Source organism: Sphingosinicella xenopeptidilytica, assembly GCF_042676985.1.
Lineage (GTDB): Bacteria > Pseudomonadota > Alphaproteobacteria > Sphingomonadales > Sphingomonadaceae > Sphingosinicella > Sphingosinicella xenopeptidilytica.
In genome coordinates this window covers 500,001-557,417 of the sequence record NZ_JBHTIK010000001.1, presented here as the reverse complement: position 1 = coordinate 557,417, position 57,417 = coordinate 500,001, and the positions used below count along the sequence as shown (strand labels likewise).

Annotated in this window: 48 protein-coding genes, 2 tRNA genes and 2 rRNA genes (1 of these 52 cut by a window edge); 19 read left to right on the top strand and 33 right to left on the bottom strand. The window is 63.9% G+C overall.

The features are described from left to right. Window positions 1-1,179, bottom strand: partial view of an amidohydrolase family protein gene (locus ACFQ00_RS02795; RefSeq protein ID WP_381485808.1) — the 5' portion only. 2,079 nt of this gene lie to the left of the window's left edge; only the first 1,179 of its 3,258 coding nucleotides appear in the window; it begins with the start codon at window positions 1,177-1,179; its stop codon lies off the left edge, out of view. Window positions 1,180-1,411: 232 nt separating this feature from the next. Between ACFQ00_RS02795 and ACFQ00_RS02790 the strand changes: the two genes are divergently transcribed. The 6 genes from ACFQ00_RS02790 to gabT all read left to right on the top strand — a co-directional run bounded on the left by ACFQ00_RS02790 (window position 1,412) and on the right by gabT (window position 9,298). Beyond that, entirely contained in the window at window positions 1,412-2,608 is a 1,197-nt protein-coding gene (locus ACFQ00_RS02790) for a serine hydrolase domain-containing protein (protein WP_381485805.1), read from the top strand. Between the two features lie 28 nt (window positions 2,609-2,636). Further along, entirely contained in the window at window positions 2,637-4,016 is a 1,380-nt protein-coding gene (locus ACFQ00_RS02785; RefSeq protein WP_381485803.1) for a peptide MFS transporter, read from the top strand. A gap of 23 nt (window positions 4,017-4,039) precedes the next feature. Further along, entirely contained in the window at window positions 4,040-4,993 is a 954-nt protein-coding gene (locus tag ACFQ00_RS02780) for a hypothetical protein (RefSeq protein ID WP_381485800.1), read from the top strand. A gap of 141 nt (window positions 4,994-5,134) precedes the next feature. Next, entirely contained in the window at window positions 5,135-6,508 is a 1,374-nt protein-coding gene (locus tag ACFQ00_RS02775; RefSeq protein ID WP_381485797.1) for an aspartate aminotransferase family protein, read from the top strand. Then, a complete protein-coding gene (locus tag ACFQ00_RS02770) occupies window positions 6,508-7,971 on the top strand; it encodes an NAD-dependent succinate-semialdehyde dehydrogenase (protein ID WP_381485795.1) in 1,464 nt (487 codons plus the stop codon). Before ACFQ00_RS02775 ends, ACFQ00_RS02770 begins: the two co-directional genes overlap by 1 nt. A gap of 13 nt (window positions 7,972-7,984) precedes the next feature. Beyond that, window positions 7,985-9,298: a 4-aminobutyrate--2-oxoglutarate transaminase gene (gene gabT, locus ACFQ00_RS02765; protein WP_381485792.1), complete on the top strand. Its 1,314-nt coding sequence runs from the start codon at window positions 7,985-7,987 to the stop codon at window positions 9,296-9,298. Between the two features lie 6 nt (window positions 9,299-9,304). Here the strand turns inward: gabT and ACFQ00_RS02760 are convergent, their stop codons facing one another. The 4 genes from ACFQ00_RS02760 to ACFQ00_RS02745 form a co-directional block, all read right to left on the bottom strand. After that, window positions 9,305-10,273 (bottom strand): LysR substrate-binding domain-containing protein, encoded by a 969-nt coding sequence (locus tag ACFQ00_RS02760; protein ID WP_381485789.1) that lies wholly within the window; start codon window positions 10,271-10,273, stop codon window positions 9,305-9,307. Window positions 10,274-10,394: 121 nt separating this feature from the next. After that, the gene (locus ACFQ00_RS02755; protein ID WP_381485786.1) at window positions 10,395-12,524 is read right to left on the bottom strand and encodes a TonB-dependent receptor; all 2,130 of its coding nucleotides are present in this window, start codon (window positions 12,522-12,524) and stop codon (window positions 10,395-10,397) included. A 125-nt stretch (window positions 12,525-12,649) separates the two neighbouring features. Continuing rightward, entirely contained in the window at window positions 12,650-13,822 is a 1,173-nt protein-coding gene (locus ACFQ00_RS02750; RefSeq protein ID WP_381485784.1) for an acyl-CoA dehydrogenase family protein, read from the bottom strand. Between the two features lie 20 nt (window positions 13,823-13,842). Further along, window positions 13,843-15,141: a P1 family peptidase gene (locus ACFQ00_RS02745; RefSeq protein ID WP_381485781.1), complete on the bottom strand. Its 1,299-nt coding sequence runs from the start codon at window positions 15,139-15,141 to the stop codon at window positions 13,843-13,845. Between the two features lie 288 nt (window positions 15,142-15,429). On the opposite strand from ACFQ00_RS02745, the gene ACFQ00_RS02740 reads away from it, so the two are divergent. The 3 genes from ACFQ00_RS02740 (at window position 15,430) to ACFQ00_RS02730 (ending at window position 21,090) form a co-directional block, all read left to right on the top strand. After that, entirely contained in the window at window positions 15,430-16,494 is a 1,065-nt protein-coding gene (locus ACFQ00_RS02740) for a PepSY-associated TM helix domain-containing protein (protein ID WP_381485778.1), read from the top strand. 89 nt (window positions 16,495-16,583) lie between these two features. Beyond that, the gene (locus ACFQ00_RS02735; protein WP_381485775.1) at window positions 16,584-19,862 is read left to right on the top strand and encodes an amidohydrolase family protein; all 3,279 of its coding nucleotides are present in this window, start codon (window positions 16,584-16,586) and stop codon (window positions 19,860-19,862) included. Window positions 19,863-19,938: 76 nt separating this feature from the next. Beyond that, a complete protein-coding gene (locus ACFQ00_RS02730) occupies window positions 19,939-21,090 on the top strand; it encodes an SUMF1/EgtB/PvdO family nonheme iron enzyme (RefSeq protein ID WP_381485918.1) in 1,152 nt (383 codons plus the stop codon). Between the two features lie 11 nt (window positions 21,091-21,101). Here the strand turns inward: ACFQ00_RS02730 and ACFQ00_RS02725 are convergent, their stop codons facing one another. The 3 genes from ACFQ00_RS02725 to ACFQ00_RS02715 are packed head-to-tail and all read right to left on the bottom strand — an operon-like array spanning window position 21,102 to window position 24,755. Then, window positions 21,102-22,310, bottom strand: coding sequence for an alpha/beta hydrolase (locus ACFQ00_RS02725; protein WP_381485772.1), 1,209 nt, complete (start codon window positions 22,308-22,310; stop codon window positions 21,102-21,104). Beyond that, on the bottom strand, window positions 22,286-23,551 hold the full coding sequence (locus ACFQ00_RS02720) for a DUF418 domain-containing protein (protein ID WP_381485769.1): 1,266 nt from the start codon (window positions 23,549-23,551) through the stop codon (window positions 22,286-22,288). The genes ACFQ00_RS02725 and ACFQ00_RS02720 overlap by 25 nt, the downstream gene beginning before the upstream one ends. A 4-nt stretch (window positions 23,552-23,555) precedes the next feature. After that, window positions 23,556-24,755, bottom strand: coding sequence for a serine hydrolase domain-containing protein (locus ACFQ00_RS02715; protein ID WP_381485766.1), 1,200 nt, complete (start codon window positions 24,753-24,755; stop codon window positions 23,556-23,558). A 226-nt stretch (window positions 24,756-24,981) separates the two neighbouring features. Between ACFQ00_RS02715 and ACFQ00_RS02710 the strand changes: the two genes are divergently transcribed. Next, a complete protein-coding gene (locus tag ACFQ00_RS02710; RefSeq protein ID WP_381485765.1) occupies window positions 24,982-25,359 on the top strand; it encodes a hypothetical protein in 378 nt (125 codons plus the stop codon). Window positions 25,360-25,416: 57 nt separating this feature from the next. Then, a complete protein-coding gene (locus ACFQ00_RS02705) occupies window positions 25,417-26,445 on the top strand; it encodes a YncE family protein (RefSeq protein ID WP_381485763.1) in 1,029 nt (342 codons plus the stop codon). Window positions 26,446-26,790: 345 nt separating this feature from the next. Here ACFQ00_RS02705 and ACFQ00_RS02700 read toward each other — a convergent pair whose 3' ends face one another. After that, complete coding sequence (locus ACFQ00_RS02700) at window positions 26,791-27,528, bottom strand: aspartate/glutamate racemase family protein (protein ID WP_381485761.1); 738 nt, start codon at window positions 27,526-27,528, stop codon at window positions 26,791-26,793. Between the two features lie 416 nt (window positions 27,529-27,944). Here ACFQ00_RS02700 and ACFQ00_RS02695 point away from each other — a divergent pair, with 416 nt between their 5' ends. Beyond that, entirely contained in the window at window positions 27,945-28,412 is a 468-nt protein-coding gene (locus ACFQ00_RS02695) for a hypothetical protein (protein ID WP_381485758.1), read from the top strand. A 291-nt stretch (window positions 28,413-28,703) separates the two neighbouring features. Here ACFQ00_RS02695 and ACFQ00_RS02690 read toward each other — a convergent pair. From ACFQ00_RS02690 to ACFQ00_RS02670, 5 genes are all read right to left on the bottom strand, one after another. Next, window positions 28,704-28,790: transfer RNA gene (locus tag ACFQ00_RS02690), tRNA-Leu, on the bottom strand. 156 nt (window positions 28,791-28,946) lie between these two features. Next, window positions 28,947-29,486, bottom strand: coding sequence for a CarD family transcriptional regulator (locus ACFQ00_RS02685; protein WP_374596377.1), 540 nt, complete (start codon window positions 29,484-29,486; stop codon window positions 28,947-28,949). Between the two features lie 268 nt (window positions 29,487-29,754). Beyond that, entirely contained in the window at window positions 29,755-30,084 is a 330-nt protein-coding gene (fdxA, locus tag ACFQ00_RS02680) for a ferredoxin FdxA (protein WP_374596375.1), read from the bottom strand. 42 nt (window positions 30,085-30,126) lie between these two features. Then, window positions 30,127-30,438, bottom strand: coding sequence for an RNA-binding S4 domain-containing protein (locus ACFQ00_RS02675; RefSeq protein ID WP_381485915.1), 312 nt, complete (start codon window positions 30,436-30,438; stop codon window positions 30,127-30,129). Continuing rightward, entirely contained in the window at window positions 30,438-32,957 is a 2,520-nt protein-coding gene (locus ACFQ00_RS02670; protein ID WP_381485754.1) for a helicase-related protein, read from the bottom strand. Before ACFQ00_RS02670 ends, ACFQ00_RS02675 begins: the two co-directional genes overlap by 1 nt. A gap of 359 nt (window positions 32,958-33,316) precedes the next feature. Here ACFQ00_RS02670 and ACFQ00_RS02665 point away from each other — a divergent pair, with 359 nt between their 5' ends. Then, window positions 33,317-34,795: a M23 family metallopeptidase gene (locus ACFQ00_RS02665; RefSeq protein ID WP_381485751.1), complete on the top strand. Its 1,479-nt coding sequence runs from the start codon at window positions 33,317-33,319 to the stop codon at window positions 34,793-34,795. Window positions 34,796-34,912: 117 nt separating this feature from the next. Here the strand turns inward: ACFQ00_RS02665 and ACFQ00_RS02660 are convergent, their stop codons facing one another. From ACFQ00_RS02660 to thrC, 4 genes are read right to left on the bottom strand one after another with little or no spacing between them, the layout of a single operon-like run. Further along, window positions 34,913-35,200, bottom strand: coding sequence for a GIY-YIG nuclease family protein (locus tag ACFQ00_RS02660; protein WP_381485748.1), 288 nt, complete (start codon window positions 35,198-35,200; stop codon window positions 34,913-34,915). A gap of 46 nt (window positions 35,201-35,246) precedes the next feature. Beyond that, window positions 35,247-36,107: a class I SAM-dependent methyltransferase gene (locus tag ACFQ00_RS02655; protein ID WP_381485746.1), complete on the bottom strand. Its 861-nt coding sequence runs from the start codon at window positions 36,105-36,107 to the stop codon at window positions 35,247-35,249. Continuing rightward, complete coding sequence (locus tag ACFQ00_RS02650; protein ID WP_381485743.1) at window positions 36,107-37,333, bottom strand: M16 family metallopeptidase; 1,227 nt, start codon at window positions 37,331-37,333, stop codon at window positions 36,107-36,109. The genes ACFQ00_RS02655 and ACFQ00_RS02650 overlap by 1 nt, the downstream gene beginning before the upstream one ends. Next, window positions 37,330-38,727 carry a threonine synthase gene (gene thrC, locus ACFQ00_RS02645; protein WP_381485740.1) on the bottom strand — a complete coding sequence of 466 codons (1,398 nt, stop codon included), beginning with the start codon at window positions 38,725-38,727 and terminating at the stop codon, window positions 37,330-37,332. The genes ACFQ00_RS02650 and thrC overlap by 4 nt, the downstream gene beginning before the upstream one ends. A gap of 149 nt (window positions 38,728-38,876) precedes the next feature. Here thrC and ACFQ00_RS02640 point away from each other — a divergent pair, with 149 nt between their 5' ends. From ACFQ00_RS02640 to ACFQ00_RS02630, 3 genes are read left to right on the top strand one after another with little or no spacing between them, the layout of a single operon-like run. Continuing rightward, on the top strand, window positions 38,877-39,257 hold the full coding sequence (locus tag ACFQ00_RS02640; RefSeq protein ID WP_381485737.1) for a hypothetical protein: 381 nt from the start codon (window positions 38,877-38,879) through the stop codon (window positions 39,255-39,257). Window positions 39,258-39,303: 46 nt separating this feature from the next. Beyond that, window positions 39,304-39,822, top strand: a complete 519-nt coding sequence (locus ACFQ00_RS02635) for a hypothetical protein (protein ID WP_381485734.1) — start codon at window positions 39,304-39,306, stop codon at window positions 39,820-39,822. Beyond that, window positions 39,822-40,301, top strand: coding sequence for a DUF421 domain-containing protein (locus tag ACFQ00_RS02630; protein ID WP_381485731.1), 480 nt, complete (start codon window positions 39,822-39,824; stop codon window positions 40,299-40,301). Before ACFQ00_RS02635 ends, ACFQ00_RS02630 begins: the two co-directional genes overlap by 1 nt. Here ACFQ00_RS02630 and ACFQ00_RS02625 read toward each other — a convergent pair. The 9 genes from ACFQ00_RS02625 to ACFQ00_RS02585 all read right to left on the bottom strand — a co-directional run bounded on the left by ACFQ00_RS02625 (window position 40,298) and on the right by ACFQ00_RS02585 (window position 48,092). Continuing rightward, window positions 40,298-40,972, bottom strand: a complete 675-nt coding sequence (locus ACFQ00_RS02625) for a fumarylacetoacetate hydrolase family protein (protein WP_381485728.1) — start codon at window positions 40,970-40,972, stop codon at window positions 40,298-40,300. The two genes, ACFQ00_RS02630 and ACFQ00_RS02625, sit on opposite strands and share 4 nt — an antisense overlap. After that, entirely contained in the window at window positions 40,972-41,565 is a 594-nt protein-coding gene (locus ACFQ00_RS02620) for an SURF1 family protein (RefSeq protein WP_381485725.1), read from the bottom strand. The genes ACFQ00_RS02625 and ACFQ00_RS02620 overlap by 1 nt, the downstream gene beginning before the upstream one ends. Continuing rightward, complete coding sequence (locus ACFQ00_RS02615) at window positions 41,565-41,957, bottom strand: DUF983 domain-containing protein (RefSeq protein WP_381485722.1); 393 nt, start codon at window positions 41,955-41,957, stop codon at window positions 41,565-41,567. Before ACFQ00_RS02615 ends, ACFQ00_RS02620 begins: the two co-directional genes overlap by 1 nt. Next, window positions 41,957-42,784 (bottom strand): cytochrome c oxidase subunit 3, encoded by an 828-nt coding sequence (locus ACFQ00_RS02610; RefSeq protein ID WP_121047109.1) that lies wholly within the window; start codon window positions 42,782-42,784, stop codon window positions 41,957-41,959. Before ACFQ00_RS02610 ends, ACFQ00_RS02615 begins: the two co-directional genes overlap by 1 nt. A gap of 4 nt (window positions 42,785-42,788) precedes the next feature. Continuing rightward, entirely contained in the window at window positions 42,789-43,379 is a 591-nt protein-coding gene (locus tag ACFQ00_RS02605; protein WP_381485718.1) for a cytochrome c oxidase assembly protein, read from the bottom strand. Between the two features lie 112 nt (window positions 43,380-43,491). Continuing rightward, a complete protein-coding gene (locus tag ACFQ00_RS02600; RefSeq protein ID WP_374596343.1) occupies window positions 43,492-44,409 on the bottom strand; it encodes a heme o synthase in 918 nt (305 codons plus the stop codon). Between the two features lie 10 nt (window positions 44,410-44,419). Further along, on the bottom strand, window positions 44,420-46,081 hold the full coding sequence (gene ctaD, locus ACFQ00_RS02595; RefSeq protein WP_381485714.1) for a cytochrome c oxidase subunit I: 1,662 nt from the start codon (window positions 46,079-46,081) through the stop codon (window positions 44,420-44,422). A 27-nt stretch (window positions 46,082-46,108) separates the two neighbouring features. Next, window positions 46,109-47,128: a cytochrome c oxidase subunit II gene (coxB, locus tag ACFQ00_RS02590; protein WP_381485712.1), complete on the bottom strand. Its 1,020-nt coding sequence runs from the start codon at window positions 47,126-47,128 to the stop codon at window positions 46,109-46,111. A 145-nt stretch (window positions 47,129-47,273) separates the two neighbouring features. Beyond that, window positions 47,274-48,092 carry a crotonase/enoyl-CoA hydratase family protein gene (locus tag ACFQ00_RS02585; RefSeq protein ID WP_381485710.1) on the bottom strand — a complete coding sequence of 273 codons (819 nt, stop codon included), beginning with the start codon at window positions 48,090-48,092 and terminating at the stop codon, window positions 47,274-47,276. Window positions 48,093-48,125: 33 nt separating this feature from the next. On the opposite strand from ACFQ00_RS02585, the gene ACFQ00_RS02580 reads away from it, so the two are divergent. Together ACFQ00_RS02580 and ACFQ00_RS02575 are read left to right on the top strand one after the other, a co-directional pair. Then, the gene (locus ACFQ00_RS02580; protein WP_374596335.1) at window positions 48,126-48,584 is read left to right on the top strand and encodes a (2Fe-2S)-binding protein; all 459 of its coding nucleotides are present in this window, start codon (window positions 48,126-48,128) and stop codon (window positions 48,582-48,584) included. An 88-nt stretch (window positions 48,585-48,672) separates the two neighbouring features. Continuing rightward, window positions 48,673-50,331, top strand: coding sequence for a SulP family inorganic anion transporter (locus ACFQ00_RS02575; protein WP_381485706.1), 1,659 nt, complete (start codon window positions 48,673-48,675; stop codon window positions 50,329-50,331). On the opposite strand, the gene ACFQ00_RS02570 is transcribed toward ACFQ00_RS02575, so the two are convergent. Together ACFQ00_RS02570 and ACFQ00_RS02565 are read right to left on the bottom strand one after the other, a co-directional pair. Beyond that, on the bottom strand, window positions 50,305-51,264 hold the full coding sequence (locus ACFQ00_RS02570) for an NAD(P)H-dependent flavin oxidoreductase (protein WP_381485704.1): 960 nt from the start codon (window positions 51,262-51,264) through the stop codon (window positions 50,305-50,307). The genes ACFQ00_RS02575 and ACFQ00_RS02570 overlap by 27 nt on opposite strands. Window positions 51,265-51,405: 141 nt before the next feature. Next, window positions 51,406-51,993, bottom strand: coding sequence for a PEP-CTERM sorting domain-containing protein (locus ACFQ00_RS02565; protein WP_381485701.1), 588 nt, complete (start codon window positions 51,991-51,993; stop codon window positions 51,406-51,408). A 190-nt stretch (window positions 51,994-52,183) separates the two neighbouring features. Between ACFQ00_RS02565 and ACFQ00_RS02560 the strand changes: the two genes are divergently transcribed. Next, window positions 52,184-52,600 carry an MgtC/SapB family protein gene (locus tag ACFQ00_RS02560; RefSeq protein WP_381485698.1) on the top strand — a complete coding sequence of 139 codons (417 nt, stop codon included), beginning with the start codon at window positions 52,184-52,186 and terminating at the stop codon, window positions 52,598-52,600. Between the two features lie 14 nt (window positions 52,601-52,614). On the opposite strand, the gene ACFQ00_RS02555 is transcribed toward ACFQ00_RS02560, so the two are convergent. The 4 genes from ACFQ00_RS02555 to ACFQ00_RS02540 form a co-directional block, all read right to left on the bottom strand. After that, entirely contained in the window at window positions 52,615-54,057 is a 1,443-nt protein-coding gene (locus ACFQ00_RS02555) for an aldehyde dehydrogenase family protein (protein WP_381485695.1), read from the bottom strand. 137 nt (window positions 54,058-54,194) lie between these two features. After that, window positions 54,195-54,271: transfer RNA gene (locus tag ACFQ00_RS02550), tRNA-Met, on the bottom strand. A 97-nt stretch (window positions 54,272-54,368) separates the two neighbouring features. After that, a 5S ribosomal RNA gene (gene rrf / locus ACFQ00_RS02545) occupies window positions 54,369-54,483 on the bottom strand. Between the two features lie 87 nt (window positions 54,484-54,570). Then, window positions 54,571-57,362: ribosomal RNA gene (locus ACFQ00_RS02540) — 23S ribosomal RNA — on the bottom strand. Window positions 57,363-57,417 lie beyond the last annotated feature (55 nt).

Here is a 57,417-nt window from a genome sequence, read left to right as displayed (position 1 = left end):
CGGTTCGAATTCCAGCGCCGTGCCATGGCTGAGCCGCCGCGGTGCCGCATTCCCCTGCTTGCGCCACAGACGGCCGAGCGCGTTGAAGTAGAGTGCGCCATCTCGCGACAGGGCAAGTTGCCGAACCGCCTTTACCGTGAACTGTTCCGGAGCCAGATCGTGCGTAAAACGCACGGGTTCCGCTACGCGCTGGTGCTGGACGACGCGAAAGGGAATTTCGGAAGCGCGACCGCCATCCATATCCACCTTCCACAGCGTGCCGCCCGCCCAGATCGCCACATGCCTGTTGTCCGGGAACCACCCATAGCGCGGGTAGTAGTTGCCCTGACCGATGAAATCGGCCTGGGCATCGCGGTCGAGCCGGTCGAAGACGGGCCGCTGTTCGCGCGTTTCCACATCGTAGGCGAAAAGCACTGTCTTGTCCGCGACCCGGCGGACGAATGCGAGCCGTTTGCCGTTGCGCGACAGTTCCGCCGTCGTCGCGCCTCCGAAGCCGCGAATCAGCTCCTCCGTGGCGCCCGTTTCCAGTTCACGACGCATGATCGCATAGTTGCTGTGATTGGCATCGATATAGACGCGCGACACGGTCGGCGGCGAAACTTTCTCCGTATAGTAGAGATAGCGCCCATCAGGAGAGAAACTCGCTTCATGGACGTTTTCGGTGTTTGCGGGCGCGGGCACAAGCAGACGCCCCGCCCCGCCGCCAAGATCCCACAGGCGAAGCTCGGAACCGTGCAGGCGGTGATCATCCGCATACATTTTCGCGGCCGCGACGAAGCCTCCGTCCGCCCCCCACGCCGGACCGTTTACATTCTCGACCGTCTGCGCAGTCACGCGCCGGGAGCCACTTCCGTCTGCATTCGAAATCCAGAGATTGTCGGCGCCGTCCGCATCGCTGATGTAGAGTAGCTTCGCGCCATCTGGACTGAACCGGGGAGAACGCTGCATCGCGCGGCCGGCGTGCAGCGCCCGCGCCTCGCCGCCTGCTGCCGGGATCACATAGATGTCACCAAGCATGTCGAACGCGATGGTCTTGCCATCCGGACTGACATCGAGGCTCATCCACGTGCCTTCAGACGTCGAGATCATCACGTCGCGATACGGCTCGCCGGTGTCTTCGACGTTCCAGCGCTGCGTTTGCGCCCCGGCCTGTGGCACAAGGCCAAGCGCAACAGCCACCAAAACTCCGACGAACCTCTTCATCATCCCCACCCACATATTGCGCCGCTTTTTGCGACGTTGGCCCCCTGCACCGCACCGCGACAAGCCCATTTTTAAGCAAAGCGCGGTGCCATTGGCGCACCGGCTCCCGGAGCGTGCTGGTGATTGGCGCACACCGGCCATTGCTCCCTTCGCACCTCAGCGATGCTCACGCATCCGGCATAACCGCTTCAATAATGCGGGAGGAACGATGCCGCCGACAAAGGAGCCGGAATTGCAGCACGCCGAAAACAGGGACATGCCCGACGCTGTCGACGCTTCGCTCGCTGCACTGATGGTTGATGTCTATGCGGGCCAGCTGATGCCCGACGAGCAGGTACGGATTTTCGGGCAGACTGAGCGTGCCTTCGCAACGCGCACGGTCCGCCGCGGCGCGCCTGTGCGGGAGCTCGGCATCGCGCCTGCAGCAGGACTTCCCGAATTCCCCATTCGCGCCAATGGTACGACCTACGACCTCTACGACTATATGTCGCGCAACCGTGTCGCCGGGTTGCTCGTCATGCAAGGCGATACACTCGTCCACGAGCAATACGAACTCGGCATCACTGCCGCAACGCGCTGGCTTTCAATGTCGATGGCGAAATCTGTCAGCACCACGCTCGTCGGCGCGGCGATCCAGGACGGCTACATCGATTCGGTCGAGGACCCGCTGACCCGCTACCTGCCCGAGCTTTCCGGAAGTGGCTATGATGGCGTTTCTGTCCGCGAACTGATGCTGATGACCTCCGGCGTGCGCTGGGACGATACGCACACCGACCCGGCTTCCGAACGGCGGCATATGCTGGATCTGCAGATCGGGCAGCAGCCAGGCGCGATCATGCGCTACATGGCGAGCCTGCCGCGCGCACGCGCGCCGGGCACGCTCTGGAACTACAGCACCGGCGAAACGCACGTTGTCGGTGCGCTGGTTCGCGCCGCGACAGGCAAGTGGCTTGCGGACTATCTTTCGGAGCGCATCTGGTCGCGCATCGGCACCGAAGCCGATGCCGAATGGTGGCTGGAAGCACCGGATGGCCTCGAGGTCGCAGGCAGCGGCCTTTGCGCCACGCTTCGCGACTATGCGCGTTTCGGCCGCTTCATCCTTGAAGGCGGCATGATCGATAGCGAACCCGTACTCCCCACAGGCTGGACGGTGGAGGCCACCCGCCCGCGCGAGGTCGGCGGACGGCAGCTCGATTACGGCTACATGTGGTGGCCGGTTCCGGCACGCGACGGCTCGTTTACGGATGGTGCCTTTTCCGCACGCGGCATCTTCGGCCAATATATCTATCTGAACCCGGCGCGCCGCATCCAGATCGTGGTCTTGAGCGCGCGGTCGAAACCGAAAGGAGCCGAAGCCATCCTCGACAACGATTTCTTCAATTCGGTTGTCGAGGCTATTGGTTGATGATGATCGGCAGAGGCAGGAACGTAAAATGACCACCGCCGCCGATGCACCTTGCCTGCCTTCCGAGCAATCCCCCCGCGAAATCTGGGGCCAGCCGCGCGGGCTTGCCTACATCGCCTTCACCGAAGCGTGGGAGCGCTTCTCCTTCTACGGAATGCAGGCACTGCTCGTACTCTACATGGCAGGCCACCTGCTGCACTCCGGCAATGTCGAGGCCGTGTGGGGCTTCGCTGGCTTCCGCAGCGCAATCGAAACCGTCACCGGGCCGCTGTCCGTCCAAGCGCTCGCCTCGCAGATCTTCGGGCTTTACGTCGGTCTCATTTATTTCACGCCAGTGCTGGGCGGCCTCCTCGGAGATCGCGTGACGGGGCGCAAGCGCGCGGTACTCGGGGGTGCAGGTCTCATGGCGGTCGGTCATTTCCTGATGGCCTTCGAAGCCGCATTTTTGCCAGCACTGGGTTCGCTGATCCTCGGCGCAGGACTCCTCAAAGGTAATCTCGCCGCGCAGGTCGGCGATCTCTACACGAAGAACGACAGCCGCCGCGACGGCGCCTTCACGATCTACTGCACCGCGATCAACGTCGGCGCGACGATCGCACCGCTCATCTGCGGCACGCTCGGCGAGCTTTACGGCTGGCATTACGGCTTTGGCGCAGCTGGCGTCGGCATGCTCATCGGCATCGTCATCTACCTGGCGGGGTTCCGCTACTTGCCGCCAGAGAACGCCGCCATCGAACGCGGTGACAAGCCAAAGCTCACACCCGGCGACGGCCGCGTGATCGTCGCGCTCCTCGTCGTGCTTTCGATCACGGCACTCTACTGGACCGCCCAGGCGCAGGTGTGGAACACGTATCCGCTGTGGCTGCGCGATCACGTCGGCCGCGACATCCTTGGCTGGACCGTGCCGGTCACCTGGTTCCAATCGCTCGATTCGCTTGCCGTTCTGCTGCTTGCGCCCGTGATGGTGATGGTCTGGCGCAAACAGGCGAAGCGCGGCACAGAGCCCGCCGAGCTTTCGAAAATCGCCATCGGCTGCTGCGCGTTCGGCATCGCCTGCCTGCTGCTCAGCCTTGGCGAACTCACCGCCGGCAACGGCAAGGTCGCCCTGATCTGGCCGGTGGTCTTCCACTTCTTGTGCGCCGTCGGCTACCTTTACATCGCGCCCATCGCGCTTGCGCTTGTGTCGCGAGATGCGCCTGCGGCGGTGAACGCGATGATGGTTGGCGCCTACTATCTCGGCATTTTCATCGGGGGCATCGTCAGCGGCTGGCTCGGTCGTTTCTACGAGCCGGTCGGCCCGCTGGGCTTCTGGATAATCCACGCTGCCGTCGTAGCGAGCGGCGCGCTGTTCGTCCTGCTGCTGCGGACATGGCTTGTCCGCGCGCTCCGCTCGAAGGCGGCGGCATAACAACTTTTGGGGAGGGATCAGGAATGAGAATCATGCTGGCCGCCATCGGCCTGCTTGCCGGAACGACATGCCCCGCGCTTGGCGCAACTCTCGTCGCCTGCCCGGCGGGCGTGGCTGCGAAGGGCTGTACCTTCAAGGGCGACGACGCGATACAGGCCGCAATCGACAAGGCGGCCGATGGCGACACCATCCTTGTGCGGGCAGGCGTATACACACCGCGCGCTTATCGGGATCTGCCGTACAAGGAGATTGTCGTCCGCGCGTTCGCTGCAGTCGATGGCAAACAGCTTGCCATTCAAGGTGAAAAAGGCGCGATCCTCGACGGCAGTACGGGCCTGCCAGCCACGGCTATTGGCCTCAGGAATGCCGATGTGACGATCAACGGCCTCGTTATCACGGGCTTCCGCTTCGATATCGAGGAAGACGACATCTACGAAGGCCACGGCATCTTCGCAGTGGACAGCCGCGCGCGGATCTCGGACGTCACCATCAGCCGCTACCAGAAAATGGGCCTCACCGGGCGTGGGAACACGATCCTAGACGTGCGCGATCTTCAGGTGCTCGACGGCCATGTCGCCACATGGCTCTACGAGGGCGCATACCTGCGGCTCGACGGAGCCATCTTCCGCAATAACGATTCCTCGGCGGTCGCCGCCTACAACGACAGCGTCGCCCATCTCACGCGCATCGCGATCGATAGAAGCGCCGACGACGGCCTCTACGCGGAAGACAATGCTGCGATTTACATTGCGGACTCGCTCATCGTGGGAAGCAAGCCGATCGCGCTCAACGCCACGGGGAAAAGCCGCATCATCGGCCGCAACCTCGCGCTTTACGGCAACGCTGCCGACGCGAGCGCGACGGGCGTGACGCTCGAAGGCGTCATCGCGGGCGATCCGCGCGTCGATGCGGACTACCGCCCGCTTCCGGGCTCGCCGATCACGGGCAAGGGGATCGGTCCAGCCGCATCTCGCTGAAGCCCTTGCGCCGCATTGGTGCGGCGTACGCACCACCCTTTGCCCGTTTGTCGCCTTGGCCCTTTTGCCGGGCGACTGAATGATTGCGCACATGGGTTCCGGCCGCAAAACGCGGGCCGAAAACATGAGGAATTTGGGTTCATGCTTCGCAACTTCGCCGATACCGCCGCGCTCCAGTCCGTCGATGCCGCGCACCACGTCCATTCATTCGCCGACCCCAAGGCGCTTGCGGCAAAGGGCACGCGCATCATTACGCAGGGCAAGGGCTGCTACGTGTGGGATAACGAAGGCAACCGCCTGCTCGACGGCATGGCGGGTCTGTGGTGCGTTGCGGTCGGTTACGGACGCTCGGAACTGTCGGACATCGCGGCGCGGCAGATGAACGAGCTGGCCTACTACAACAACCACTTCGGCACCTCGACACCGCAGATGATCGAACTCGCCGAGAAGATCGCAGCGCTGACGCCCGAAGGCCTCGACCACATCCTGTTCGCGAATTCCGGCTCCGAAGCGAACGACACCATCGTCCGTCTCGTCCGCCGCTACTGGATGCTGAGCGGCAAGCCTACGAAGCAGACTTTCATCGGCCGCGACCTCGGTTATCACGGCAGCACGCTCTGCGCCGTCGGCCTCGGCGGCATGGCCCACATGCACGGTATGGCCCCCGAGATGCTGCCCGGTTTCGCCCACATCATGCACCCGCACCACTATCTGCTTGGCGACGGCCTGACGCGTGAAGAGTTCGGCCTGAAGGCCGCGCGGGCACTGGAAGAGAAGATCCTCGAACTCGGACCGGACAACGTCGCCGCATTCATCGGCGAGCCGCTGCAGGGTGCAGGTGGCGTCATCGATCCGCCCGCCACCTACTGGCCGGAAATCCAGCGCATCTGCCGCCAGTACGACATCCTGCTTGTCGCCGACGAGGTAATCTGCGGGTTCGGCCGCACCGGCGAATGGTTCGGCTCCCAATATTATAACATCCAGCCCGACCTGATGCCGATGGCGAAGGGACTGTCATCCGGCTACCTGCCGATTGCCGCCATTGCTGTCGGCAACAGGGTGTTCGACGTGTTGAACGAAGGCGGTCTGCTCGCGCACGGCTTCACCTATTCGGGGCATCCGGTCGCATGCGCCGTCGCGAGCGCCAACATCGACATCATCGCGAACGAAGGCCTCGTCGAGCGCGTCCGCGAGGACGTCGGCCCCTATTTCCACCAGTCGCTGCGCCAGCTGGCCGATGCGCATCCGCTCGTCGGTGAAGTCCGCGGTGTCGGCCTTGTCGCCGCGCTGCAGCTCGTCCGCGCGAAGACGCCCAAGGCCCTCTTCAGCGCTGAGGAGCAGGCCTCGATCCATTGCCGTGAGGTGCTGTGGGACAAAGGTCTCATCGCCCGTGCCGTCGGGCAGGCGATGGTACTGAGCCCGCCGCTCGTCATCACGCACGCGGAAATCGACGAGATGGTCGGGAAGCTGAAGCTCGGCCTCGACGCAACCGCTCAAGCTTTCGGCGTGCTGTGATGACGTTGCCCGTCTCGACAGCTGCAGCTGAACTGATTGCGCGCGGGTTGACACTGGACGGCCCGGCGGCGCGCACGTTCCCGGTGCTGAACCCGGCAAGCGGCGCATACATCGCGGATGTCGCGGACCGGAGCGCCGACGACATGCGTACCGCAATTACACGTGCAAAAGCCGCCTTCCCGGCGTGGAGTGCCCGCACGGCGAAGGCGCGCAGCGCCATCCTTCGCCAATGGCACGGGCTTGTCGTCCAGAATGCCGACGTGCTCGCCGAGATCCTGACGCTGGAGCAGGGCAAACCGCTTGCAGAGGCGCGCAGCGAAATCCTGTTCGGCGCGAACTTTATCGAATGGTTCGCCGAGGAAGCGAAGCGCGTCTACGGTGATATCGTTCCCACCCATGCGCCGGACAAGCGCTGCCTGGTGCTGAAGCAGCCGGTCGGGGTCGTTGGCGCGATCACGCCGTGGAACTTCCCGAGCGGCATGATCACGCGCAAGGTCGCGCCCGCGCTTGCGGCAGGTTGCACCATTGTCGTGAAACCGGCTGAGGATACGCCGCTTTCGGCGCTCGCACTCGCCGTTCTGGCAGCGGACGCCGGCCTCCCCGAAGACGTGATGACGATCGTAACGGCCGCGCAGGCCGTCGAAGTGGCAAGTGTGCTGACGGCAAGCCCGGACGTACGCAAACTCTCCTTCACCGGCTCCACGCGCGTCGGCAAGCTGTTGATGCGCCAATGCGCGGACACGGTAAAGAAGCTCAGCCTCGAACTCGGCGGCAACGCGCCGTTCATCGTCTTCGAAGACGCCGATCTCGATGCCGCCGTTGAGGGTGCGTTGGCCACAAAGTTCCGCAACGCCGGGCAGACCTGCGTATCGGCGAACCGTATCTACGTGCAGTCCCGCGTGATGGACGCTTTCGCGCACAAATATGGAGAAGCCATCCGCGCCCTCGCCATCGGCGACGGCTTCGAGACCGGCACGCAGATCGGGCCGCTCATCAACGCAGCCGCGGTAGACAAAGTCGATAGCCTGGTACAGGACGCGCTCGGCAAAGGCGCCGTTGCCGTACTCGGCGGCGGGCGGCACGCGCGAGGCGGCAACTTTTATGCGCCGACGATTCTGACCGGGGTTCTGCCCGATATGGACATCGCGCAGGCCGAGATTTTTGGTCCCGTCGCGCCGCTCACGCCTTTCGAAACCGAGACCGAAGTGGTCGCTTTGGCAAACGACACGCCCTACGGGCTTGCTGCCTATTTCTGGTCTCGCGACATTGGGCGCGTGTTCCGCGTGGCGGAAGCACTGGAATATGGCATGGTTGGCGCCAATGAGGTGCTGACTTCGAACGAGGGTGCACCGTTCGGTGGTATCAAGGAATCCGGTGTGGGGCGTGAAGGTTCACGCTATGGCATCGAGGATTTCGTTGAAATCAAGTATCTTGCGCTCGGCGGCATCGCCGCGGCCGCATGAACAGGAGAGCGATATGAAGACCAGCAATGAAGTGCTCGCAGCGCGCGCAGAGGCCGTGGCACGCGGCGTGTCGCATGTCACCAGCGTCGTTTGCGACCGTGCGCAGAATGCCGAGATCTGGGATCTAGAGGGCCGCCGCTACATCGATTTCGCCGCCGGCATCGCCGTCTGCAACACGGGCCACAACCACCCGGATGTGAAGGCCGCCGTGATCGGCCAGCTCGATCGCTTCACGCACACGAGCTTCAACGTCGCCATGTACCCGCAATATGTCGAACTCGCGCAGCGCTTGAACGCGCTTGTGCCGGGGAGCAGCCCGCGCAAGACGATCCTCGTCTCGACGGGCGCCGAGGCTGTTGAGAATGCCGTGAAGGTCGCACGTGTCGCCACGGGCCGCAGCGCAGTGATCGCCTTTTCTGCGGGCTTCCACGGCCGAACGATGATGACGATGGCACTCACCGGCAAGGTGACGCCCTACAAGGCCGGGTTCGGCCCTTTCCCCGCCGAGGTCTTCCACGCCCGCTTCCCGGATGAAACGGTGGGGATCACGGTCGAAGACAGTATCGCCAGCATCCACGATATCTTTCACGAAGACGTCGATCCGGCCCGCGTGGCGGCGATCATCATCGAACCCGTGCAGGGCGAAGGCGGCTTCAACATTGCGTCCGTCGAACTTCTGCAGGCGCTGCGCAAGCTCTGCGACGATCACGGCATCCTGCTGATCATCGATGAAATCCAGACTGGTTTCGGACGGACGGGAGCCTACTTCGCCCACGCACGCGCGGGCATCGAGGCTGATATCATCACGATGGCGAAGGGCATTGCCGGCGGCTATCCGCTCGCCGCCGTCACCGGCCGTGCCGACCTGATGGACGCATCCCCGATCGGTGGTCTCGGCGGCACTTATGCGGGTTCGCCTGTGGCGTGCGCGGCAGCACTCGCCGTGCTGGATGTCATCGAACGCGAAGGTCTCTGCGCGCGAGCCGAAGCGATCGGACAGACAATCGAAGCACGGCTCATCGATCTGCGCCAGCGGTCGCGCAAGGGCGTGATCGGCGATATACGGCGCCTTGGCGCGATGGTCGCAATGGAGCTTTGCTCTGCCGAAGCTCCGCACGCTGCCGACGCCGCGCTCACCCGCGCGCTCATCGCCGAAGCACAGAAGCAGGGCCTGATCCTGATTTCCTGCGGCACCAAGGGCAATGTTCTCCGCTTCCTGATGCCGCTGACGATTCCGGACGCGCATCTCGAAGAAGGCCTTGCGATCCTCGAGCAGTCGCTCGCCACGCTCGATGTCCTCACCCCTCGGCTTGCCAACGCAAGCTGAGGGCGCTCAGGCCTTGCCGGAGAGAGACTTCGCGATCGCGTCCTTCAGCCAGCGGCGATAGCGGCGGATGAGCGGCGCATCCCACCGGTCGCCGCGGGCGATAAACAGATAGATGCCGTCACTGTAGGGCTGGAAGCTATCCAGCCCTTTCCCGATTTCGACAAGGCGGCCACTCGCCAGATCGTCGGCCGCGACGAGGTGGTTTGCAAGCGCGACGCCGCGACCGTGCAGCGCGGCATCGAGCGTCAAGTGGCCCTGCCACAGCTTGGGGCCCGTCAGGTCGATATCGTCGTAGATGCCGTGCGCAGAAAGCCAGTTCACCCAGGAATCGAAATTATCCTCATGCAGCAGCCTGTGCCGTAACAGATCGCCCGGCTTTTCGATGGGTGCCGACGCCGCGAGGTAATCCGGGTTCGCCACGGCGACGATCGGCACCCTCGCCAGTTCGATGTGATGCAGCTTCGGGCCGAGCACAAAGGGCGAACCGTAGGTTGGCACGAAGCGAATATCGATGTCCGTCTCGTGCGATCCGAAATCGGGGCTCCGATCCGTGGGACGGATCTCGATCTGAACCGTAGGGTCGAGCCGTTCGAACGCTCCGACGCGACGCGACATCCAGTGCAGCGCGAAACCCGGCATACACCAGATGTGCAGGCGGTGCTCGCTGCCCCTCCGGATCAGTTCCATCGTGGCATCGGCCAGCAGATCGAGCGCCATCGCGACCTGCTCGTGGTAGCGAATGCCGGCTTCGGTAAGCACCACCCCGGCGGATGTCCGCTCGATAAGCGTCGTTCCGGTCCAGGTTTCGAGTGTTCGCAGGTGGCGGCTGATGACGGCGTGATCGCGGCCGAGGCTCTGCGCCGCACGCCGCACGCCTTTCAGGCGGGCGACCGCATCGAACGCGCGCAGGGCCTCGAACGGCGGCAGCGACTTGCGCGACGGCGGATTGACGCCCTTGACCTTACGCTCCAGCACATAGTCCTCCCGACCGGGCCGAGCTTCCCACCCCGTCCCGTTCGGGTCAAGAACCAGTGATTTAAGCATTTGAAATGATTCGAATATGGGCGGCGCCGCGTTCAAGCACCGCCCATCTCGCTCAGAAGCTCACCGAGCCCTTGACACCGATCACCCGCGGCCGCGTGCGGTTGGAGTTCGCCCAGCCTTGATAGGGATCGATCGCCTTGTTCACGTTGGCGATGTTCTGGCCGTAGAGTTCAACACCCACCGCGCCGAACGTCGCGCCGATCCGGGCATTGAGAAGCCCGATGTCGTCCGAAGCCTGCGGCAGTGCTGACGGCAGGAAGCTCGAGCGATCGATATACGTCACCTTGTCGCGGTAGCTGTAATCCACGCGCATAAAGCCGGGCACGTTCGCCGACCAATCGAACTCGTAGTTCGCACCGAGCGTGATGCTGAACTTCGGTGTGTAGTCGGTGCGGTCGCCGGGAATGTTGACCGTATCGGCGGCATCCGTCGCAACGATCTCGCTATCGAGATACGCGGCGCTTGCCGTGAAGGTAAGCCCGGTGGTCGGACGAACGGCGGCACCCAGTTCGATGCCCTTCACCTCGACCTCCCCGATGTTGCTCGATTCCGATAGATACGCACCGTTCACGTTCACAAGGCGGCGACGTACCATGTCCTTGTATTTCGTGAAGAACGCCGCGATGTCGTAGCTGAATGCACCATCGGACGTCATGCCCTTCGTGCCGATCTCGTAGGTGAAGATCTTCTCGGGTTTGTAGGGCGCGAACGGCGCGGAGTTGAAGCCGCCCGAACGGAAGCCTTTCGCAACGTTCGCGTAGATGCTGGCGTTATCCGAATACTGGTACGAAACGTAAAAGCGCGGATCAACGGAATCGAACTTTGCCGACTGCTCCACGCCCGTTCCGGGCGCATACTCTATCAGGCTGGTCTGCTTGTCCTTGAAATAGCGGATGCCCGCACCGACCGTCAGGCGATCGAAGAGCTTGTAAGATGCATCCGCGAACAGCGAGTAGGACTCTGAACTGGATTTCGAGAGATAGTATTGATCGCCGATGAGGAAGCCCCCGCCTTCAGAAATGTCGGCATCAGGCGCGTAGAGATATTCGTACAGGGCAAGCAGAGACCTGTCGCCTTCGCTGTAGAAGACACCCAGCGTCCATTCGAACGGACCGCCTGAAGACGTGAGGCGGAGTTCCTGGCTGAATTGATCAGCGTCCACCCAGCGGTCGTCATTGCCCTCGACGATGTTGTACGAATAATTGCCGGGGCGGGGAATGTAGGTGAACGGATACTGGTGCTTATGCTCGATATAGGTCGTGGCGCTCACCAGCTCCGCGAAGCCCATGTCATAGCGGAGTTCGAGATTGTAGAGATCGAAATCGAACTCCTTGGGGATCATCGCCTTGCTGCGATCCGGACCGATGTCGACCGTGCGGTCCGGCTCTTCGAAGCCCGTGCCGAGCTTGGTGTCGGCGCGGTGGATCTGCGCCATGGCTTCGGCGCGGAAGTTGTCACTTGGCGTCCACAGCAACTTGGCCCGCACATTGATAAGCTCGGTGCCGTTCCCATCCTTGATGCCCGCTTCCGGCTGGTCGATCCAGCCGCCGCCCTGCTCATAGGCACCCGCGATACGCAGCGCGAGTTGATCCTGAACGAGCGGAATATTGAGCACGCCGCTCAGCTTCGTACCAACCTCGCCGCTGGCTACATTGTACACTTCGCCTTCGAGCTTACCCTCGAACTGACTGGTATTCGGGTCGTTCGTGACAAAGCGGATCGTACCGCCTGCCGACCCTTGACCATAGAGCGTCCCCTGCGGGCCTTTCAGCACCTCGACGCGCGCAAAATCGAGCGGGACCGGGCTCAGCTGGTCGTAGCCGGAAAGCGAAAGCGGTGCCTCGTCGAGATACATGCTGACGAGCGCGCCGGAGCCGGACTGGTTGGCAAGACCGCGCAGAAAGATCGTGTAGCTGCCGGGGCCGTCTTCTCGCATCGTGAGGCCCGGAACCGCGAACGACAGATCCTGCACATTGTTGATGCCGCGCTGTTCGAGATCCTCGCCGCCCAGCACGGACACGGCCATCGGAACATCAATGAGACGCTGCTCGCGTTTCTGGGCGGTGACGACGATCACCTGACCGCTGTCGACCGCGTCATCCGACTCTTGCGCGTGCGCCGTCGTCGCAGCCAGCATCGCGAATACGGAAACGCCTGCGGCGAATGTTGTTTTGGAAACCATTGCTACCCCCTCTTTGCAGCTTCGTTATTGACCGAAAAGGCTATGGAAGCGCCGCTTTCACGGCAGATGCGAAAATCGCGACATGCGGTGCAATGAAGGCACCACCATGTGTGACGCCTGCATCGTCAGGCGAAAGCCGCAATGCCGGTCTGTGCGCGCCCCAAGATCAGCGTGTGAACGTCGTGCGTGCCTTCATAGGTGTTGACCGCCTCGAGGTTGCAGACGTGGCGCATGACGTGAAACGCACCGGAAATGCCGTTGCCGCCATGCACGTCGCGCGCGGCACGCGCGATATCGAGCGCCTTGCCGCAGCTGTTGCGCTTGATGATCGAGATCGCTTCGGGCGGGCACGCGCCGGTGTCGAGCAGCCGCCCAACCTTGAGGCAGGCCTGCAGTCCAATTGCGATTTCCACCTGCATTTCCACGAGCTTGCGCTGCACGAGCTGGTTCGCCGCAAGTGGGCGGCCGAACTGGTAGCGTTCAAGCGCGTAAGCCCGCGCTGCCTGCCAGCAAGCCGCGGCAGCACCAAGCGCCCCCCAGCCGATACCGAAACGCGCCTTGTTAAGGCAACCGAACGGCCCCTTGAGGCCTTGCACGTTCGGCAACAGGTTCTCTTCGGGCACAAAGACGCCGTCCATCACGATCTCACCGGTGATGGATGCGCGCAGCGCGAGCTTGTCCTTGATTTCGGGCGTCGACAGTCCCTCGGCACCGCGTTCGAGCACGAAACCGCGGATCACACCCTCAAGCTTTGCCCAGACCACCATCACATCCGCGATTGGCGCATTCGTGATCCACATCTTGGTGCCGGTCAGCCGATATCCGCCCGGAACGCGCTCGGCGCGCGTTGCAAGGCTTCCCGGATCGGACCCCGAACCCGGTTCGGTAAGGCCAAAACAGCCAACGAGGTCGCCGGACATCAGACCGGGAAGCCAGCGCGCACGCTGCGCGTCCGAGCCGTAGGCGTGGATCGGGTGAATGACGAGGCTCGACTGCACGCTCATCGCGGAACGATAGCCGGAATCTACAGCCTCGACCTCGCGCGCAATCAGCCCGTAGGCAACATGGCTTGCTCCCACCCCGCCATCGGCCTCTGGAATCGTGACACCGAGCAAGCCGAGCGAACCCATTTCACGCATGATCGCACGGTCGAACACGCCGTCACGGTTGGCTTCGACGATGCGCGGCAGAAGTTCGGTCTGGGCATAGCTCCGGGCCGTATCGCGGATTAGCCGCTCTTCATTCGTCAGCTCTGAATCGAGGGCGAGCGGGTCCGTCCAGTCAAACTGGTCAGGCATACCGAATTGTCTCCTTGGGTTTATCGGCGTTTCTGGCCGTGCTGCTGCCAGCGTCCGGGATTGATCGTCACACGTCCGCGACCGTCGAAACGCAGCAGGGTCGGATATCGGCCCGGGACCACGTAGTCGCCGGTTTCAGTGGGGACGAGTTCCACAGCATTCTCCTTCGGAATGCCGAATATCTTGCGCTCTCCGACAGCCTGCCCGAGCAAACGCCCGTCTTCGACTTTGAGATCAAGCTCGGCAAGCGCACTGAACCGGTATCGGCCCGAAACCTTCCGGAGCGCGGCGGCATCTACCACGCGGTGCGGCGGCGCCTCCAGCACCGCCCGCGGCTGCGGCGGCACGGCGCTGAGGATCGCATCCCACATCACCTCGGACGTGATCGTGCCGATGTCGAGCAGGCTGATGCGCGTGTCGTCGGTGGGCATGTACTCGGCCGTGGAGACGGCATAGAGCACGTCGCCGTCAAACTCTGTCTGGAAGGGCTGAATCCCGCGCGCCATCGACGTATGGACCTGAATCGCAAGCCGTTTCAGCTCCCACGGCTCCATCTTCTGGTTCACGACAATCAGGCTGATCGTCGTATTCTTTTTCTCGGCGGAGGGCGCAACACCCGTCCAGCCCGGCTTTCCGCTGTCGGGCGTTCCGGCAAGAATGTCGTGGGTTTTGAACCCGGCAGGCCACGCCTTGTCCGGATAGCAGGCCGCCGTGCGGCCCTCGCGGTCGGTAACAACGCCGAGGGCATTCACAACCGTGAAGGCCGCGATCTTCAGGTCGCCGACCTGCCGAAATGCGCCGCCCTGCCCCGAATGGGCATTGCATCCAAAAATGCTACCGCTGATCGCCGAGCGGCCCGCGCCATAAGCTCCGCGCGGGAACACGCCCGGTATAGCCGCCTTCAGCGCTGCCTGCGCTAGGCGCTTGTCCGGGTAGATTTCGTTGAGACGGCGTCCGCCGAAATCGTAGATGATCGAGCCCACCGTGAGACCGACATTGTCCCAATTGCCGCCGCGATAGCCTTCGTCCTTGAGCGCCGTGTTCACTGCTGTCACGGCTTCCAGGCCGTACCAGGAACCGCCCGAGAGAACGACCGAGTCCAGTTCCGCAGCAGGATAGCCGATCCCCAGGTACTCCGTATTCACTGTGCCCGGCCCGCCACCGCGCACATCGACCGCCGCCAGCATCTTTCGATTGAACCGAAAGACCGTAAGACCGGTCGGGCCAGCCTCATACTGGCCCGTGCCGATCTTGAAGGCGGGCCAGTCGAAGCGCAGCGCAGCGGACGTATCGTAGCCGTCATTAAGCGTAAGCTTCAACGCATCCTGTTCCGCGGATTGGGCGAAAAGCGGCGACGACGGTAGCATAGCCGCCACAGCGACCATCGCCACGCCCAGCATCCTGCCTGCCCCTGCTCGCTTCATATGACTCTCCATCCCGGCGCCTTGATCTTCAGAATTACGATCGCGGCTACGAAAACGAGATGCAAATGCAAAGGCCGGCGTTGCGCGGAGCGCACCACTGCGGACACGCCTGTCAGCTTCACAGACGTCCGCCCGGGTGCCCCTATCGCCCGGTATTGGAGCTTTTGGGAAGGAGCAAGCATCTTGGGCATCGCACGGTCCGGCCTTCTCAGGCTTCATCGCTGGCTCAGCCTTTCAGCGATGCTGTTCTGGGCGCTGCAGGCGGCATCCGGCGTCCTGATCGTGTTCCACTGGGAGCTCGAGGACGCACTGATCCGCGCCCCGCACCACCAGACCGACCTGGCAGCGATCGAAACCCGGCTCAGTGAACTGGTGCCACCTGGCTCCGGCCTTATCATCGAATCGATGTGGACCAGCGGCGGCGCAAGCGACCGATATGATGTCTATGTGGAGACTTCGGACGGAGAAGCGGAACGCACCATCCGCATCGATGGCGCAGGCAATGTCTTGCGAACACTGACACCCGCAGAAAGCGGAGTGCTCGACACGCTCGTCGGCTTTCACCACAACCTGTTGGCTGGGGAAGTGGGAAGCTGGATTGTCAGCCTCAGCGGCCTTCTGCTCGCTGGCAACATCGGTATCGCGCTTTTTCTGGCATGGCCGGGAAGACAGAGGCTGCACGCCTTGAGGCCGCCACCCAAAGCCATGCGCGGCATTCCAAAAGCCTATGGCTGGCATCGCGCCATCGGTTTTTGGGGCGCGCTGCCTGCGCTTGCCCTTTCGTTGGCAGGCGTGTTGCTGGTGTTTCAGGACAGTGCGGAACGATGGCTCGCCCCCACGTCGACCGCCACGCCCACCGAGCCATGGACAATCACATCACCGCCGGGCTTCGGGAAAGTGGTCGAGGCTGCCATGGCGCTCTACCCTGATGCTCGCCTCGCCGATGTCAGCTTCCCAATCGCCGACTCGGCGGTCTGGCGCGTCAGGCTGCGTACTGACGGCGAAGCACGGCGCGCATACGGCCGAACCACCGTATTCGTGAGCGGCAACAACGGGCAGGTGTTGGCGAACCTGCCAGCTTCCGATGCCGCGCCCAGCAGGGCGTTTCTCGATGGTCTGTTCCCGTTTCACACGGGTGAGATCGCCGGGCTACCGGGTCGGCTCGCCGTTGTTGCGACAGGCGCATGGCTGCTGACGATGGCCTTGCTCGGCCTCGTCTTGTGGAAAATGCGCCGGCGTACGCGGTGATACCTGGTCACCGGCACACGCACCATTGGCAGCACCAGACGAAAGTGTGCACTTCTAGAGTGCGGCAAAGGGAACAAGGGGAGACGGGGATGACATTCAAACCGGCACTTTGCAGCGCGCTTATCGCAGCCGCAGCGACCAGCTTCGGCACGCTGCCGGCAAAAGCGCAGCCTACCCCCGAGATTCTCAGCTCGCCCGCCAAAGACGTCACGCTCACGCTCAGCGAAGGGACGTGGATGAGCGTCGATATCAGCCCGGACGGCAAAACCATCCTGTTCGATCTGCTGAACGACATCTACGCCGTGCCCGCGGCAGGCGGAGAGGCAAAACCCGTTCTATCCGGCCCCGCGACACAGCGCAGCCCACAGTTCAGCCCCGACGGACGCAGCATTCTCTATCTCAGCGATGAAAGCGGCGCGGATAATATCTGGGTTGCGGATCCCGATGGCCGCAATCCCCGCCAGATCAGCCACGAAACGTTGGCGATGATCACAGCCCCCTCCTGGTCGCCGGACGGCAAGTCGATTGCCGCGACGAAAACCAGCGCTTCTGTGTTCGAGATGCGAAGCTCCGAAATCCGACGCTTCGATCTGGCGGGCGGAGACGCGCAAATCATCGAACCGCCGAGCACCGGCAAGGACATACAGGAACCCCGCTACGCGCCCGATGGCCGCGTGCTCTATTATACGGAACGCGTAGGCGGCACGCATTATGTCTATCACAATCCGGGCCTCTCGAACTTCGTGATCCGTCGCCGCGACCTCACCACGGGGGAGACCAGCGATCTCATCTCAGGGTTTGGCAGCGCGACAAGCCCGCAGGTTTCGCCCGATGGCAAGCTGATCGCGTTCGTGCGCCGCGTCGGCGCGAAGACCGTGCTGTTCCGCTACGATATCGAGACACGCGTTCAGACCGCCATATATCAGGATCTCGACCGCGATTTGCAGGCCGACTATCTCGCGCAGGAACATTATTATCCGGCGTTCGACTGGTTCCCTGACAATCTGCACGTCGCCATCTGGGGCAAGGGCAGGCTCTACAAAGTGAACATGCGGAACGGCGCAGCGACGGAGATTCCGTTCCGCGCGACTGCGCAACACCGCATCCACGACTCGCTCCGCACGAAGCTCGATCTCGCACCCGCACGTGTGAACGCGAAGATCATCCGCCAGATCGCGCCTGCACCTGATGGCAAAACGATCGTGTTCCGCGCGCTCGGTTCGTTGTGGCAGCAGGATATGGCGGGTGCCGCGCCGCCACGCCGCCTCACGAACGGCAAGGGCGCCGAAACCGATCCGGCCTGGTCTCCGGATGGCCGATCGATCGCCTATGTCGATTGGAACGATGAAACCGGCAGCACACTTCGCCTGCGCAATGTCCGCAGCGGCCGCGAGAGCATCGTCGCCCGAAGCCGCGGCATCATCGGCGAACCGAAATTCTCGAACGACGGCAAGCGCATTGCCTATCGCATTCTCGAACCCGACAGCGCCATGGGCGGGGCAAGCGATCCGAGCGGCCTCTATGTGACCGACACGAACGGCCGCAATCCGCACTTCCTCTCGAAAGCGGCCGGGCTCGTGCGCTTCTCACCCGACGACGCGCGCATCTATTTCATCGGTACGCCCGATTACAGCGCGAAGCGCGCGGTCATCCTGCGCAGCATTGCCCTCACGGGCGAAGAGGTCCACGACCACGCCTATGCCGAAACCGCCGATGCGGGCGATTTCACGCTGAGCCCCGACCTCAAATGGATCGCCTTCAAGGAGGAGCAGGAACTGCACCTGATGGCGTTCGCTCCCGGTGCCGAGGCGCCGGTGAACATCACGGCCAAGGCCAATCCATCGGCACGGACGCTGACACGCTCAGGGGGCTTCGAAATGGCGTGGAGCGCGGATTCTTCGCGCCTTCACTGGATGCTCGGGCCTAATCTTTTCAGCACGGCTCCGGGCGATAGCGGCATCGTCGATACGCCCGCACGAAAAATCACCCTCGCCGCCCCGGCCGATGTTCCTGAAGGAAGCATCGCCTTCACGAACGCCCGCATCCTTCCGATGACCGGGAACGATACCATCATCCCGCGCGGCACTGTCGTCGTTGAAGGCAATCGCATCACGGCTGTCGGCGCGAATGACCGCGTGACGATTCCGGCGAAGGCGAAGGTCATCGATCTCGGCGGCCGCACCCTAATACCGGGCCTGTTCGACGCACACGGCCATATCGATTGCTGTTACGGGACGAGTGTGATGCCCCAGAAGCATCCAACGCGCTATGCGGCGCTTGCCTACGGCATTACCACCAATTTCGATCCTTATGCGAACGAGCTGCCGAGCTACGAAACCGGCGAAATGACGATCGCCGGCAAGATGGTCGGACCGCGCTGGATTACCACCGGCAACGTCATCTATGGCCGCGCCGGAAAACCCGATCGTGTCTTCAATCGTATCGAAAGCCTGGAAGATGCCCGCGCCATTTCAAGGCGCAAGACAGCGATCACCGATGGCGCGATCTTCAAGAGCTACAAGCTGACGACACGCGCGCAGAAGCAGTGGCTTCTTCAGGCCGCGACCGAAGGCGGCCAGATGGTCGACGCCGAAGGCGCCGGGCATTTCTACGACAATGTCAGCATGATTCTCGATGGCTACACCAACCTCGAGCACAATCTGCCGGTTGCCACCTACTATGATGACCTCCTGCAGCTCTTCCGAAATTCACAACTGTCGACGACGCCGACCCTGATCGTCACTTTCGGCGAGCTTTTCGGCGAGAACTACATCTACCAGCATCAGGAGCCGTGGAAGGAATCCAAGGTCCGCACCTTCATTCCGGGCGTCAACAATGCCTACAATCCGGTCTCGGGCCCTTCCGATGCACCGCTCCACGTGCGCGCCATGCAATCAATCCATCAGGCGGACGAACTCTACGACGTCGGCTTCCGTTCGGTCAGCCGTTCGATCAAGCGGCTCGATGATGCCGGCGTAACCGTCAACGTCGGCTCTCATGGTCAGTCGTCGGGGATCGCTATCCACTGGGAGATGCAACTCCTTGCCGAAGGCGGCATGGCGCCGATGCGCATCCTTCGCGCGGCGACCATCAACGGCGCACGAACCTACGGCCTCGATCATCAGCTCGGATCGATCGAGACCGGAAAGCTCGCCGATCTCATCGTACTCGACCGCGATCCGCTCGCGGATATCAAGAATACGAACAGCGTGCGCTACACGATGGTCAATGGCCGGCTCTACGATTCCGAAACGATGAACGAGATCGGCAATCATCCCCGCGAACGCAGCAAGTTCTTCTGGGAAATGACCGATCAGAACGGGATCGCATGGAATCCTGCATGGGGAGAGGTCGGACGTGAGCGCTAGACATGGAATCCTGACGGTGGTGGCCGCACTGTGCGCGTTACAGAGCGCGCACGCGCAAACGCCTCCGCTTCCGGAAATGGTGGAAATTCCAGGCGGAACTTTCGCAATGGGCGCCACCGTCGATCGCGGCTACGGACCCATTGATGGGCCGACACACGACGTCAACGTCCCCCGCTTCGCCATGGCAAAGCGCGAAATCACCGTTGGCGAGTTCCGCGCGTTCGTGAAGGCAACGGGCCATGTGTCGAAGGGGAAGTGCAACGTCTACGAAGCCGGGACAAGCTGGCACATCGATCCCGAGCGCAGTTGGTCAGCACCGGGTTTTCTGCAGGAAGAGAAACATCCTGTCGTCTGCGTCAGCTGGGCAGACACACAGGCCTATATCGCCTGGCTCAGCGCCCAGACAGGCCAGCGATATCGACTGCCGTCCGAGGCGGAGATGGAGTACGTTACACAGTTCGGAAATGTGGATGTAAGCCATGCCACGGCCAATATCGGCAAGGTGGACTGTTGCGGCGGCGCGGTACATGATCGCGATATCTGGATCGAAACGGCGCCCGTCGCCAGCTTCCCGGCCGACCGGCTTGGCCTTCATGACATTCGTGGGAACGTCTGGGAATGGCAGGCTGATTGCTATCACGCCAGTTACGAGGGCGCTCCCACCGATGGGCTCGCTCGCAGCGCGTGCCCCGAGCCCGGATATCACAGCATCCGCGGCGGCTCTTATGGTGATGCGGGAGAATTCCACGACCCTCGCTTCCGGCTGCGAGGCCCGGTCGATCAGGGCTTTTTCACTGTGGGCTTCCGTCTGGCCCGCGACCTCGCTCCGCAACCGGCATCGCCGACGACGGCCCCGCCCGCTGTCGCAGAGACGCTGTCGTCGATGCTGGGCGCCATGCGCGGACGTGACGTCGCCGCGCTCGACCGGACGCTGGCGCGGAGCGTCCCGCCCCAGATCGTCTATTACTGGGGCGAGACGGTGTCCGGCCGCGACGACATCCTGCAATGGCACCGCGAATGGTTCGCCGAGACGGGCTGGACCCTCGAGCCCGGCCCGGTCACTCATGCCCTCGTCGATTCCCGGATCGCCGTGGTTTCCAGCACGATGCGCTACATCAAGAGCGCCGAGCGGCAATTCAGCATCCTCGTCAGCCACACGCTGACAAGGGAGGACTCGGGCTGGAAGATCGCCCGCATCCAGCAGACCCTGCTGGAAGGCCCGGAATAGGCCTTTCTAGCCTAGCGCCCCGTCTCGGGCGCTTTGATCGACAACACCGCACCGCGTCCCCGGATGGCTGTGCCGAACAGGCGGGCACTGTCCACCGCCGCGCGCTCGGCCTCGGCGACGACGCCCGACCATTGCAGAAAGCCGTGGGCGAGCGCGGGATAGTTGAGATAGGTCACGGCAACGCCTTCGCGTTCCATCCGCTGCGCAAGCAGCTGCGCCGGATCGCGCAGAACATCGAAGCCGGCCGTCACGACGATCGTGGCGGGCATTCCGGCCATGCTCCCACCGTTCAGTTCCTGCGCCGCCGCGGCGATCCGATCCGCATCGCCGAAGGCAAGCGGCATCATGAAATCGCGGAACGCGGTGTCGAGGCCGTAGCCCTTGCCGAACAGGTCGTAGGACCGGTAGCGCGGCGTGAAATCGACCGATGTGTAATAGAGCAGCTGATAGAGCGGCCCCGGTTTCCGCGCGGCCTGCTGCCGCCGTGATATCGAGAGCGAGATGTTGCCGCCTGCGCTGTCGCCGCCGACGCCGATCATCGCGGGATCGCCGCCGAATGCAGCCGCGTTGGTGCGCGCCCACAGGAAGGCATCCTCGCCGTCGTCGTTTGCCGCGGGCCACTTGTGATCTGGCGCCAATCGATAATCGACCGAGATGACGATCGCGCGCGCTTCGTTGGCGATCAGCCGCACGGAGCGATCGACAGCCTCGATATTGCTGTAGAGCCAGCCGCCGCCGTGAAAATAGAGAAGGATCGGTAGCGGCCCCGCTTCATCCAATGCAGGTGTGTAGATGCGGATCGGAATCGCATGGCCGCCGCGTCCCGTGATGCTGCGATCCTCGACCCGCCGCATGGGGGCAGTGACCTTGGTGAGCAGAGCCCAGTCCCGCGTCAGCCGTTCACGCGCGATAGCCCTGCCTTCCGCAGAGTAGAACATGTCGAGCCCGCGTTTCACCTCTTCGGGCGGGCGGGCGCGGCGGGCTTCGAAGTGGAATTGCAGTTTGGGATCGAGCGTCTGGCCGTCGATCACCTCGCGCGGTCCCGCAAGGTGATCGACGAACCAGCTTTCGGGCCGTGACATCAGGTCCAGCCGCTCCTGCTCGGCAGCGGTCGGCACGAAGTCGTCGGCAAGCGTGGGCGGCGATATCTGCGGCGCAGCTGCCGTTCCCATCGTCAGGGCCGCGAATGCCATGATCACACGTTTGCCGATTGCGGACATGTGTCTTCCTTCTTTTTTGCAAAGGGTTGAAGCCGGGCGCGGGCAAGCGAGCGCCACAGCCATTCGAGCGGACCGAAATGGAAGCGGTCGAGCCACGGCTTCGACCAGAGGAGGATGACCGCCCACACCGCGATCACCACGAAATAACACTGCCAGCGCTCAAGATAGCCGTACAAACCGAGCCCATAGCCGTTGAAGATCAACGTGCAGAGGATACTGGTGCCGAGATAGTTGGAAAAAGCCATGCGTCCGGCCGCGACCAGCCTTTGTCCAAGCCCGCTTTCGTGGAAGCGTTGCATGAACAGGATGACGAGCGCGGCATAGCCCATCGTCATGGGTGTCCGCAGCAGGCTGAGGTGGATCGCTTCGGTGCGGTGCAACATGATCGGGTGATAATTGGCCTCCACGTTGATCGCGATCAGCGGCAGGTGGAGCGGGACGCAGACGAGAAAGCTCCAAAACGCGACCCGGCGATAGCTGCGGGCCGACCATCCACCCGAGAAGAAGCCGCACTTGAACAGCCCCATGCCGATCGCAATCAGTGCAAGCGTATCAGGAACCGCGGCGAGGTGGGCTTCCGTCAGGATGTAGACTGCGAGGGGAATACGCGCCCGAAGCGCATCCCCATAGCTGCCCCGATAGCCGTCGAGCTGCGATTGCACGGACGGCAGCTCGAGCTTCTCCTGCATCACGGCCCATTCGGACAGTGTTTCCGCCGAAGCGCCCGGTTCGGCAGCGGCACGCTCCAGCGCGGCGAACGACATGTAAGCTGCAATGCCGAGCGCCAGTTTCAGGCACAACAGTGCGGCGCCGACAGCGAACAGCCGCCGCGGCGGCCAGCGCCACGCCACAACAGCGATCATGCCGCACAGGCTGTAAAGTACCAGTATGTCGCCGTACCAGATCAGCCAGACGTGGATCATGCCGAATACCAGCAGCCACCACATGCGCGCAAACGTCACGCGCGTCGGGCTTTCCCCGGCACGGAGCGCGCGCTCGGCGATCAGCACGGTGCTCGCTCCGAACATCATCGTGAAAAGACCGCGCATCTTGCCGTCGAACAGGACGTAGTTGACGGCCCAGGCGGCGAAGTTCGCGCCTTCGTCTCCCCCGTAATAGCTCGGATTGTAATAGGCGAAGCCCGGCATCGCGAAATCGACGATGTTCATCAGCAGGATGCCCATCACGGCGAAGCCGCGCACCGCATCCAATGTGCTGATGCGCGCGCCGCCGCCTGCCATCGACCTAGCGTCCCGCCGCCGTGGCGCGATCGTTCGCTTCCACCGCAGCCTTCAGAAACGCCCATTGCAGCGCATAACGCTCGGGGCCGCCCGCCTTTGTCCAGGCGCTCTGGATCACGATGACAAGCTGGCGTTTCGGGTCGATGAAGAGAGCCTGTCCCATGATGCCGAGGCCGCGATAGGCCCCGCTGGGATCGACCCACCACTGGTATCCGTAACCGAGCTCGCCGAAGCTGTTCTCGCTATGGCGCGCCGTGGCTTCGGCGATCCAGCCGTCAGGCAGCACCGCCTTGCCGCGCACCTTGCCCTCTTCGAGCATGAACAGCCCGAAGCGTCCGTAGTCGCGCAGTGTCGCGCTGAAGCAGATGCCGCCCGTCTCGAGCCCGTCCGGAGACGACATCCAGATCCCGTCCGCTTCCATACCGAACGGCTTCCAGATTTTCTCGGAAAAATAAGCCGAAAGCGACTTGCCGGTGGCGTTGATGACCGCGGCACCGATCAGGTTCGACTCCACCGTGGAGTAGTAGAATTTGGCGCCGGGCGCAGCATCGCGCGGTTGGGCCGACATGAGCCTGTAGAAATCCGGCCCCATGTGCGTGGCGTAGCGGCTGAAATCCGACGCGGGATCGTCATAGTTTTCGGTCCAGCGCACGCCCGAACGCATCGTGAGTGCCTGCGCGAACGTGACGCCGTCGTAGGCGCCGCCCTTCAGTTCCGGCACGTAGCGGCTGAGCGGGTCGTTTACGCTACGGATCTTGCCGTCGCGGATTGCGGCGCCCACCAGCGTCGACGTGACAGACTTGGCGATGGAGAACGACGTCCAGCGCTCGCCCGGCGTGCGTCCCAATCCATAACGCTCGGCGACGATGCGTCCGTTCGAGATAACGAGAAGGCCGGATACGCGGTTGGCCTTCATGAAGTCGTCGATCGTATAGGGGCGGTGTTCGTGGATGAATTCGATCTCCAGCGGCGTCTCCGCCACGGGGAGCGCACGCACCTGCCCGCTGGCCTCGATGCGCGTCGTCGGAAAGACGGTCTCCATCGCGCGGTACCCCGCTTCCTGCTCGCCCGGCGACCAGAAGCCGAGCCGTTCGGCTTGCTTGGGAAGAGGCTCCGCATTCTGCGCCGACGCCGGTGCGGACGCGATTGCAAGCCAAAGGAAGGTCAGCGCACAGACCCGGCCATAACCAACGACAAACGCCATCGTCCGCTCCCCCATTACCAGACCTGCCGTGGAACTGCGGAGGATAGGTCCGTTGGTGCCGGTCCATAGGTGCCAAACGAATGGCTTCTGTTGCCGGGAAGGCACCATGCCGAACCCGCGCGCCGGTGTCCGCTGCACACCATGATTTACGCACTTCGCACCTGAAACGGGCCGACATCTTCGGGATACCCTGCATGCTGAAGGGAACGGCGAGGAGAAACCATCCGTGGCGCGGCGACGCTTGGGAAAACCGGCTGTATTTGCACTGGTTGCAGCCTTGACCGCTGCTGCTGCGCCTGCAAGCGCCGCACAGTACTGGACGAAGACGCGGATTGTCGGCATCAGCGCCGTCACCGTCGATCCGGATCACCCCGCCTATCGCAATATCTTCTGGATCGGTATGGCCGACGATGCGTGGCTTCCCGAAAAATGCCGCAAGCTTCCCGGACTGATCTTTCCGGATCACGAGCGGGCGATGGTCATGCTGGCCGTGCGCGCCTACGAGCGCGGCGAAACCGTGGTCGTGAAGGCAGACGACGGCGCAATGATTGGGGAGTATTGCAGGTTGTTCCAGATCACCCTGCCCGCCGATCCGAAACCCTGATCGCGCCGCGATTCCGCCCTCCGATCTCTACGACGATCACGACAGAAAGGTTCCTCCATGTTTCTCGGCACCCTGTTTCTCGCAATGGCCGCTTCCACACCCGATGGCGGGCTACTTTACACACTGAGCGACGTCACGACGTTGCCCAGCACGGATACGGACTGGGACTATGCGAAGTTGGAACCCGGCACGTCCCGCCTCTTCATCGCGCGCGACAAGGATGGCCTCACCGTTTTCGACGTCGATCGCAAGACCATCCTCGCCACCGTCGGCAATTCCGTCGGGGCCAACGGCCCGCTTCTGATCCCGCAGCACGGCCGCGGCTACAGCGCGATGACAGATGGCTCCCTGCTCAGCTTCGATCTGGGGACGCTAGCCCCTGTCGCCCGCCTGGAACTGTCGAAGGAAAGCGGCCTCAACAGCGCCGTCTACGACGCGTCCACGGCGCGAATACACGCGATCACGGCCACCGGCAAGACGCACAGCACATGGTTCACGCTCGATGCCGCGACAGGAAAGCTGCTCGAAACGCGCCGGTTTCCGTTCCGCAAGATGGACGACCCGGCGAACGACGGTAAAGGCTACCTGTTTGCACCCGTCCGCTACGATCGCCTGATCCTGAAGCTGGACGGCAAGACGCTCGATGAACAGGCGCGCTGGCCCATGCCTTGCAACGTGTCGAAGGTGCGGTTCCAGCCGCAGACCAACCGCCTGCTCGCGGCCTGCACGGGCGAGGACCCGCGCTTCCTCGCGATCGATGCCGACAACGGCAAGGTCGTGGCCTCCCTCCCCATCGGGCGCGGCATCGACGGCTTCGCGGTGGACGACGCGCGCGGCCGGATCGTGACCTCGAACGGTGTCGATGCCAATCTCACCGTAATCGGTCAGGACGGGCCGGACGGCTATAAGCTCCTCGGAACGATCGGTACCCGCGCCAATGCCCGGATGATGACGATGGACGACCGGAACGGCCGACTCTACGTCGTCACTGCGGATTCCACGCTGCGGGCCGTGGAAGGGCAGGCAGACCCCGACGAGCATTATCATCCCGACAGTTTCGTCGTTCTGCAATACGCGCCACAATAGGGCGCAGGGTGCCGTACTCGTTCAGTTTTTTGATTGCCCGGTCCGTTCCAGACTCTCGAACGCGGTGAAAACCGCGCTCGTTTGGCGGAGCCGGCTGTGCTTTATTTCTTGTAGCCTTGGGTGACGGGCGAGACACGGCGGTTCATCGATTATAGCCGTTCACGGAGGGCTTCATAGGGAGTTTGTCCTTTAAAGGCGCCATGGGCCGATGGAAATTGTTGCCCCCCTGAAAACTGGTCCGCTTTTGTGTGAGAGGTTCTCGGTTAGTGACCCTCATCCCATCTCTGGTTCCACACAAAGATCGCCACACGGATATGAGAACCGTCGAAGCCAAGGCTCACCAAATCAGCGTAAAGTGAGGATTGATTCTCGCGTACGCGCCGGAGGATTGATGTAAGCGCGTTTGCTGTGCGACAGGCCCAGTCTTGCCAATGCCACGGCATCGAGAACAGCTGAACTTATCGGATCCACGACGGGAATATATGTTCCAATCTCCCCGGTCAGGTAGGTAGACAACCGCTCGCTCACACCGAACATTCCGGTGCAGCCGAGGATCAGCGCCTCGGCACCATCGTCGCGGACCGCCGCGAGTGCCTGCTCGCGCAGTGCCTGCGCAAAATGCTCACCCTCGAGCGCCAGGACCGGGATGTCCAACGCGCGCACGGAACAGAGCCGACCGTCCAAACCCGCGCGCAGACCCATATCGCGTACCAGAGGCAGGACATTGTCGAGCATAGTGACAACGCCGACGCGGTCGGCAAGCTGGGCCGCCCGGTGCAAGGAGGATTGTCCCGGACCTATTACGGGGATTGAAAGCAGCTCGCGCGCGGCCGCCACGCCGGGATCGCCGAAACAGTCGATCACAATCGCCTCGACCCCGTCCGCAGCAAGCGCGAGGCAGGATCGCAAGATCTCGGGGCCAGCCATCATTTCATCGGCCACGCTTTCGATTGACGCCGGGCCACGAGAGATCGCCGAGCAGCTGATCGTCACGAAGGTGCCCACGAGGTCGGCGAATTGGGACGGCACATAGGCGTCCGCGCCGGTAATAGGCGTGAGGATATGGATACGGGGCGTGCGCATGCGCTGGTCCTATTCAGCCTGAGGAACGTAAGGTGCCGATATCCGGCGCGCGACGGCTTGCGCGAAGCCGATCGTCACCACGCTCAAGCACCCGATCACGACGGGGAGCGCCAAATGGGATGGATTAGTGTCTCACCGAAAGACTATTTACTGTCCAGTGAATTGGGTACTGAAGAATAAATCGCATAGGTGTCGAGCTGATGTCCCTGTCAGGACACGGCTCGCCCGCTTGCTCTACGCCTTACGGTGGGCGGCATCATGCCCCAACCAACAGCCCACACCGATGGACTGCCCGCGATGATTGGTCCGGTTGCAAAGTTAGTATTTCCGACGAATTTTCCCTTGTGAGAAGTGAAAAAACGGCTTCCCTTGGAGCAGATTGCGGCTGTGTTGAAGCAGGCTAAACTGGATTGCCGGTGGCGGATTTGCTTCGGCAGGTCGTGATTTTCTTCGCGATGATACATCCGTGCAGAATGTATCGGGGGCGCAAGATGCATCAGCGATGCAAGGCTGTCTGGATCGAGCTCACGCAACAGCAAGAGCATTGGCAGTTCCGGATCCAAATGCACTTCATACGGAACTTCAGCGCATCATTGCGCGCAACGACCAACACGGACTCCGGTCTGATCGATCTCATCGCCGAGGCCCATGCTGCACGGCAAACAGTTCTCGAGGGGAAAGGATCGCTTGCACAGATTGCAGCACGGCTCGGGCGCTGTCGTGGCCATCTCGCCGACAGAATGCGTCAGTCGTATCTTGCACCCGACATCGTCACAGCAATCCTTGAGGGGCGGCAGCGCGTATCGCTGACCCGGAAAAAGCTACTCGCAACACCGTTCTCATCAGACTGGGAAGACCAGCGACGGCAACTCGGATTTATCTGACACGATATAATTCTGAATAAATCGGGCTCCATACGGAGCCCTTTTTAATTCCGTGACGAAAGCCGGGATCATTGCATCATTCGTGCCGCAGATGCGCAGCAATTGAGTATCGCAGCTGGGGCCGGGCTTTTACTGAAAAGAGACGCGGGCCATTTCTGGAGGGCGTATCTGCGGCCAGAGACCGAAGGGTGTTGGTAGGGGTTTGAAGCCGGGTCCGAAAGCCCCTGAAACTCGGCCATATTCTGGCAGAGGAAGAGAAAATCTCATCTATATCAATACATTAACACTGAATGGTGCGGTCGAGAAGACTCGAACTTCCACGGCCTTTCGGCCACAGCGACCTCAACGCTGCGCGTCTACCAGTTCCGCCACGACCGCACGTGAAAAGCAGGACGCATTTGCGCTCTGCCGACTGGCAAGGCGTGGGCCTCTAGCAGGGAAAATCGCTGACCGCAACAGCCGATCAGCAGTGGCCCAACGAAAAAGGGCGACCCTTTCGGATCGCCCTTTTTTAACTGAAAATAGATGCCGCCATCAGGCCGCGACAGCGTCCTGCTGTGCTTTCGCCCCGGCGAGCTTCTTCATGAGCACTTCCTCGATCTTGGTCTGCGCCGCAGCCTCGTCGACGCCTTCCATGGCAGCGAGTTCGCGGGCGAGGCGGCCGATCGCCGCTTCGTAAATCTGGCGCTCGGAGTAGCTCTGCTCGGGCTGGTCTTCGGCGCGGTGCAGGTCGCGAACCACCTCGGCGATCGAAACGAGGTCACCCGAGTTGATCTTCGCTTCATATTCCTGCGCCCGGCGCGACCACATGGTGCGCTTCACCTTGGGCTTGCCCTTCAGCGTCGTCATCGCGTCGGCGAGCGTCGCCTGGCTCGAAAGCTTGCGCATACCCACGGCTTCGGCCTTGTTCATGGGCACGCGGAGCGTCATGCGCTCCTTTTCGAAGCGCAACACGTAGAGCTCCAGCTTTGCGCCCGCGATTTCGGTCGCCTGGAGTTCGACAATCCGGCCGACGCCATGCTTCGGATAAACGACATGGTCGCCAACGCTGAAGCCAGGTGCCTTTGCTGCCATAGATTTGGTTCCTTCGTCAGATGTTCAAAGAGCGCGGACGTGCTCCCGAATGGGCCGGGTGCACGAAAAATTCAGATTGTCCTGCCGCGACCCTGCGTTCGGGCGGGCGGCCGGCAGGTACGACCGCGCGCAGTTGATTATACAAAGCAAGAGCGCCGTTCAGGGGACTAAAAAGCCCGCAAAACTGCGCTCAACGAAGCTTATATAACAGAAAAATGACGTCGGCGCTACGCCGAATCTGCGTCAATCAGGCGCAGCCGGAGCGAAATCAGCCCGGATTGGAAGAAAAATACTTCTCGAACTTGCCCGCTTCACCCTTGTGAGCGTCCGCGTCGTCGGGCGCATCCTTCTTGGCCGTGATGTTCGGCCACTGCGCCGAATAGGTGGCGTTCAGCTCCAGCCACTGGTCAAGCCCGTCTTCGGTATCCGGCAGAATCGCCTCGGCGGGGCATTCCGGCTCGCACACGCCGCAATCGATACACTCGTTGGGGTTGATGACGAGCATGTTCTCGCCCTCGTAGAAGCAATCCACCGGACAGACTTCCACGCAGTCCATATACTTGCACTTGATGCAGGCTTCGGTCACCACATAGGTCATCGCGTGTCACCTTCAAAACGGACGGCGTGTTTCCCGCGTCTGCTACACAGCGACGGTGGCCGGCGTCAATCCACCTGAGTCCGGCGTGAGATCAGTGTAGAGTTGGCACGCCTCGGAATAAGGGCCGCGCCGTTCGGCAAGGGCTTCCACCCGCACGATATGTACCTCGCCACCGCGCGTGTAGCTGAGCACGGCGCCGGGCCTCACGCGCGCCGAGGCGCGGTCGATGACGCGGCCGTCCATACGGAGGCGGCGGCTTTCGCACAGGTTCTGCGCTTCGCTGCGGGACTGGGTGCAGCGCGCGTACCAGAGCCATTTGTCGAGACGAAGCGCGGGTCCGAATACCAAGGGCATCATCCTTTCTTCATGGTGGCGAGAACAGCGAAGGGCGAATGGTTTTGCGGCGCGGCGCGGGTTGCGGCGCGTTTCGCAGGCACCCCGCGCCACGCGAAGGTCGTGCGGCCTTCCTGCTGCACGCTGCGGTAGCCGAGCGCGCGCATCAACTGGCTGAAGCTCTTCTGCGAAAGGCCGAGGCTTTGCGTCCACAGCGTATCGGGCACGAACGGCGTGGAGCCGCGGCGCTGTTTGTGCATCGCCTTCACCAGCCGCTCGACCATGTCGACGCGGACGGCATCGGTGACGATCGGCCAGAAGCCGGCGACCTCGTAGAAAGCGCGCGGGGTGTTTTCGTCGATGGGTACGGAGACGCGCCCGGGCGCGGGCGGCGGGGGCGCGGTTTCGAGGCCGCTGCTCACCGCCCAGAGCGCGAGGCGCCAGCGCGTCGGTTCGGGGCGGAGGAGATCGGGGAAATAGACGTGGGTGGCGCCTACCCGGACGCCGCTGCGGTAGAGGAGCGCGTTGTCGGCCTCACCGAGGTCGGAGAGGAGGGGGAGCGTGGGCGCGCGGGCGAGACAACCGAGACCCTGCGTCAACTGGACGACGAGGCCGCGGAGCGCCGGGGAGGCGTCTCGGTCGACGCGGGCCTTGAGCTTCAGGAGCGGGCCGAGGTGGCGCTCGACACGCCCGGCGAACCACGCTTCCAGCCGGACGCGCACGGCGGCGCGCGAGGCGGGATCGAGATCGGCAAGGCTGCGATCGAGCCGCACGCGCGGACTGAGCGGATCGGGACCGCGTGAGAGATAGCCGACGCGCGCGCCATTCCAGAGGATACGCGGCGGCAGCGACCCGTTGAATTCGAGCGCGAGCGCATTGTCCTCGCAGGCCGCGAGCAGCCCCGCGCGGCGCACCAGTTCGCCCGCGAGACGGCGGTCCGCAGCGGCAAGCAACCGGCGCTTCTCGCCCGCCCGCGCGGCGGGATCGGCTTCAAAACGGAAACCGGTCAAACGCCCGATCTCCTCGCCGCCCACGACGACGGCACCGTCCTCGTCGATCTCGGTGGGCAGCAGATGGCCCCGCGCCGAAAGCTCGCGCATCAGCACCGAGGTGCGGCGATCGACGAAGCGCTGCGTCAGCCGCTGGTGGAGCGCATCCGAAAGCCGATCCTCGATCTCCCGTGAACGCTGCGTCCAGGCCTGCGGATCGACGAGCCAGTCCGGCCGGTGCGCCGCGAACGTCCATGTGCGCGCGGCGGCGATGCGGTTCGCCAGCACCTCGATATCGCCCTGCACATCGTCGAGCCGCGCCAGTTCCCCCGCCACCCAGTCCGTGGGGATCCGCCCCGCGCCCTCGGTAAGATGGCCATAGATGCGCGCGATGAACCGGGCGTGCGTGTCCGGCCCGGTCTTGCGGTAATCCGGGAGGCCGCACACGGCCCACAGCCGCTGCAGCCGCGCCGGGCTGTTCGCGCGCGCGATGATCCAGTCTTCGCGGGCAAGGCGCTTCAGCACCTGGAAATCGACCTCGTCGTCGGAGCGCGTGAGCCGCGCGTGCTCCGGCCGCACGCCAAGCGAGGCGATGAGCCGCCCGAGCGAGCCGAAATCGAGCCGCGCGTTGCGCCACACCAGCCGCTCGAGCGCCGGGAACGTATGCGCCTCGATCGCCTCCACCTCGGCGGGTTCGAAAACAGGCCCGTCGTCGTCGCTCATGGCGAGCGGGCCGAAGCTGCCGTCGGTCTGATAACGCCCGGCGCGCCCGGCGATCTGCGCCATTTCGGCGGGGCGCAGCCGCCGCACGCGCTTGCCATCGAACTTGGTGAGCGCAGCGAAGGCGACGTGCGCGATATCCATGTTGAGGCCCATGCCGATGGCATCCGTCGCCACCAGATAATCGACCTCTCCCGACTGGTAGAGCTCCACCTGCGCGTTGCGCGTGCGCGGGGACAGCCCGCCCATCACCACCGCCGCGCCGCCCTTCTGCCGGCGGATCATCTCGGCAAGGCCGTAGACATCCTCCGCGCTGAACGCGACGACCGCGCTGCGCTTGGGCAGGCGCGATAGCTTTTTCGGCCCCACGTAGCTGAGCGTCGAATAGCGCGGACGGCCGACGATTTCCGCATCCGGCAGCAGCGCGCGCACGATCGGCCGGATCGTATCCGACCCCAGGATCATCGTTTCATCGCGCCCGCGCACGTGGAGCAGTCGATCGGTGAACACATGCCCGCGCTCGGCATCCGCGCCGAGCTGCGCCTCGTCGAGCGCGACGAAGGCGACATCCCTGTCCATAGGCATCGATTCGGCCGTGCACAGGAAATAACGCGCGCCAGCGGGCACGATCTTTTCCTCGCCCGTGACAAGCGCAACCTGCGCGGCGCCCTTTATCTGCACCACCCGGTCGTAGACCTCGCGCGCGAGCAGGCGCAGCGGAAAGCCGATCATCCCACTGGAATGGGCGCACATGCGGGTGACGGCGAGGTGGGTCTTGCCCGTGTTCGTGGGCCCAAGAACGGCAGTGACGGAGCGGTCAGTGCCGCTCATGGGCACGCTTCCTGACCGGGCACGCCGGACGTGAATTTCGGTTCGGTGCTCTCACGAAACAGCACATCTCCTCATACACCACATATGGTGTCACTGATCCCTTGGGCACGCAAGCGACGAAACGATGAAACGAATCGTTTCGGATGCGCCCAACGGCTCGCCGCTTGAATCCTGTCGCTTCATCGCAGCCACGGCGCTTAACCCCCCGTGTTAAATTGACATTAAGCACCCTGAACGACACTTTGCCGATCGCGGGGAAAGGCCGTTTATCGGCCGATTCCAAATTGATGGGTCGCACGCAGATAAATGTCCGCTCCGGCGGTGACATCTGTGTTTTGAAAAATTGGGGCGGGGGCTTCGTGTTTCAACCCACCACAGGCGCCTTTGAAGGCGCGACATTCTCGATCCCGGCGCCTTCGGCGCAGGGTCCCCGTGCGTCTGCAAAGCCAGCGCGCGCGGCCGGTATGCGCGGCGTGGATATCGTCGTCGATCTCGGCGCCGAAATCGGCACGAAGCGCTGGTGGCGCGGCATGGGCACGCTTGGCGCGATGCTTGGCGTTGCGGCCACCGTGGCGTTCCACCCCGCGCCGATCGTGAAGCCCGCCCAGCCTGAACTCGCCCCCACGCAGCTCGCCGCGCTCGACACAATTTCCATCGCCCCACTCGCGAAGAGCCCGCAGGGCCTCGCCTTCCACCAGCCCACCGCCCGCGTCACCGCGCTCGCCGAGCCGCCGGAGCGCCCGCGCATCGAGGTGACCGCGCGCCTGCGCGATGTCGACAGCTTCAACGGCGCGCTGCGCCGTGCCGGCGTTTCCGCGGCGGATGTCGCCAACGTGGCGCTGCTCGTTGCCGGCCATACGGACGTGAAATCGCTGAAGCCCGGCGCTGCGGTCGATCTCGTGCTCGGCCGCCGCACCGACAAATCGCAGCCGCGCCCGCTCGAATCGCTCGCCTTCCGCGCCGCGTTCGACCTGCGCCTCGAAGTGAACCGCAGCCAGGCGGGCGACCTGATCGTGACGCGCGACGAGATCGCGGTCGACGACAGCCCGCTCGTCGTCGCGGGCGACGTCGGCGGCAGCCTCTACCAGTCCGCACGCGCCTTCGGTCTGCCGAGCCGTGTCGTTGCCAGCTACATCAAGGCGCTGAGCCCCAAGGTGAATTTCCAGCGCGACGTCAGCTCGCGCGACAGCTTCCAGATGGTCGTGGAACACCGCCGCGCCGAAACCGGCGAGACCGAGACCGGCAACCTCATCTACGCGAAGCTCGGCGGCAAGCGCGACGTCGAGCTGCTGCGCTGGGTCCACAACGGCCGCACCAAGTTCTTCCTCGCCGATGGGTCCTCGGCCGTCGAGGGCATGATCAAGTCGCCGGTGGCGGGCGCCCGCTTCAGCTCCGGCTTCGGCACGCGTTTCCACCCTATCCTGAAGCGCGCGCGGATGCACGCGGGCGTCGACTTCGCGGCGCGCAGCGGCACGCCGGTGATGTCCACCGCGCCCGGTACCGTGATCTTCGCGGGCCGCAACGGCGGGTACGGCAACCAGGTGCAGGTGCGCCACGCGAGCGGCATCGTCACCACCTACAGCCACCTTTCGCGCATCGCATCGCGCAGCGGCCAGCGCGTCGGCGCGGGCGACGTGATCGGCAATGTCGGCTCCACCGGCCTCTCGACCGGCCCGCACCTCCACTACGAGGTCCACATCGCCGGCCGGCCCGTGAACCCGCGCTCCGCGAAGCTGCCGATCCAGGAGCAGCTGGAAGGCCAGGAACTCGCCCGCTTCAAGTCCGAGCTGCAGCGTATGCGGCAGATGAAGCCGATCGCGGTGAGCCACGACGCGTAGGGCGCTGCGCTGAAACGTGGTTATGGATCCCGGCCTGCGCCGGGATGACGTCAGAAGTAAATCCGCTCAATTAGATCGTCACCCCGGCGCAGGCCGGGGCCCATGCGACCTACCCGACTACAGAAACGGATAAAGATCGCACCACTCCGGGTTCGCTTCGTTGATGAGCCGCAGCTTCCATGCGCGGTTCCATTCCTTGAGCGCCTTTTCGCGGGCGATGGCCTCGCGGAAATCGTCGTGCTCTTCGTACCAGACCAGCGTTTTCACAGCGTACCGCTTCGTGAAGCCGGGAACGATTCCTTCGCGGTGTTCATGCGCCCGCCGGGCCAGGTCATTTGTGACGCCGATATAGAGCGTGCCGCCCTTGCGGCTCGCCATGATATACACCCAGCCGCGAGGCTTCACCGGCGTATGGGCCCCGGCCTTCGCCGGGGTGACGGGAGGGGTGGCGTCACCGCGACCAGCGGGCGAAGATCGCGGTCGGCAGCAGTAGGCCTCGGGCTTCCTCGCGAATCGTCATTTCGCCCGCTTCCACACTGCCGCCGAGCGGGCGGGTGACCTCCTCGGCGAGGTTTGCGATGGCGATGGCGGAGAGGCGGACGGCATAAGCCGTGAGCACGAGGAATTTCGAGCGATCATCCAGCAGCGCGGCGCACGCCGCCATCAGCGCGGCGAGCTTTTCGTCGAGCTCCCACACTTCGCCCTTGGGCCCGCGCCCGTATTTGGGCGGATCGAGGATGATGCCGGCGTAGCGGCGGCCGCGGCGCACCTCGCGCTCCACGAACTTGAGCGCATCGTCGATGATCCAGCGAATGGGCGCGTCGCCGAGGCCGGAGAGCTTCTGGTTTTCCACCGCCGCGGCGACCGCCTTTTTGGACGCATCGACATGCGTGACGCGTGCGCCCTTCGCCGCCATCACGAGGCTGGCGACGCCGGTGTAGCCGAACAGGTTGAGCACTTCGTCGCCCGGCGCGACACGGTCCGCGATCCAATCCCATTGCGGGGCCATGTCCGGGAAGAAGGCGAGGTGGCGGAACGGCGTGTTCGAGGCCCAGAACTTCACGCCGCCGCGCGATAGCGGCCAGCTTGGCGGGACTTTCGGGGAAAGCGTCCATCGGCCGCCGCCTTCGGCGTCCGATCCGCCAACGAACTCACCGTCGGCACGCCAATCGGCCGTGGCGGGCGCCCACATCGCCTGCGGTTCCGGGCGGATGAAACGCCACGGCCCATAGCGTTCGAGCTTGCGGCCATGGCCGCTGTCGACGAGGCCGAAATCGGCCCAGGGTTCGGTGACGAGCGTGGCGAGCGCCATCAGGCCGCGAGCGCCTTCTCGGCCGCCCCCACGGAGGCGCGCGCCGACGGCCCGGCAAGCATCGCGGCACCCGCGGCGCGGGCCGCCTCCAGCGTCACCGCGTCGATTTCAGCGACAACCTCGGCAGGCTCGACGAGGCGGCCGCAGAGCGCGAGCTGGCGCGCCACATAGCTCGCCTGCCCTTCCGTGCTTTCGAGGCTCATCAGCAGCCCGGCCTTCACGAGCGCACGCGCACGCTCAAGCTCGGCGGACTGAAGTCCCGTCACCGCGCCGGCCAGTTCCTCGCGGACGAGCGCCATCGCCGCCGCGGCCTCGCGCCGCTCGGTGGCGAGGTAGATGTAGAACAGCCCGGCATCGTCGAAGGCCTGCAACGCGGCGTAGATGCTGTAGGCAAGGCCGCGCTCCTCGCGCACCGATTGGAACAGGCGCGAGGACATGCCGCCGCCCACGGCCTCCGCGAACAGACGCGCGGCGAAATAATCGGGGGCGAGCGCGCGCGGCGCATCGAAGCCGAGCGCAAGGTGCGCCTGCTCGAAGCGGCGCGGGTCCGCCGAAATGCCGCCCACGAACAGCGCAGGCTCTGGAAGCGTCGGTTCGGCGTGCGGGAGATCGCCGAAGCGGACCGCGGCGAGATCGACGAGCGCGTCGTGATCGACCTTTCCGGCCGCAACCAGCATCATCCCGCCGGGGCGATAGCGCCGCTGCCACGCAAGCAGATCGGCCCGAGCAAGGCCGCCGACGCTCGCCTCATCGCCAAGGATCGAACGGCCGAGCGGCTGGCCCGGGAAGGCGACGGACTGGAGATTGTCGAAAATGATATCGCCCGGCGTGTCGCGCGCCTCGCCGAGTTCCTGCAGCACGACGCGCTTTTCGCGCTGGAGCTCCTCGTCGTCGAAATGCGGCAGGCGCACGAGATCGGCGATGATGCCGGTGCCGAGCGCGAGATCGTCCGCGAGCAGGCGGGCGGAGAACACGGTCGTCTCGCGGCTCGTCGCAGCGTTGAGCTCGCCGCCGACGTCTTCGATCGCTTCGGCGATGGCGCGTGCGCTGCGGCCGCCCGCGCCCTTGAACACCATGTGCTCGAAGAGATGCGCGAGGCCGTTTTCGCGGGTGCGTTCGTGTCGCGAGCCGATGTCCGCGAACAGGCCCACCGACACCGTCTCGACGCTCGGCATCTCGCGCGTCGCCACGCGAAGCCCGTTCGCGAGCGTCGAGAGACGCATCATCTGGGCGTTGCCCTCGCGGTGACGAAATCGCGGACGGCGGCGTAATCGCCGGGAAGCGACGTGAAGCTCTCCTCGCGGTCGAAGAGGCCGGAGAGGCGCGCGGGGAGCACGGGGCGCACGCCGGTCGCGCGCTCAACGGCATCGCGGAACTTCGCCGGGTGCGCGGTCGCGAGCGTGACGACGGGGATGGCGGGATCGAGATCGGCGGCGCGCGCGGCAGCAAGGCCGATCGCGGTGTGCGGATCGATGATGTTGCCGGCCATTTCGGAGGCCCAGCGCAGCGTGAGCGCCATCTCGTCTTCATCGACGCGGTAGCTGGTGAAGCGCTCCGCAGCCTGGGCGCGCATGTCGGCGGGGATTTCGAGCATCTTCGACGCGTCGAACGCCTGCATCATCGCGGTGAGCTTGGCGCCGTCGCGGCCTGCGAGGTCGAACAGCAGGCGTTCGAAATTGCTCGACACCTGGATGTCCATCGAGGGCGCGGCGGTGGGCGTGACCGTGCCGGCGGAGTAATCGCCGGCGGAAAGCGCGCGGTGCAGGATGTCGTTGATGTTGGTGGCAACGATCAGCCGCGCGACGGGGAGCCCCATGCGCGCGGCGACATAACCCGCGAACACGTCACCGAAATTGCCCGTCGGCACCGAGAAGGCGACCTCGCGGTGCGGCGCGCCGAGGCGGACGGCGGCGTAGAAATAATAGACGACCTGCGCCATCAGGCGCGCCCAGTTGATCGAGTTGACCGCACTGATCTCGAAGCGGCTGGTCACGTCCGTGTCGCCGAACATGCGTTTCACCATCGCCTGCGCGTCGTCGAACGTGCCGGAAATCGCGATGTTGTGGATGTTGGGCGCCATCACCGTCGTCATCTGGCGGCGCTGCACGTCGCTGACGCGGCCCTCGGGGTGCAGCATGAACACGTCGACATGCTCGCGGCCCGCGAGCGCCTGGATCGCGGCGGAGCCGGTGTCGCCGGAGGTGGCGCCGACGATGGTGAGGTGCCGCCCCGCGTCCTTCAGGAAGTGCTCGAACAGCAGGCCGAGGAACTGCAGCGCGACGTCCTTGAACGCCAGCGTCGGGCCGTGGAACAGCTCGAGCAGGAAATGCCGCGCATCGAGCTGCACGAGCGGCGTCACCGCGGCATGATCGAAACTCGCGTAGGCCTCGTCGATCAGGCGCTTCAGATCAGCGTCGGGAATCGAATCGCCGGTGAAGCGACGGCAGATCGCGAAGGCGGTGTCGGCGTAGCTGAGGCCGGAGAGCGCGGCGATCTCGTCCTTCGAGAGCACCGGCCACTCTTCGGGGACATAGAGGCCGCCATCCGACGCGAGACCGGCGAGCGTGACGCCCCGAAAATCGAGTGCGGGTGCTCCCCCGCGCGTGCTGATGTACCGCATGACCGCGCGGACTTATCGGGAAGCGGCGGACACCGCAACAAATAGCGCACAATCCGGCGCTATTCCCGCCGTTCATGGACCGGGCACCAGAAAATATGGGCGGGCGCCGGAACGCCGCTTTCATAGAGGCCAAAGCGAGGAGACTGGATATGGCGCGCGGCAGGCCCGGAATGTGTATCGTAAACCCGGCGCTGGTGGCGGATATCGCGCCGCTTACCGGATCGCAGAGCGAGATCATGCGCCGCGCAGGCATCAGCTGGAACAGCTGGATCAAGGTTTCCGCTGGCCTCCCCATCCGGGTTTCCGTCGGCCGGCGCCTAAAGGCGCGGATCCTGCCGCGCGCGCACGAGAGCGAGGGCCTGCGCCGCCGATTTCCGGCAGAAACGATGGATGGCATCGATCGCGCAGCGCTCGACGCAGCGTTCCTGCGCCCTGTTGCTCCCGCCGTTTCGGCAGACATGATGGCGCTTCCGCCGATCCGCTCGATCCGGCGCGCGCGGCAATTTCTCGGCAGCGCCGCGCTTTCCTGAGCGGGAACCTTCCGCCCCTTCCGGGATTGTGCCCCCGGAGAGACACATGGGCGACCACTACCCGGACGGCATCTCGGAAACGCACCTCACGCGCCGCTGGCCGCGGGGTGCGAGCCCACTATCGTTCCTCGTTCTCGCCGCCATCATCCTGATCGCGGTTTCAGGCGCGCTCGGCGGCTTTCCGAACCCTTCGCAGAGCGCCGCCGGACCGAAGGCGCGGCTGACGCTGGAAGCGCCCCACATTGCGCGCAGCGGCATGGTTTTCGAAATGCGGATGCGCATCGACGCCGCGCGCGCGATCGCGCGGCCCGTGATCGCGGTAACCCCACGCTACTGGCACGAACTGACGATCAACACGATGATCCCCGCCGCTGCCGACGAAAGCTACGGACGCGGCGGCTACCGCTTCGAGTACGCGCCGCTGGCGGCAGGCGACACGCTGCGCATCAAGGTGGACGGGCAGATCAACCCGGCGCTCGTCGGCGGCACCGCGGGCCGCGTCACGCTCTACGACGGCGAAACGCCCCTCGCCACGCTTCCGGCGCGGCTGGAGGTGCGCCCCTGATGGATATCGTGCTGCGCGCCTCGGCCGTTTTCGTCATCCTCTATCTGCTGCTGCGTCTGCTCGGGAAACGCGAGCTTGGCCAGCTGACGCCGTTCGAGCTGCTGGTGATGATCGTGATGGGCGATCTCATCCAGCAGGGTGTGACACACAATGATTTCAGCCTCACCGGCGCGATGCTCGCGGTCGCCACATTCGGTTTCCTCGCACTGCTGCTCAGCTGGATCACATACCTGTTTCCCGCGATGGAACGCCTGCTCGACGGCAAGCCGCGCGTCGTCGTGCGCGACGGCGCGATCATCACGGACAATTTGCGGCGGGACCGCATGACCCGCGCGGAGCTTGAATCGGAAATGCGCCTCGCGGGGATCGCCTCGCTGAAGGATGTCGCGTGGGCGATCATCGAGCCGCAGGGCAAGATCAGCTTCATCAAGACGAAAGGCGACGCCGCAGAGCAGCGCGACCGGAGCGATCCGATCTAGGCCGTGAAGCGAACCTCGACCGGCGCCGTGCCCGCGATTTCGGCGACCACCGTTTCACCCGCCACGATCGGCCCGACGCCGGCGGGCGTGCCGGTGAAGATAAGGTCGCCGGGGGCGAGCGCGACGTAGGTGGAGAGCTTCGAAATCACCTCGGCGACGTTCCAGATCATCTGCGAGAGGTCGCCGTTCTGCCGGAGGTCGCCGTTCACGCGGAGCGTGATCGCGCCCGCGGCGGGCGGCGCGCCTGGCGTCAGCGCGCCGACGGGCGCGGACGCATCGAAGCCTTTCGCCATGTCCCACGGGCGGCCCTTCGCCTTCGCATCGGCCTGCAGATCGCGGCGCGTGAGATCGATGCCGACGGCGTGGCCGAAGATCATCGCCCCGGCGTCCGCAACAGCCACGTTGCTGCCGCCTGCGCCGAGCGCGACGACGAGTTCGACCTCGTGGTGGAGATTGTTCGTCTGGCTTGGGAACGGGAGCGCAGCGCCGCTTTCGACAACCGCATCAGCAGGCTTCGAAAAGAAGAACGGCTGCTCTCGATCGGGGTTCGAGCCCATCTCGCGCGCATGATCGGCATAGTTCTGGCCGACGCAGAAGATGCGCCGCACGGGAAAACGCTGTGTGCTGCCGGCAATCGCGATCGTCGGCACGTCGACCTTTGGCAAATCCATCACTTCCCCCGTCTGAACCGCGACACGTAGACCGCATAGATGATGCCGAGCGTGGCAGCAAAGGCGAACCACTGCACGGCATAGGCCATGTGATTGTTGGGTATATCTTCGGACGAAGGCGGCGCGCTCGGCACCAGCGGCGCGGGCGCGGCTTCGGAAACGAGCGTGTAGCGCGGCCCCTCGCCGCCCGTGCGGACGAGCGTGCCGGTGACGGCGAATGCGCCTTTAGGCGGCCACGGCGCGGCCAGTTTCGTCCAGCCATCGGGGCGATCGGACCAGCCGGCATCGACGAGGATCGGCCCCGTCCCGGCATCGCACAGCAGCAGCATCGAAAAGCCGACCTTTCCGGCCGCGTTCTTGCCGCTGCGCCCCTTCGCGAACGGATCAGGGCAATCGACGATCAGGCGGATGCGGCGAAATTCCAGATCATCGGACAGGCCGGAGTTTTCGAGAACCGGCAGCTTCGCCTGCGCTTCCAGCCGCACGAGCAGATCGGCCTTCCAGTCCGCGCGGTGCAACTGCCAGAAGCCGAGGCCGATCATCACCGGCACCATCACGGCGACCATCAGCGTCGGCAGAAGCGGCAGGCGCATCAGCGATCAGACTTGTCGCTGAGCCGGCCCTCCGCGGCCTCGTTTCGGAATTCGAGCGCGAGCAGGATCGCCTTGCCGACGCGCAGCCCCCACACGGTGAGCACGACGAGGATCGGCGGCCAGAGCAGCGCATGGACCCACCACGGCGGATGCACGCCGAACTCCAGCCACATGGCGAGGCCGACGACGAGGAAACCGAGCAGGAAGATCAGGAAGGCGGCAGGCCCATCCCCGACATTGAAGCCGGCGATATCGAGCCCGCACGCCGGGCAGCGATCCGTGAATTCAAGGAGATTGCGGTAGAGCCTGCCCTTGCCGCAGCGCGGGCAGCAGCCCTTGAGCGCGGCCCGGACCGGGTCGACAGCGCCGACGCCGTCCGGGCCCGAAGCCATTAGTGACCCGCGACGACCGCCGCGCCGAAGTCGCTGCCCCAGACGTAGATCGCCACGAAGAGGAACAGCCACACGACGTCGACGAAGTGCCAGTACCAAGCCGCGGCTTCGAAGCCGAAGTGCTGCTTCGGCGTGAAATCGCCCTTGTAGGTGCGGATGAGGCAGACGATCAGGAAGATCGTGCCGACGATGACGTGGAAGCCGTGGAAGCCGGTCGCCATGTAGAAGGTGGCGCCATAGATGTTGCCGGCCATGCCGAAGGCGGCGTGGCTGTATTCATAGGCCTGCACGCACGAGAAGATGAAGCCGAGGATGACGGTGAGCCAGAGGCCCTTCTTCAGCCCCTCGCGATCGCCGTGGATGAGCGCATGGTGCGCCCACGTGACCGTGGTGCCCGAAAGCAGCAGGATGAGCGTGTTGAGCAGCGGGTAGACGAAGGGATCGAGCACCTCGATACCGTGCGGCGGCCACACGCCGCCAACCGCCTCGCCCGTGTCCGGGTACAGCGCCGCGTCGAAATAAGCCCAGAACCAGGCGACGAAGAACATCACTTCGGAGGCGATGAACAGGATCATGCCGTAGCGATGATGAAGCTGCACCACCGGCGTGTGATCGCCCGTGTTCGCTTCGCGGATCACATCCGACCACCAGCTGTAGAAGGTGAACAGCACAAAGGCGAAGCCAAGGAAGAAGACCCAGCCGCCCCACGCCTGCTCATGCATCCAGCCCACACCGCCGGCTGCCATCGTCAGTGCCGAGAACGCGCCGATGAGCGGCCACGGGCTCGGCGGCAGGATGTGGAAATCGTGGTTCTTGGCACCGGCCATGGTCTTACCCCTGTGTTCCGTCGGCCGCCTTTACGGCCGTATTGGCTGCTGTCTTATTCGTCTCTTCTTCCTGTGGGAAGAAGGTATAGCTGAGCGTGATCTCGTCGATCCGGCGGGCGCTCGCGTCTTCCAGAATCGCCGGGTCGATATAGTAGCTGACCGGCATATCCACCGTCTCGCCGGGCTGCAGCGTCTGCTGATCGAAGCAGAAACAGTGGATCTTCATGAAATAGCCGCCAGCCGTATCGGGCGAGACATTGTAGGTCGCCATGCCGGTGATCGGCTTGTCGGTGAGATTGGTGGCTTGATAGAATGCCATCTTGCGCTCGCCGATGCGGACCGTCGCCTGCGTCTGCACGGGCTTGAAGATCCATGCGAGGCCGGGCGCGACGTTCGCATCGAAGCGCACCTTGATGACCTTGTTGACCGCATTGGGGGCCGCGTTCTCATCCACGCGCATCGTGGTGCCGCCGAAGCCGGTAACCTGGCAGAACAGGCGGTAGAGCGGCACGCTTGCGTAGGCGAGGCCGAGCATCGCCACCGCGACGCCACCGGCGATAAGGCCGGTGCGGCGGATGCCGCGTTCGCCGCTCATCCCATCCTCGCGATCGTGATGGCGTAGAACAGCACGGCGAGCCCGACGAGCACCGCGCCGAGCACGAAATTGCGGCTCTTCCGCTTTTTCTGGAGGTCGTCGTCCGCCACGATCAAGCCAGCAGCCAGCGATCGGCGACAAGCGCGCCGAACATCACGAAGAGATAAAGGACGGAGAAGGCGAACAGGCGGCGCTCCGGGCGCATCGCGGCGGGATCGGTCGCGCTGTTGCGGAACACCGCGACCGCGAGCGCCATGAACACCGCACCAAGGATCGCCGCCGTCATACCGTAGATCGCGCCGGTGAGGTGCATCGCCCACGGCACGAGGCTGACGCCGATGAGGAGCGGCGTGTAGGCGAGGATCTGGCCCCGCGTGACCCGCGCGCCGTGCGTGACGGGCAGCATCGGCACGCCCGCGTTCGCATAGTCGCCGCGCACGAAGAGCGCGAGGCTCCAGAAATGCGGGGGCGTCCACAGGAAGATGAGCGCGAAGAGGAGGATCGGGAGCGCGGTCACGTCGCCCGTGACGGCCGCCCAGCCGATCACCGGCGGGAAAGCGCCCGCGGCGCCGCCGATGACGATGTTCTGCGGCGTGCGGCGCTTCAACCACACCGTGTAAACGAACACGTAGAACAGGATGGAAACGGTGAGGAGCGCGGCGGCGGCCATGTTCACGGCGAGCGCCATTACCGCGACCGCGCCGATCGCGAGGCTGACGGCGAAGCCGAACGCCGAGGCCGGATCGATGCGCCCCGCCGGGATCGGCCGGTTCGCCGTGCGCTTCATGCGCGCGTCGAGATCGGCCTCGTACCACATGTTGAGCGCGCCCGAGGCGCCGGCCGCGACCGCGATGCAGAGCACAGCCGTGAAGCCGATCACCGGGTGGATATGGCCGGGCGCAGCCAGCAGACCGCAAAGCCCCGTGAAGACGACGAGCGTCATCACGCGCGGCTTCAAGAGCGCGAAATAGTCGCGCCAGTCAGCGAAGTCGCTGACCGGCGTGACGGATACGGCGGGTACGCTGGCCACCAGAGCTGCCCTACTTGATTTCCGGCAACGTCTCGAACTGGTGGAACGGCGGCGGCGAGGACAGCGTCCACTCGAGCGTCGTTGCACCCTCACCCCACGGATTGTCCGCGGCCTTCTTGCCGCCGATCAGCGAGATGATGACGTTCACGAAGAAGAACACCATGCCCACGGCCATGATGACGTAGCCGAGCGACGCGATGTGGTTCCAGTAGGCGAACGCATCCGGATAATCCGGGTAGCGGCGCGGCATACCATCCTGGCCGAGGAAGTGCATCGGGAAGAACATCACGTTCACGCCGATGAAGAACACCCAGAAGTGCAGCTTGCCGAGGACCTCGTTGTACATCCGGCCCGACATCTTCGGGAACCAGTAGTAGAAGCCCGCGAACAGCGCGAACACGGCGCCGAGCGACAACACGTAGTGGAAGTGCGCCACCACGTAGTAAGTGTCGTGCATGATCGTATCGACGCCGGCGTTCGAGAGCACGACGCCGGTGACGCCGCCCAGCGTGAACATGATGATGAAGCCGATCGCCCACAGCATCGGGGTTTCGAAGCTGATCGAGCCGCCCCACATCGTGGCGATCCACGAGAAGATCTTGATGCCCGTGGGCACCGCGATGATCATCGTCGCCGCCGTGAAATAGAGCTTCACGTTCACGTCGAGGCCGACCGTGTACATGTGGTGCGCCCACACGATGAAGCCGATGAAGCCGATTGCGACCATCGCATAGGCCATGCCGAGGTAGCCGAAGGCGGGCTTGCGGCTGAACGTCGCCACCACCTGGCTGACGATGCCGAAGCCCGGCAGGATCATGATGTACACTTCGGGGTGACCGAAGAACCAGAACAGGTGCTGGTAAAGGATCGGATCACCGCCGCCGGCCGGATCGAAGAAGGTCGTGCCGAAGTTGCGGTCCGTCAGCATCATGGTGATCGCACCGGCGAGAACCGGGAGCGAGAGCAGCAGCAGCCACGCGGTGACCAGCACCGACCACACGAACAGCGGCATCTTGTGCAGGGTCATGCCCGGCGCGCGCATGTTGAAGATGGTGGTGATGAAGTTGATCGCGCCGAGGATCGACGACGCGCCCGCAAGGTGCAGCGAGAAGATCGCAAGGTCGACCGCCGGCCCGGGGTGGCCGCTCGTCGACAGCGTCGGATAGACCGTCCAGCCGGTGCCCGCGCCGTTGAAGCCCGCCGGACCTTCGACGAACATCGAGGCGAGCAGCAGCAGGAAGGCCGGGATGATCAGCCAGAACGAGATGTTGTTCATGCGCGGGAACGCCATGTCCGGCGCGCCGATCATGATCGGAACGAACCAGTTGCCGAAGCCGCCGATCATCGCCGGCATCACCATGAAGAACACCATGATGAGACCGTGCGCGGTGATGAACGCGTTCCACATGTGATAGGCGGCATCGATGTTGCCGCCCGCCCACACCGGCAGGTACTGCATACCCGGCTCGGCAAGCTCGAGGCGCATGACGCCCGAGATCGCGCCGCCGATGATGCCCGCGACGATCGCGAAGATCAGGTACAGCGTCCCGATGTCCTTGTGGTTCGTGGACAGGAACCAGCGGGCGAAGAAGCCCGGCGTGTGATGATCGTCGTGATGCGCGTGGGCGTGATCGCCGTGGGCGTCGTAGTGGGCGGCGGTGGTCTCGGCCATGAGTGTCGTTCCTACCCGAACTTGATCTTAAAGCGTTTCGGCGGCAGCGGCAGGCGCCGCTTCCGGTGCAGCAGCGGGGGCGGCCGCGGCATCAGCCGCGGGCGCAGGCGCAGCGGCCGTAGCGGCGGGCGCGGCAGCCGCGACCTCGACGCCGGCATCGGCCTGACGCGCGGCGACCCACGCATCGAACTTTTCCTTCGACACGACTTCGACCGCGATCGGCATGAAGCCGTGCTTGGTGCCGCAAAGCTCTGAGCACTGGCCGTAATAGAGGCCTTCGCGATCGGTCTTGAACCAGGTTTCGTTCACGCGGCCCGGAACGGCGTCCATCTTCACCCAGAAGGCCGGAACCGCCCAGCTGTGGATCACATCCGACGCGGTCAGCAGCACCTTCACGACGGCGCCGGCCGGAACGACGACGCGATTGTCGACCGCGAGGTTGCGCGGCTCGTTCGCCTTCGCGGCATCCGCATCCGAGAGCATCACGGCATCGAAGCCGAAACCGCCCTGGTCGGGATATTCGTAGCTCCAGTACCACTGATGGCCGGTCGCCTTGATCGTGAGATCGGCCTTCGGCGGATCATATTGCGCGGCGAGCAGCTTGAACGAGGGGATGGCGATGCCGACGAGCACGAGCACGGGCACCAGCGTCCAGACCACCTCGATCAGCACGTTGTGCGTCGTCTTGGAGGGCACCGGGTTCGCGCCGCGGCGGAAACGGATCATCGACCAGATCAGCAGCGCGAACACGAAGGCGGTGATGACGCCCATGATGAGAAGCAGCGCGGTGTTGAAATCCGAGCCCCGCTGACCAAGTTCGGTCACCTGCGGCTGAATGTGCCAGCCGCCCTGCGGCTGACCCACCGTAGCATCGGGCGCCGTGCCCATGTTCGCCAGATTGACGGCAGGCGCCGCCGTTTCCGCGACCGGAGCCGCAGCAGCCTGCTCGACCGTGGCGGCGGCCGGAGCCGCCGCGTCCTGCGCCTGTGCCTGAACGGCGCCGAACGTCAGCGCCGCAGCTACCGCCAATGCCTTGAATCCGCGCATCAAACCCCCACTTGTTCCAATACGGCCAGCCGGCGCGCGAACGCACCGACGGAATCGATTTGGCGCGCCTTATAGATGCGCCCGGATTCGCGAACAAGCGATAGCTTGCCGCACCCGGCGCTTTCCGGCGCGCGCGCCCTGCGCTTCAAACTGCATCCTCGAAGCGGGGCGGGCGCTTCTGCAGCTGCGCCCCCACGGCCTCGCCAAGATCGGTGCCCGGCAGGAAAGCCGAATTCCAGGTCGCCACATAATCGAGCCCTTCGGCGATGCTCTGGTCGCGTCCGCGGTTCAGCACCGCCTTCGCGCCCTGAATGGCGACGGGCGATTTCGATGCGATCTCGCGCGCCAGCGCCTCGCCCGCAGCGATGGCTTCGTCGTGCGCGGCGAGCACGCGATTGAGGAAACCATGGCGCGCCGCCTCCTCCGCCATGAAGCGCCGCCCCGTGTAGGTGAGTTCGCGCACCAGCCCCTGCGGCAACAGGTGCGGAATACGCTGCAGCGTGCCGACGTCGGCAACGATGCCGACATTGATCTCCTGAATGCTGAAAAAACAGTCCGCCGTGCCGATACGGATATCGCAGGCGGTGACGAGATCGACGCCGCCGCCGATGCAGCCGCCCTGCACCACCGCGATCACCGGCGCCTTGCACTCGTCGATCACCGTGAAGCTCCGCTGCATCGCCTTCACCTTGCGGCGCAGCGCCAGGCGCTGGCGCGCGACCTCGCCGTCTGCCGCGCCGAGCAGATCCGCGCCCGCCCATTCGAGATCGAGCCCCGCCGTGAAGTGCCTGCCGGTCGAGACGATCAGCACCGCACGCACCGACGGGTCCGCCTCGATCGCCCCGAAAACGTCCACGATCTCGGTCCAGAACGCTTCCGTCATGGTGTTGAGCGCCTCACCCCGCGTCATCGTCACGCGCGCGATTCCATCTGCCACGGCGAGCGACAGCGTTTGCAGTTCCATTCGGGCACCTCTGCGTCTAAATCTCACCTCGTCATGACTCGCTTCACCATCAACGGCAATCCTGTCGCTTTTGACCTGCCGGCCGACACGCCGCTGCTGTGGGCACTGCGCGACGCGATGAACCTGACCGGCACCAAGTTCGGTTGCGGGGCGGGGCTTTGCGGCGCGTGCACGGTACACATCGACGGGCAGGCGCAGCGCAGCTGCCAGGTGAACATCGGCGACATCGAAGGCACGTTCGTCACCACGATCGAGGGTCTTTCGAAAGACGGCAGCCACCCCGTGCAGCAGGCGTGGATCGCCGAGCAGGTGCCGCAGTGCGGCTATTGCCAGCCGGGCATGATCATGGCGGCGGCGGCGTTCCTGAAAGACACGCCGAAGCCCACCGAAGACGACATCAAGACGGGGATCACCAACCTCTGCCGCTGCGGGACCTATCCGCGCATCAAGAAGGCGATCCTGCGTGCGGCGGGCACCCCGAAAGAGGGATAGTGCCCCGATTTCCGGAACATTCCGGGATGATTTTGCCATAATTCGGGCCTAGCAAGACGACATTCCGCGAGATTTCCGGGGGTTGCCCATGCGCGACGTCCTGCCCATCCAGTTCACGCCGAAGCTCATGACCGTGCTTCGCGAAGGCTACGACATGGCACGGCTGCGCGCCGATGCGCTCGCTGGGCTTACCGTCGCCATCGTCGCGCTGCCGCTCGCCATGGCGCTCGGCATCGCGAGCGGCGCCTCGCCCGACAAGGGGCTGGTGACGGCGGTCGTCGCCGGGTTCCTGATCTCAGCGCTCGGCGGTTCGCGCACACAGATCGGCGGGCCGACGGGCGCGTTCGTCGTCGTCGTGTTCAACATCATCGCGCAGCACGGTTATGACGGGCTGGTGCTGGCGACGCTGATGGCGGGTGCGATCCTGCTTGTAGCGGGCTACGCGCGGCTCGGCAGCCTCATCAAGTTTATCCCGCACCCCGTCGTCACGGGCTTCACGGCCGGCATCGCCGTCATCATCGCGACCACTCAGGTGAAGGACTTCCTCGGCCTGCGCATGGCGGAAGTGCCCGCCGATTTCCTGCCCAAGCTTGCCGCCTATGCAGAGGCGATCGGCACCATCGACATCGCAACGCTCGGCGTCGGCGCAGGCGCGCTCGCCATCATCATCGTGCTGCGCCGCACGGCGCCGAAAGTGCCGGGTTTCCTTGTCGCCGTGGTCGTGGCGGCACTTGCAGTCTCACTGCTCGGCCTTCCCGTCGATACGGTCGGCTCGCGTTTTCCCGACATCCCGTCCGGCCTTCCCGTGCCGCACATTCCCGCGCTCGGGCTGGAGAAGGTCACGGCGGTGCTTCCGGCGGCGTTCACGATCGCCTTCCTTGCCGGGATCGAGGCGCTGCTTTCCGCCGTCGTCGCCGACGGCATGACCGGCTATCGCCACCGTTCCAACCAGGAACTCGTGGGGCAAGGCGTCGCCAATCTCGCGTCCGCCCTTTTCGGCGGGCTTCCGGCGACGGGCGCGATCGCGCGCACCGCGACCAACATACGCGCGGGCGGGCGCACGCCCGTTTCGGGCATGTTCCACGCGCTGTTCCTGCTGCTTTTCATGGCCTTCGGCACGAAGCTGATGGGTTATATTCCGATGGCGGCGCTGGCGGCGATCCTGTTCATGGTGGCGTGGGGGATGAGCGAGTACGAGCGTCTGCTGCGCATCCGCGCGATGCCGATGGGCGACCGCGTGGTGCTGCTCCTCACCTTCGCGCTCACCGTGCTCGTCGATCTCACTGTGGCGATCGGTGTGGGCGTCACGCTCGCGAGCCTGATGTTCATGGAACGGATGAGCCGCACGGTCGCCGTGACGGTGCGCGAGGTGGAAACCGAGGATGCCGGGCAGCGGGACGACCTGCCGCCGGGCGTGGAGGTGTTCCGCATCACGGGGCCTTTCTTCTTCGGCGTCGCCTCCGATCTCGTGGAAACGCTGCGCCGCATGGGCCAGCCACCGCGCGTCATCATCCTGCGGATGCGCGAGGTGCCGCTGCTGGACGCAAGCGGCGTTGAAGGCATCAAGGATTTCGTCAGCATGGCGCACAGGCACGGCGCGGAGGTGATCTTCTCGAACGTGCAGCCGCAGCCCGCGCAAGTGCTGCGCCGCAATGGCCTCGGCCCCCGCAGCGGCAAGGTGCGCTTTGCGCCCGACTATGCCGCCGCGCTGGAGATGGCTTCAGCCGAACGCGCGGAGTCGACCTAAAGCGACTTTCGCATCGGCAAGCGTCCGCTCGACGATCTCCGCACAGCTCAGGATCGCATCGACGCCGCCGCCGCCCTGCCCCGCCGCGAGACACTGCGTTGCCGGATCGATATCGAGGAGCCCCGCGATCGGCCCCAGCCGGTTCGCCTGCGCCGCCTCCATCACCTGCAGCGGGAACGGTTTCAGGTCTTCGGGATGCCGATCGAAATAGTCCGTGGTTTCGTTGGCGATGGCGCGCAGCGTCTTGCCGGTGAAGCCGCGGCTGATCGTCGTCGAGGTGTCGCTCATGGCGACGATCGCGTCTTTGTAGGCCTGGCCCGCGTGCGCCTCGTGGCTGGCAATGAAGCGCGTGCCCATCCACACGCCCTGGCAGCCGAAGGCGAGCGCCGCGGCGAGCCCGCGCCCGTCGTAAAGCCCGCCCGCAGCGATCACCGGCACATCGACGGCATCGACACATTGCGGCCAGAGCGCCGCGCTCGCCACCTTGCCGGTGTGCCCGCCGCCTTCCGTACCCTGCGCGATCACTGCATCGCAGCCCGCCGCCGCGGCCTTCACGGCATGGCCGACGGTGCCGCACATCGACATGACGACGATGCCGGCGGCTTTGAGTTCAGTCAGGATCGGCGTCGGTACGCCGAGCCCGGCGATGAACGCCTTCGCGCCTTCCGCGATGATCACGTCGACGCTTTCCGTGAGCGTTTCGGGCTGCGCGGCGAGGAGATCGACGCCGAAGGGCTTGTCGGTCAGATCCTTCACGCGCTTCATCTGCTCGCGGATGAACGCGGGGCTCGTGCCCGCCATGCCGAGCGAGCCGAACCCGCCCGCATTCGAAACCGCCGCGCACACCTCCGCATAGGAAACGCCGCCCATCCCGGCGAGCAGGATCGGGTGTTCGATGCCGAGCAGGTCGCAGATCGGTGTACGAAGGGACATTCAGGCCTCCCGCCAGTCGCGAAGGCGTAGATTATGGGCGCTGCGCGTGCCCCCAGACACCTCGCGTTCCTGATAAGCTCCCAAAACGACAAGTGCCCGCCCGGCGGACGCCGGACGGGCACTCTAAGCTACGTGCCGAATTCAGGCGCGGCGGCGACGAAGGCCGAGCGCGAGCACGCCGAGGCCGAGCAGCGCGATCGCGCCGGGCTCCGGCACCGGCGTCGGATCGACCGGCGCGGCCTTGGTGTTCTTGAACGAGAAGCTGAGGTCGTTGAAATCGAACGGGCCATTGTAGAGATCTTCGAAGCTGACGAGCGTGGTCGCTTCTTCCCATTCGTTCTGCACGCGGGCGTGGATGTTCGCGTCCGGGTTCCGCGAGGCGGCGCCCGTGTAGAAATCATAGCCCGTGTTGTTCACATGCAGGCGGAAGACGAGTTCCGTGCCGAGATCGAACACGCCGAGATCGACCGTGCTGCCGACCGCCGAGGCGTGGTTGTTGAAGATGTAGAGGTCGTTCGACGTATCGCCATCGATACCGGGCGTGCCGTCCGCGAGGCGTTCGAGATAGAGATCGTTGCTGAAGGAGGCCGAGTTGCCCTCGTAGCGCGCGATCACGTTCTCGGTGGACGACACGATGACGCTGAGGCCGTCGCCCGACGACGCAATCGGGAACGCGGCCGCGGCCGTCGCGATCAGGGACAGGGCAATGGAAAGTCCGATAGTGCGCATGCGATCCTCTGGATTTGCAGTTTGAAAATTTCCGGAGCAAGCGCCGTGCCAAATTCTTAAACCACGGATTATAAATCGTTTTCTGGACGGGGCGTTGGAGGCGATTTTCAATTTGTAAATCCTGCCGACAGCGCAGGAACCTTTGCGGCCACGGGCCATTCTGAAAACCATGACATGGGAAGAGATCGCCATGCGGCTCGGTGCCGCGACCGCGATCGGGCTGGCGTTCGGTTTCGACCGGGAAATGCGCGGGCACGAGGCCGGGCTGCGCACGCACGCGCTCGTTGCGCTCAGCTCGGCGATGATCGTGATTTCGGCGCTGATGCTGTTCGATGAGCATCGCGGAGAGAACGCCCAGCCTGATCCGCTGCGCGCCATCGAAGGGCTGGCGCAGGCGGTGGGCTTCATCGCGGCGGGGCTGATCTTCGTGCGCGGCGACAAGGTGAAGAACCTGACGACGGCCGCCAACCTCTGGCTCTGCGCCGCGGTCGGCATCGCGTGTGGCGCCGGGCAGGTGCCGCTCGTGGTGATCGGCACGCTGCTCGGGCTCACGGTACTCGTCGTGCTGCGCGTCCTTTACCGGGTGGTGCCGGACGCGCAGGACTGATTATTCAGCGGCGCCTATTCCGCCGCAATCGCCTCGCCGTAGCCGATCATCGCCTTGGTTTCGAGGAACTCGCCGAAGGCATGGTCGCCCCACTCGCGGCCGTTGCCGGACTGCTTGTAGCCGCCGAACGGCGCCATCAGGTCGCTGCCGGCGCCGTTGATGATGACCTGCCCGGCGCGGAGCTGCGACGCGATCTCGCGTGCCTTTTCGATGTCCGTCGACTGCACGTAGGCGGCGAGGCCGTAGACGGTGTCGTTGCCCTCGTCGATCGCGCGATCGAGACTGTCGTAGCCGAGGATCGAAATGACCGGGCCGAAGATTTCCTCGCGCGCAACCGTCATGTCGTTGGTGACGTTCGCGAACACGGTGGGCTTCACGTAGTAGCCGGTTTCCAGTCCCTCAGGTTTGCCGGTACCGCCCGCGACGAGCTCGGCGCCTTCGTCGATGCCCTTCTGGATGAGACCCTGGATCTTGGTCCACTGCAGCTCGGAAACGACCGGCCCCATACGCGCATTGCCGTTAGGATCGCCCGGCGCCCACGCGTCGGCGGTCGCCTTCGCCACCGTCTTCGCCTCGTCCATGCGGCCAGCAGGCACGAACATGCGCGTCGGCGCGTTGCACGACTGACCGGAGTTGTTGAAGACGTGCGCGACGCCGCGCTTCACCGCATCGCCGAAGCCTTCGTCATCGAGCAGGATGTTGGGCGACTTGCCGCCGAGTTCCTGCGCGACGCGCTTCACGGTCGGGGCGGCAGCCTTCGCGACTTCGACGCCCGCGCGTGTCGAACCGGTGAAGCTCACCATGTCGACATCCGGGTGCGAGGAGATTGCCGCGCCAACGCTCGGCCCGTCACCGTTCACGAGATTGTAGACACCCTTCGGCACACCCGCCGCGTGCAGGATTTCCGTCCACAGCCACGCAGAGAACGGGGCGATTTCGGAGGGCTTCAGCACCATCGTGCAACCCGTCGCAAGCGCGGGCGCGACCTTGCAGGCGATCTGGTTGATCGGCCAGTTCCATGGCGTGATGAAACCGCACACGCCGACCGGCTCCTTGGCAATCATCGTCGTGCCGCGCGGCTCGTGGAACTTGTAGGTCTTCAGAACCTCGATCGCGGTGTGCAGATGCCCGGCGCCGATCGCCGCCTGCGCGCTCTTCGCGAGCCACGCGGGCGCGCCCATTTCCTCGGTGATCGCTTCGGCCATCTCGCCGCTGCGCTTCATGTATTCGGCGAGGATCGCCTGCAGAAGCTCGAGCCGTTCCGCGCGGCTGGTGCGCGAGAAGCTGAGGAACGCCGCCTTCGCGGCCTTCACGGCACGGTCGACGTCTCCCGCGGAGCCGAGGCTGATGCGTCCGGCGACGGCTTCGGTGGCAGGATTGAGAACGTCGAGCGTCTTCGCGGCGCCCGCGGGATCGACCCATTCACCGTTGATGTAGAATTTCAAATAGTCACGCATGGCTCGCTCCATCGCATTTGTGGATTTGCACCAGCCTTAGCGCGATTCGGGGGCGCTCCGCACCCCTTTCGAGTGGCAGGACGCATATCGCCGAAAACAAAAAAACGCCCCGGAGGGCGTTTCTTTTGTCGCAAGGTTGGTTGCGGGAGTAGGATTTGAACCTACGACCTTCAGGTTATGAGCCTGACGAGCTACCGGGCTGCTCCATCCCGCGTCAACCGTATCGGTCCTCGTGGACCCGAGGGCGGGCAAAGGCACCGAGTGTTCAACATTGTAAATGGGTTTTCTTTTCCGTGCGCACCGCCTGCAAAGCCTGGCGGCGACCTACTCTTCCACTGCTTGAGCAGTAGTACCATCGGCGCTGTCTGGTTTCACGGCCGAGTTCGGGATGGGATCGGGTGGGTCACAGACGCTATGGCCACCAAGCTATGAAGGCGGTGCGTACGAAAAAGGGCTTGAAATCGAAGCCGTCGGATCAAAATCCGATCAGCGCTGACGATGATAGTGTGGGCTCTAAGTGCGAATAGAGCAATTAGGACCGGTTAGCTTCACGCGTTACCGCGCTTCCACACCCGGCCTATCAACGTGGTGGTCTTCCACGGCTCGATGATATCTTATCTTGAGGGAGGCTTCCCGCTTAGATGCTTTCAGCGGTTATCCCGTCCATACATAGCTACCCTGCTGCACCGCTGGCGCGATGACAGGTCCACCAGAGGTATGTTCACCCCGGTCCTCTCGTACTAGGGGCAACTCCTCTCAAATATCGACGCCCACGGCAGATAGGGACCAAACTGTCTCACGACGTTCTGAACCCAGCTCACGTACCACTTTAATTGGCGAACAGCCAAACCCTTGGGACCTGCTCCAGCCCCAGGATGTGATGAGCCGACATCGAGGTGCCAAACAACCCCGTCGATATGAGCTCTTGGGGGTTATCAGCCTGTTATCCCCGGCGTACCTTTTATCCGTTGAGCGATGGCCCTTCCACGAGGGACCACCGGATCACTATGACCGACTTTCGTCTCTGCTCGACTTGTCAGTCTCGCAGTCAGGCTGGCTTATGCCATTGCACTCTAACAGACGGTTTCCAACCGTCCTGAGCCAACCATCGCGCGCCTCCGTTACTCTTTAGGAGGCGACCGCCCCAGTCAAACTACCCGCCACAGAGGGTCCCTCGCCCGGTTTCACGGGCGCAGGTTAGACATCAGAAATCAACAGGGTGGTATTTCACCAATGGCTCCACAAGAACTGGCGCCCTTGTCTCAAAGCCTCCCACCTATCCTACACAGTTAATTCCTAATGCCACTCTGAAGCTGCAGTAAAGGTGCACGGGGTCTTTCCGTCTAACCGCGGGTACCCCGCATCTTCACGGGGAATTCAATTTCGCTGAGCAGATGTTGGAGACAGTGGGGAAGTCGTTACGCCATTCGTGCAGGTCGGAACTTACCCGACAAGGAATTTCGCTACCTTAGGACCGTTATAGTTACGGCCGCCGTTTACTGGGGCTTCAATTCAATGCTTGCACATCTCCTCTTAACCTTCCAGCACCGGGCAGGCGTCAGACCCTATACGTCGTCTTGAAGCCGACTTAGCAGAGCCCTGTGTTTTTGCTAAACAGTCGCTACCCCCTGGCTTGTGCCCCCTGCCCACGGTTGCCCGCGAACAGGGCCTCCTTCTCCCGAAGTTACGGAGGTAATTTGCCGAGTTCCTTCAACATCCTTCTCTCAAGCGCCTTGGTATACTCTACCAGCCTACCTGTGTCGGTTTCGGGTACGGACCATAATGGGAGGGCTATTTCCTGGAACCGCTTCGAGGCCAGACCAATCCAATAAGGTCTGACAACTTACGCGATCCGTCACACACTCCCGGGTCACGGAATATTAACCGTGTTACCATCGACTACGCCCTTCGGCCTCGTCTTAGGCTCCGACTCACCCTGCGCGGATTAGCCTTGCGCAGGAACCCTTAGGCTTTCGGCGACAGTGCATCTCACACTGTTTGTCGCTACTCATGTCAGCATTCGCACTTCTGATATCTCCACGGCCCATTACCAGACCGCTTCGCAGACTTACAGAACGCTCCGCTACCGCTTGGCTTACGCCAAACCCAAAGCTTCGGTACGTATCTTGAGCCCCGTTACATCTTCGCCGCAGGATCTCTTATTTAGACCAGTGAGCTGTTACGCTTTCTTTAAAAGATGGCTGCTTCTAAGCCAACTTCCTGGTTGTTTTGGAAATCCCACATGCTTTCCCACTTAGATACGATTTGGGGACCTTAGCTGTTGGTCAGGGCTGTTTCCCTCTCGACGACGGACCTTAGCACCCGCCGTCTGTCTCCCGTACTATACTCGTTGGTATTCGGAGTTTGGTTAGAGTTGGTAGGTCTCGCGACCCCCGCATCCATCCAGTGCTCTACCCCCAACGGTAAACATACGAGGCACTACCTCAATAGTTTTCGCGGAGAACCAGCTATTTCCCGGCTTGATTGGCCTTTCACCCCTAAACACAGCTCATCCGAGAATTTTTCAACATTCACCGGTTCGGTCCTCCAGTGCGTGTTACCGCACCTTCAACCTGGCCATGCCTAGATCGCCGGGGTTCGGGTCTAATGCATCTGACTAAATCGCCCTATTCAGACTCGCTTTCGCTACGCCTCCACCTAACGGCTTAAGCTTGCCAGATACATTAAGTCACTGACCCATTATACAAGAGGTACGCAGTCACCCCACAAGGGGGCTCCTACTGATTGTAGGCGTTCGGTTTCAGGTACTGTTTCACTCCCCTAATCGGGGTGCTTTTCACCTTTCCCTCACGGTACTAGTTCACTATCGGTCATGCACGAGTACTTAGGCTTGGAGGGTGGTCCCCCCATGTTCAGACAGGATTACACGTGTCCCGCCCTACTCGAAGACTTTGAGTTCACTTTCGCATACGGGGCTATCACCCGCTATGGCGCTACTTTCCAGAAGCTTCTGCTGGTTCACTCTAAGCCATTGGCCTGGTCCGCGTTCGCTCGCCACTACTAACGGAGTCTCGGTTGATGTCCTTTCCTCCAGGTACTGAGATGTTTCAGTTCCCTGGGTTCGCTTCTCCAAAACTATGTATTCATTTCAGAGATAACCGCCCCACTAAACCCCGGCTCACTGTTTCCAGTGAAACGAGATTTAATGGAGAAGCTGGGTTGCCCCATTCGGAGATCGTCGGGTCAAAGGTTGCTCACACCTCACCGACGCTTATCGCAGCGTGCCACGTCCTTCATCGCCTGTGCATGCCAAGGCATTCACCAAACGCCCTTACCTCACACTTGAGAGCCCACACCATCAACGCCAGCGCTAATGCGCAGTCGTCGACGTGCAGGATT

Excerpts from the sequence above, each read along its gene's own strand:
- ACFQ00_RS02790 (WP_381485805.1), top strand. The coding sequence starts at position 1,412 with ATGCCGCCGACAAAGGAGCCGGAATTGCAGCACGCCGAAAACAGGGAC.
- ACFQ00_RS02785 (WP_381485803.1), top strand. The coding sequence starts at position 2,637 with ATGACCACCGCCGCCGATGCACCTTGCCTGCCTTCCGAGCAATCCCCC.
- ACFQ00_RS02780 (WP_381485800.1), top strand. The coding sequence starts at position 4,040 with ATGAGAATCATGCTGGCCGCCATCGGCCTGCTTGCCGGAACGACATGC.
- ACFQ00_RS02775 (WP_381485797.1), top strand. The coding sequence starts at position 5,135 with ATGCTTCGCAACTTCGCCGATACCGCCGCGCTCCAGTCCGTCGATGCC.
- ACFQ00_RS02770 (WP_381485795.1), top strand. The coding sequence starts at position 6,508 with ATGACGTTGCCCGTCTCGACAGCTGCAGCTGAACTGATTGCGCGCGGG.
- gabT (WP_381485792.1), top strand. The coding sequence starts at position 7,985 with ATGAAGACCAGCAATGAAGTGCTCGCAGCGCGCGCAGAGGCCGTGGCA.
- ACFQ00_RS02755 (WP_381485786.1), bottom strand. The coding sequence starts at position 12,524 with ATGGTTTCCAAAACAACATTCGCCGCAGGCGTTTCCGTATTCGCGATG.
- ACFQ00_RS02750 (WP_381485784.1), bottom strand. The coding sequence starts at position 13,822 with ATGCCTGACCAGTTTGACTGGACGGACCCGCTCGCCCTCGATTCAGAG.
- ACFQ00_RS02735 (WP_381485775.1), top strand. The coding sequence starts at position 16,584 with ATGACATTCAAACCGGCACTTTGCAGCGCGCTTATCGCAGCCGCAGCG.
- ACFQ00_RS02730 (WP_381485918.1), top strand. The coding sequence starts at position 19,939 with ATGGTGGAAATTCCAGGCGGAACTTTCGCAATGGGCGCCACCGTCGAT.
- ACFQ00_RS02725 (WP_381485772.1), bottom strand. The coding sequence starts at position 22,310 with ATGTCCGCAATCGGCAAACGTGTGATCATGGCATTCGCGGCCCTGACG.
- ACFQ00_RS02720 (WP_381485769.1), bottom strand. The coding sequence starts at position 23,551 with ATGGCAGGCGGCGGCGCGCGCATCAGCACATTGGATGCGGTGCGCGGC.
- ACFQ00_RS02715 (WP_381485766.1), bottom strand. The coding sequence starts at position 24,755 with ATGGCGTTTGTCGTTGGTTATGGCCGGGTCTGTGCGCTGACCTTCCTT.
- ACFQ00_RS02705 (WP_381485763.1), top strand. The coding sequence starts at position 25,417 with ATGTTTCTCGGCACCCTGTTTCTCGCAATGGCCGCTTCCACACCCGAT.
- ACFQ00_RS02700 (WP_381485761.1), bottom strand. The coding sequence starts at position 27,528 with ATGCGCACGCCCCGTATCCATATCCTCACGCCTATTACCGGCGCGGAC.
- ACFQ00_RS02685 (WP_374596377.1), bottom strand. The coding sequence starts at position 29,486 with ATGGCAGCAAAGGCACCTGGCTTCAGCGTTGGCGACCATGTCGTTTAT.
- fdxA (WP_374596375.1), bottom strand. The coding sequence starts at position 30,084 with ATGACCTATGTGGTGACCGAAGCCTGCATCAAGTGCAAGTATATGGAC.
- ACFQ00_RS02675 (WP_381485915.1), bottom strand. The coding sequence starts at position 30,438 with ATGCCCTTGGTATTCGGACCCGCGCTTCGTCTCGACAAATGGCTCTGG.
- ACFQ00_RS02670 (WP_381485754.1), bottom strand. The coding sequence starts at position 32,957 with ATGAGCGGCACTGACCGCTCCGTCACTGCCGTTCTTGGGCCCACGAAC.
- ACFQ00_RS02655 (WP_381485746.1), bottom strand. The coding sequence starts at position 36,107 with ATGGCGCTCGCCACGCTCGTCACCGAACCCTGGGCCGATTTCGGCCTC.
- ACFQ00_RS02650 (WP_381485743.1), bottom strand. The coding sequence starts at position 37,333 with ATGATGCGTCTCTCGACGCTCGCGAACGGGCTTCGCGTGGCGACGCGC.
- thrC (WP_381485740.1), bottom strand. The coding sequence starts at position 38,727 with ATGCGGTACATCAGCACGCGCGGGGGAGCACCCGCACTCGATTTTCGG.
- ACFQ00_RS02640 (WP_381485737.1), top strand. The coding sequence starts at position 38,877 with ATGGCGCGCGGCAGGCCCGGAATGTGTATCGTAAACCCGGCGCTGGTG.
- ACFQ00_RS02635 (WP_381485734.1), top strand. The coding sequence starts at position 39,304 with ATGGGCGACCACTACCCGGACGGCATCTCGGAAACGCACCTCACGCGC.
- ACFQ00_RS02630 (WP_381485731.1), top strand. The coding sequence starts at position 39,822 with ATGGATATCGTGCTGCGCGCCTCGGCCGTTTTCGTCATCCTCTATCTG.
- ACFQ00_RS02625 (WP_381485728.1), bottom strand. The coding sequence starts at position 40,972 with ATGGATTTGCCAAAGGTCGACGTGCCGACGATCGCGATTGCCGGCAGC.
- ACFQ00_RS02620 (WP_381485725.1), bottom strand. The coding sequence starts at position 41,565 with ATGCGCCTGCCGCTTCTGCCGACGCTGATGGTCGCCGTGATGGTGCCG.
- ACFQ00_RS02615 (WP_381485722.1), bottom strand. The coding sequence starts at position 41,957 with ATGGCTTCGGGCCCGGACGGCGTCGGCGCTGTCGACCCGGTCCGGGCC.
- ACFQ00_RS02610 (WP_121047109.1), bottom strand. The coding sequence starts at position 42,784 with ATGGCCGGTGCCAAGAACCACGATTTCCACATCCTGCCGCCGAGCCCG.
- ACFQ00_RS02605 (WP_381485718.1), bottom strand. The coding sequence starts at position 43,379 with ATGAGCGGCGAACGCGGCATCCGCCGCACCGGCCTTATCGCCGGTGGC.
- ctaD (WP_381485714.1), bottom strand. The coding sequence starts at position 46,081 with ATGGCCGAGACCACCGCCGCCCACTACGACGCCCACGGCGATCACGCC.
- coxB (WP_381485712.1), bottom strand. The coding sequence starts at position 47,128 with ATGCGCGGATTCAAGGCATTGGCGGTAGCTGCGGCGCTGACGTTCGGC.
- ACFQ00_RS02585 (WP_381485710.1), bottom strand. The coding sequence starts at position 48,092 with ATGGAACTGCAAACGCTGTCGCTCGCCGTGGCAGATGGAATCGCGCGC.
- ACFQ00_RS02580 (WP_374596335.1), top strand. The coding sequence starts at position 48,126 with ATGACTCGCTTCACCATCAACGGCAATCCTGTCGCTTTTGACCTGCCG.
- ACFQ00_RS02575 (WP_381485706.1), top strand. The coding sequence starts at position 48,673 with ATGCGCGACGTCCTGCCCATCCAGTTCACGCCGAAGCTCATGACCGTG.
- ACFQ00_RS02570 (WP_381485704.1), bottom strand. The coding sequence starts at position 51,264 with ATGTCCCTTCGTACACCGATCTGCGACCTGCTCGGCATCGAACACCCG.
- ACFQ00_RS02565 (WP_381485701.1), bottom strand. The coding sequence starts at position 51,993 with ATGCGCACTATCGGACTTTCCATTGCCCTGTCCCTGATCGCGACGGCC.
- ACFQ00_RS02560 (WP_381485698.1), top strand. The coding sequence starts at position 52,184 with ATGCGGCTCGGTGCCGCGACCGCGATCGGGCTGGCGTTCGGTTTCGAC.
- ACFQ00_RS02555 (WP_381485695.1), bottom strand. The coding sequence starts at position 54,057 with ATGCGTGACTATTTGAAATTCTACATCAACGGTGAATGGGTCGATCCC.